This window comes from Shewanella sp. N2AIL, from assembly GCF_022690845.1.
GTDB classification, from domain to species: Bacteria; Pseudomonadota; Gammaproteobacteria; order Enterobacterales; family Shewanellaceae; genus Shewanella; species Shewanella baltica.
Window position 1 is genome coordinate 1 of sequence record NZ_JALBYT010000032.1, and the last position, 54,861, is coordinate 54,861.

42 protein-coding genes, 1 tRNA gene and 1 pseudogene are annotated in these 54,861 nt (G+C 44.1%); 22 read left to right on the forward strand and 22 right to left on the reverse strand.

The window, feature by feature from the left end; translation table 11 throughout:
* Positions 1 to 609: 609 nt before the first annotated feature.
* A complete protein-coding gene (locus tag MO387_RS16655; RefSeq protein WP_107946576.1) occupies positions 610 to 5,163 on the reverse strand; it encodes a biotin carboxylase N-terminal domain-containing protein in 4,554 nt (1,517 codons plus the stop codon).
* A 121-nt stretch (positions 5,164 to 5,284) separates the two neighbouring features.
* On the opposite strand from MO387_RS16655, the gene MO387_RS16660 reads away from it, so the two are divergent.
* Entirely contained in the window at positions 5,285 to 6,196 is a 912-nt protein-coding gene (locus tag MO387_RS16660; protein WP_006082994.1) for a LysR family transcriptional regulator, read from the forward strand.
* Between the two features lie 154 nt (positions 6,197 to 6,350).
* Here the strand turns inward: MO387_RS16660 and blaOXA are convergent, their stop codons facing one another.
* On the reverse strand, positions 6,351 to 7,238 hold the full coding sequence (blaOXA, locus tag MO387_RS16665; protein ID WP_107946575.1) for an OXA-548 family class D beta-lactamase: 888 nt from the start codon (positions 7,236 to 7,238) through the stop codon (positions 6,351 to 6,353).
* 333 nt (positions 7,239 to 7,571) lie between these two features.
* On the opposite strand from blaOXA, the gene MO387_RS16670 reads away from it, so the two are divergent.
* The 10 genes from MO387_RS16670 (at position 7,572) to MO387_RS16715 (ending at position 19,156) form a co-directional block, all read left to right on the forward strand.
* Complete coding sequence (locus MO387_RS16670) at positions 7,572 to 8,726, forward strand: hypothetical protein (RefSeq protein WP_107946574.1); 1,155 nt, start codon at positions 7,572 to 7,574, stop codon at positions 8,724 to 8,726.
* A 275-nt stretch (positions 8,727 to 9,001) separates the two neighbouring features.
* The gene (locus MO387_RS16675; protein ID WP_107946573.1) at positions 9,002 to 9,661 is read left to right on the forward strand and encodes a SprT family zinc-dependent metalloprotease; all 660 of its coding nucleotides are present in this window, start codon (positions 9,002 to 9,004) and stop codon (positions 9,659 to 9,661) included.
* A gap of 170 nt (positions 9,662 to 9,831) precedes the next feature.
* Positions 9,832 to 10,611 (forward strand): endonuclease EndA, encoded by a 780-nt coding sequence (endA, locus tag MO387_RS16680; protein ID WP_086010611.1) that lies wholly within the window; start codon positions 9,832 to 9,834, stop codon positions 10,609 to 10,611.
* Between the two features lie 8 nt (positions 10,612 to 10,619).
* Entirely contained in the window at positions 10,620 to 11,351 is a 732-nt protein-coding gene (gene rsmE, locus MO387_RS16685; RefSeq protein WP_006082999.1) for a 16S rRNA (uracil(1498)-N(3))-methyltransferase, read from the forward strand.
* Between the two features lie 91 nt (positions 11,352 to 11,442).
* Positions 11,443 to 12,396, forward strand: a complete 954-nt coding sequence (gshB, locus tag MO387_RS16690) for a glutathione synthase (RefSeq protein ID WP_107946572.1) — start codon at positions 11,443 to 11,445, stop codon at positions 12,394 to 12,396.
* A gap of 74 nt (positions 12,397 to 12,470) precedes the next feature.
* Positions 12,471 to 13,790: an alkaline phosphatase gene (locus MO387_RS16695; protein ID WP_107946571.1), complete on the forward strand. Its 1,320-nt coding sequence runs from the start codon at positions 12,471 to 12,473 to the stop codon at positions 13,788 to 13,790.
* 171 nt (positions 13,791 to 13,961) lie between these two features.
* Positions 13,962 to 15,005, forward strand: a complete 1,044-nt coding sequence (locus MO387_RS16700; protein WP_006083002.1) for a methyltransferase — start codon at positions 13,962 to 13,964, stop codon at positions 15,003 to 15,005.
* Between the two features lie 482 nt (positions 15,006 to 15,487).
* A complete protein-coding gene (locus MO387_RS16705) occupies positions 15,488 to 17,176 on the forward strand; it encodes a FapA family protein (RefSeq protein WP_107946570.1) in 1,689 nt (562 codons plus the stop codon).
* A gap of 226 nt (positions 17,177 to 17,402) precedes the next feature.
* Positions 17,403 to 17,780 (forward strand): DUF4144 domain-containing protein, encoded by a 378-nt coding sequence (locus MO387_RS16710; protein WP_107946569.1) that lies wholly within the window; start codon positions 17,403 to 17,405, stop codon positions 17,778 to 17,780.
* A gap of 233 nt (positions 17,781 to 18,013) precedes the next feature.
* A complete protein-coding gene (locus MO387_RS16715) occupies positions 18,014 to 19,156 on the forward strand; it encodes a site-2 protease family protein (protein ID WP_199908781.1) in 1,143 nt (380 codons plus the stop codon).
* Positions 19,157 to 19,297: 141 nt separating this feature from the next.
* On the opposite strand, the gene MO387_RS16720 is transcribed toward MO387_RS16715, so the two are convergent.
* The 4 genes from MO387_RS16720 to MO387_RS16735 form a co-directional block, all read right to left on the reverse strand.
* Positions 19,298 to 20,749 carry an efflux transporter outer membrane subunit gene (locus MO387_RS16720; protein WP_107946568.1) on the reverse strand — a complete coding sequence of 484 codons (1,452 nt, stop codon included), beginning with the start codon at positions 20,747 to 20,749 and terminating at the stop codon, positions 19,298 to 19,300.
* A gap of 7 nt (positions 20,750 to 20,756) precedes the next feature.
* On the reverse strand, positions 20,757 to 22,760 hold the full coding sequence (locus tag MO387_RS16725) for a MacB family efflux pump subunit (RefSeq protein WP_107946567.1): 2,004 nt from the start codon (positions 22,758 to 22,760) through the stop codon (positions 20,757 to 20,759).
* A 2-nt stretch (positions 22,761 to 22,762) separates the two neighbouring features.
* Entirely contained in the window at positions 22,763 to 23,995 is a 1,233-nt protein-coding gene (locus MO387_RS16730) for an efflux RND transporter periplasmic adaptor subunit (RefSeq protein WP_107946566.1), read from the reverse strand.
* A 469-nt stretch (positions 23,996 to 24,464) separates the two neighbouring features.
* Positions 24,465 to 25,244, reverse strand: a complete 780-nt coding sequence (locus MO387_RS16735) for a TOBE domain-containing protein (RefSeq protein ID WP_107946565.1) — start codon at positions 25,242 to 25,244, stop codon at positions 24,465 to 24,467.
* A gap of 205 nt (positions 25,245 to 25,449) precedes the next feature.
* Here MO387_RS16735 and modA point away from each other — a divergent pair, with 205 nt between their 5' ends.
* Genes modA through modC form a run of 3 tightly spaced genes read left to right on the forward strand, consistent with a single transcriptional unit; the run spans position 25,450 to position 28,074 of the window.
* Positions 25,450 to 26,241 (forward strand): molybdate ABC transporter substrate-binding protein, encoded by a 792-nt coding sequence (gene modA / locus MO387_RS16740; protein WP_107946564.1) that lies wholly within the window; start codon positions 25,450 to 25,452, stop codon positions 26,239 to 26,241.
* A gap of 16 nt (positions 26,242 to 26,257) precedes the next feature.
* Complete coding sequence (modB, locus tag MO387_RS16745) at positions 26,258 to 26,995, forward strand: molybdate ABC transporter permease subunit (RefSeq protein WP_107950121.1); 738 nt, start codon at positions 26,258 to 26,260, stop codon at positions 26,993 to 26,995.
* Complete coding sequence (gene modC, locus MO387_RS16750; RefSeq protein WP_107946563.1) at positions 26,989 to 28,074, forward strand: molybdenum ABC transporter ATP-binding protein ModC; 1,086 nt, start codon at positions 26,989 to 26,991, stop codon at positions 28,072 to 28,074. The genes modB and modC overlap by 7 nt, the downstream gene beginning before the upstream one ends.
* A 122-nt stretch (positions 28,075 to 28,196) precedes the next feature.
* On the opposite strand, the gene MO387_RS16755 is transcribed toward modC, so the two are convergent.
* Both MO387_RS16755 and MO387_RS16760 read right to left on the reverse strand, forming a co-directional pair.
* Positions 28,197 to 29,003, reverse strand: a complete 807-nt coding sequence (locus tag MO387_RS16755) for a hypothetical protein (protein ID WP_107946562.1) — start codon at positions 29,001 to 29,003, stop codon at positions 28,197 to 28,199.
* A 53-nt stretch (positions 29,004 to 29,056) separates the two neighbouring features.
* The gene (locus MO387_RS16760; RefSeq protein WP_107946561.1) at positions 29,057 to 29,476 is read right to left on the reverse strand and encodes a hypothetical protein; all 420 of its coding nucleotides are present in this window, start codon (positions 29,474 to 29,476) and stop codon (positions 29,057 to 29,059) included.
* Between the two features lie 772 nt (positions 29,477 to 30,248).
* Here MO387_RS16760 and MO387_RS16765 point away from each other — a divergent pair.
* Both MO387_RS16765 and MO387_RS16770 read left to right on the forward strand, forming a co-directional pair.
* Entirely contained in the window at positions 30,249 to 31,559 is a 1,311-nt protein-coding gene (locus MO387_RS16765) for a site-specific integrase (RefSeq protein WP_242326418.1), read from the forward strand.
* Positions 31,560 to 31,973: 414 nt separating this feature from the next.
* Complete coding sequence (locus tag MO387_RS16770; RefSeq protein ID WP_242326419.1) at positions 31,974 to 32,867, forward strand: hypothetical protein; 894 nt, start codon at positions 31,974 to 31,976, stop codon at positions 32,865 to 32,867.
* Between the two features lie 552 nt (positions 32,868 to 33,419).
* On the opposite strand, the gene MO387_RS16775 is transcribed toward MO387_RS16770, so the two are convergent.
* Positions 33,420 to 34,256, reverse strand: a complete 837-nt coding sequence (locus tag MO387_RS16775; RefSeq protein WP_242326420.1) for a GIY-YIG nuclease family protein — start codon at positions 34,254 to 34,256, stop codon at positions 33,420 to 33,422.
* Positions 34,256 to 34,684 (reverse strand): hypothetical protein, encoded by a 429-nt coding sequence (locus MO387_RS16780; protein WP_242326421.1) that lies wholly within the window; start codon positions 34,682 to 34,684, stop codon positions 34,256 to 34,258. The genes MO387_RS16775 and MO387_RS16780 overlap by 1 nt, the downstream gene beginning before the upstream one ends.
* A 445-nt stretch (positions 34,685 to 35,129) precedes the next feature.
* Between MO387_RS16780 and MO387_RS16785 the strand changes: the two genes are divergently transcribed.
* Positions 35,130 to 36,038, forward strand: a complete 909-nt coding sequence (locus tag MO387_RS16785; protein ID WP_242326422.1) for a hypothetical protein — start codon at positions 35,130 to 35,132, stop codon at positions 36,036 to 36,038.
* Between the two features lie 48 nt (positions 36,039 to 36,086).
* Here MO387_RS16785 and MO387_RS16790 read toward each other — a convergent pair.
* Both MO387_RS16790 and MO387_RS16795 read right to left on the reverse strand, forming a co-directional pair.
* Positions 36,087 to 36,172, reverse strand: a tRNA-Leu gene (locus MO387_RS16790).
* Between the two features lie 286 nt (positions 36,173 to 36,458).
* Positions 36,459 to 38,048 carry a bacteriohemerythrin gene (locus MO387_RS16795; RefSeq protein WP_107946560.1) on the reverse strand — a complete coding sequence of 530 codons (1,590 nt, stop codon included), beginning with the start codon at positions 38,046 to 38,048 and terminating at the stop codon, positions 36,459 to 36,461.
* A gap of 313 nt (positions 38,049 to 38,361) precedes the next feature.
* On the opposite strand from MO387_RS16795, the gene MO387_RS16800 reads away from it, so the two are divergent.
* Positions 38,362 to 38,493 (forward strand): DUF3149 domain-containing protein, encoded by a 132-nt coding sequence (locus MO387_RS16800; RefSeq protein WP_006083014.1) that lies wholly within the window; start codon positions 38,362 to 38,364, stop codon positions 38,491 to 38,493.
* Positions 38,494 to 38,634: 141 nt separating this feature from the next.
* Here MO387_RS16800 and MO387_RS16805 read toward each other — a convergent pair whose 3' ends face one another.
* Positions 38,635 to 39,246 carry a superinfection exclusion B family protein gene (locus MO387_RS16805; protein WP_107946559.1) on the reverse strand — a complete coding sequence of 204 codons (612 nt, stop codon included), beginning with the start codon at positions 39,244 to 39,246 and terminating at the stop codon, positions 38,635 to 38,637.
* A gap of 168 nt (positions 39,247 to 39,414) precedes the next feature.
* On the opposite strand from MO387_RS16805, the gene MO387_RS16810 reads away from it, so the two are divergent.
* Positions 39,415 to 41,046, forward strand: coding sequence for an ATP-binding protein (locus MO387_RS16810; protein ID WP_107946558.1), 1,632 nt, complete (start codon positions 39,415 to 39,417; stop codon positions 41,044 to 41,046).
* Positions 41,047 to 41,132: 86 nt separating this feature from the next.
* Here MO387_RS16810 and tcdA read toward each other — a convergent pair whose 3' ends face one another.
* Complete coding sequence (gene tcdA, locus MO387_RS16815) at positions 41,133 to 41,942, reverse strand: tRNA cyclic N6-threonylcarbamoyladenosine(37) synthase TcdA (RefSeq protein ID WP_107946557.1); 810 nt, start codon at positions 41,940 to 41,942, stop codon at positions 41,133 to 41,135.
* A gap of 426 nt (positions 41,943 to 42,368) precedes the next feature.
* Between tcdA and MO387_RS16820 the strand changes: the two genes are divergently transcribed.
* A complete protein-coding gene (locus MO387_RS16820) occupies positions 42,369 to 43,433 on the forward strand; it encodes a porin (protein ID WP_107946556.1) in 1,065 nt (354 codons plus the stop codon).
* 435 nt (positions 43,434 to 43,868) lie between these two features.
* A complete protein-coding gene (locus MO387_RS16825; RefSeq protein WP_107946555.1) occupies positions 43,869 to 44,966 on the forward strand; it encodes a porin in 1,098 nt (365 codons plus the stop codon).
* A gap of 175 nt (positions 44,967 to 45,141) precedes the next feature.
* Here MO387_RS16825 and parC read toward each other — a convergent pair whose 3' ends face one another.
* The 7 genes from parC to nudF are packed head-to-tail and all read right to left on the reverse strand — an operon-like array spanning position 45,142 to position 53,087.
* Positions 45,142 to 47,418, reverse strand: a complete 2,277-nt coding sequence (parC, locus tag MO387_RS16830) for a DNA topoisomerase IV subunit A (RefSeq protein ID WP_006083020.1) — start codon at positions 47,416 to 47,418, stop codon at positions 45,142 to 45,144.
* A complete protein-coding gene (locus MO387_RS16835; RefSeq protein ID WP_107946554.1) occupies positions 47,411 to 48,583 on the reverse strand; it encodes a PQQ-dependent sugar dehydrogenase in 1,173 nt (390 codons plus the stop codon). Before MO387_RS16835 ends, parC begins: the two co-directional genes overlap by 8 nt.
* A 54-nt stretch (positions 48,584 to 48,637) precedes the next feature.
* The gene (parE, locus tag MO387_RS16840) at positions 48,638 to 50,524 is read right to left on the reverse strand and encodes a DNA topoisomerase IV subunit B (protein WP_107946553.1); all 1,887 of its coding nucleotides are present in this window, start codon (positions 50,522 to 50,524) and stop codon (positions 48,638 to 48,640) included.
* A 56-nt stretch (positions 50,525 to 50,580) separates the two neighbouring features.
* Positions 50,581 to 51,156, reverse strand: coding sequence for a YqiA/YcfP family alpha/beta fold hydrolase (locus tag MO387_RS16845; RefSeq protein WP_063882258.1), 576 nt, complete (start codon positions 51,154 to 51,156; stop codon positions 50,581 to 50,583).
* Between the two features lie 26 nt (positions 51,157 to 51,182).
* Positions 51,183 to 52,022, reverse strand: a complete 840-nt coding sequence (gene cpdA / locus MO387_RS16850) for a 3',5'-cyclic-AMP phosphodiesterase (RefSeq protein WP_107946552.1) — start codon at positions 52,020 to 52,022, stop codon at positions 51,183 to 51,185.
* Between the two features lie 15 nt (positions 52,023 to 52,037).
* On the reverse strand, positions 52,038 to 52,478 hold the full coding sequence (locus MO387_RS16855; protein ID WP_006083025.1) for a DUF1249 domain-containing protein: 441 nt from the start codon (positions 52,476 to 52,478) through the stop codon (positions 52,038 to 52,040).
* 6 nt (positions 52,479 to 52,484) lie between these two features.
* Positions 52,485 to 53,087, reverse strand: a complete 603-nt coding sequence (gene nudF, locus MO387_RS16860) for an ADP-ribose diphosphatase (protein ID WP_107946551.1) — start codon at positions 53,085 to 53,087, stop codon at positions 52,485 to 52,487.
* A 244-nt stretch (positions 53,088 to 53,331) separates the two neighbouring features.
* Here nudF and tolC point away from each other — a divergent pair, with 244 nt between their 5' ends.
* Positions 53,332 to 54,639: an outer membrane channel protein TolC gene (gene tolC / locus MO387_RS16865; protein ID WP_006083027.1), complete on the forward strand. Its 1,308-nt coding sequence runs from the start codon at positions 53,332 to 53,334 to the stop codon at positions 54,637 to 54,639.
* A gap of 70 nt (positions 54,640 to 54,709) precedes the next feature.
* On the opposite strand, the pseudogene MO387_RS16870 reads toward tolC, so the two are convergent.
* Positions 54,710 to 54,861: pseudogene (locus MO387_RS16870) on the reverse strand (IS4 family transposase); the annotation flags it as partial.

Here is a 54,861-nt window from a genome sequence, read left to right on the forward strand (position 1 = left end):
TATTTTCAACTTCTTGCTGCGATTGAATTAAGTGCCATTCTCAACAGAGAGTAAGCCATTCAATTCAACCTAACTCGCCAGCTTGCTTTCGCTGTCTGCCGTGTCAGTGGATGCGCATTATAGGGAGATTGAGAAAGTGCGCAACCCCTATTTTAAGGAAATTTGCAGTTAATTCATATTCTCCAAGCTAGCCACAAGATACTCACCACTTACCCCCAAACTTATCCACACTCGGCTCAATTTTGAGTCAGTTTCAGCTTAATATGAGGTTGGATTGGCCTGTATTACTACGGATAAGGCATGGGGTTTTCGTTGATTATCGAGATCAAGGGTAGGTTCTTGGTGCTGCCTGTTCAGTTTTAATAGGCGAACGGCTGATTAAAAGGGCTCTTTGACGACTTAATCAGAGATACCGGTCTTACACAATGCTGATACTGGTAACTTGTATATTATCAACTTATCTCTTGGCTCTAAGTTGGTTCATTAAAACCGTCATATATATTAAGAGTGTTAACCTTCTTTCATATAGTAGAACCAAATAACAATGCTAAAAAAATACCCGCCAGTGGCGGGTATTTTCTCATTCAGCTATTGCGTTAAACGCTGAGCTTATTCTTCAACTGGCGATACCACGAAGAGTAAGTCACCTTGAGACACTTGCTGACCATTGCTGTTCAGGATGCGCTCGATGCGATACTTCTTATCCTCAGGGTACAGAATCGCACTCTGACGGTTAAAGCCGGCTAAGGTCACTTGCGAGAACATCTTCATCGCTTCTGTGAGTGCTAGCGTTTGATCGACTGTGACTATGTCACCTTCTTTCACGAAATCCGCTTCACCTGGCGCAGAAGAGGTATAGAAGATACCTGCGCCTTGGGCTAACACTTTCAGTTCGTTACTTTCACCAACACGCAGTGACTCAGTGTCCACTTCCACAGTTTCAGCAGCGGCTTCCATTTCAGCGATCAACGCAGGAATATCCAGCTCAGCCATTAAACGTGGCAGATAGTTAGTATCGTAAACACCTTCGTTGAAGGTACCGTCTTTGAGGATCAGCTTGAGTAACGGAATGTTAGTCGCGATGCCTTTCAGCACTACGCTGTCTAAGTATTCGTACAGTTTGGCAATCACATCTTCACGGTTTTCACCGCGCATGATGATTTGCGCAATCAAGCTATCGTAGTATGGCGATACTTCTTTACCTGGCGCAGCAATCGATATGATTTCCACATCTGGATGTTCTGGGAACACACATTCAGTGATCTTGCCTGGATTTGGGATCAGCTGCAGTATGCCATGGCTATCGAGCGCCGCTTTCTCAGCCGTCACACGTACTTCCATCGCATAACCAATTTCTTTCGGCTCTAACGCTTCAATTGAACGGCCAGCTGCAATATCAAACTGCGCGCTAACGATATCAATACCTGAAGTGGCTTCCGTTACTGGATGCTCAACCTGCAGACGCGTGTTCATTTCCATGAAGTAAACTTCGTTTGCATCTAAGTTATAGATGAACTCAACGGTACCTGCGCCCATGTAATCAGTCGCGTCACCTAAAGCACGGGTATAAGCCAGTACTTGTCTCTTCAGCTCATCTGGCAACATAGTTGAACCAGATTCTTCGACTACTTTTTGGTTGTTACGTTGAACCGAACAGTCACGCAAACCTAATACTTTGGCGTTGCCGAACTTGTCACGCAGTAACTGCACTTCGATGTGACGCAGTGATGTCACATATTTCTCTAAGTACAAGTCACCGTTACCAAAGGCAGCTGCCGCTTCGGTTGCGGTTTTTTGGAATAGACCAATCATGTCTTCAGGACGTTTCACAACCTGAATACCTTTACCGCCACCGCCTTGTACCGCTTTAAGCAGTACTGGATAGCCAATTTCGCTCGCCACGTTAACGGCTTGCTCTGCATTGGTCAGAATACCGTGAGAACCTGGCACTACAGGTACATTTTGCGCTTGCGATGTCTTAATTGCGTTCGACTTGTTACCCATAGTCGTCATTGAATGCACGCTAGGACCGACGAAGTTAACACCGTTATTCACACACAGTGCAGCAAACTGCGGGCTTTCTGATAGGAAACCGATACCAGGGTGTAATGCATCCACTTGCTCATACTCGGCCACTTTCAGCACTGAGTAAGCATTCAAGTAACTTTCGTCCGAGGTATTCCCCCCTAAACAAACTAACTTGTCGGTGTCTTTGAGCATGTCCGCTGGCACTGATGTCATATCAGGATCCGACGCCACTAATACCACATTGATATTATTGTCATGCGCCTTACGGATCAATTTCACCGCAGTACAACCACGGGCGTGAACCAATACTTTGTTAATTGGCTTCATTAACTGGCGTGGATCGTTCTGCACGATCACTTCTTCTTCAACAGTTGCTTCAACCACTAAGGTCGACAGTGCATTGATGATCACGTCGTTAATTTTTGCCGAAGGCATTGGCATCAGAGGATCGATACCCGCTAACTGAGAGTCTAAATTGTCGCTGAATGGGTTATGGACTAAGCCCGCCATTGCGCCAGGTACTTTTGACAAGTAGTTAGACAAGGTTGCCGTTGATGGCAAGTAAGCTGGCACTACCATTTGACCTGCGAATGGCATGTTAGTGCCAGACAGGTAGTAAGTTTGCACTAATGGGTGAGTCACAAAACTCGCCTGCGCACCACCAGTACAGTCACCAAAGCCAAACATCAGTACAGGCAATTCGTTATCACGAATAAAGCGCGTGATGCGGTCGTTCACCACAGCCATAGAGAATAGTGCCGCAGCACCTTCTTTAGTCTGCATCCCGCCAGAACTGATAAAGCACACAACGGGTAATTTACGCTTAGCACACTCGATCAACAGCGCTGAGAATTTCTCGGCACTGGCCATATCGAATGCACCGGCTTGGAATGCAGTGTTAGACACAGCCACACCCACGCGAACTTTTTGACCTTTTTCTTTAAAGTCAGCAATACCTGTGATCAAACCACATGGGCGAATGCCTTTATCTAACGCGTCTTCAATCGATAAACGGAAGCCTGGGAAGTTGAGCAAGTTAGCCGACATTTTGTCGCCATTGATCTCTTCGAAATGGGTAAAGAACTGCTTAACCACATTTTCCCAAGTCATGTTGCCTTTACGTTTTTCGTCACGCAGCACTTTTTGGATCAATAAATCCTGATAACCCATGGTCAAGCGGTTCCAGAAGTCCTTACGACGACCGATACGCACTGGGTTGATCGCGCCAGTGTACTTGCTGGTATCGCTTTCGCTATCGAAATACTCAGGCAGTAGACGTTCGAAGAAGTAAGTCAGTACCACGAATAGACTGTCGTTAAGTTGTGGAAAACCCACACTCTTCCACTGCTCTACGCGGACTAATAAATCGGCACGGTTCGATTGACCCATGAAGTATTTTAGCCACTTGTAGAACTTAGCTTTGTCGTTCGAGGTATCTTGTGTCGACATTGCATGGTCAATTGACTTGTGCAGCAGGTTGTTCACTGAATTACGTGACAAACTCTTCGACATCATGGCTTCTTTCGCGATTGACGCTAAGCTACCGACAACGTTGTCGTACAAGGCATTGAAGATCAGAATGTTATGGCATTGCCAAATAAAGTCTTCACGCAGTTCTTCATTCACAACCACATCGAGAACGGTCAACTGATTCAGCTCAGGCCATTTAGCTTGAGTTACAGACTTTGGCAAACTTTCTAAGTGCTGAATCAGCCCTTTGAAGTTGTTGGCCGCATTACTCTTCCAGCGGTGATACAAAGACCAGCTGATGTTAAATAACAGCGCCTTACGTGCTTTCTTATAGTTCTCTTTTGGTTCACCCAAAATCAAACGAGTCAACATGTTACGCTCGGTAGACACTTCATCACGCTTAGCGACAAAAGTAGTCCACAATTTATTCAGTTCTTCGTCATAAACCAGTTTATCTGGGTTAGATAACCAAGCTTGGAACACACGATCTTGTTCCTGTTGGATACGCGCCAACAAATCACCTTCTGGCACACTAGCACGTGACAGACGACCGTATTGCTCTTGAGAAATCGAATGGATACGGCTACGCAGCGTTAAATAACGCAAATAACGATAAGCACTACCAAACAGATTGTGGTGACTGGTTGGGCTCGTTGCCACAGCCAATTCTGCGTTCAGTTCCAAAGCCATCAAGTTTTTAGATGGATTTAGGAAACGAGTTAAGCTGCGGTCATAATGCTCACGTAAATCTTTAGATTCACGCACAAAATTCATTGCTGCACGCTCAACCGCTTCTACGCTGCTAATAATAGCGCGGCGCAAATTGTGCTGACGCTCATCACGGTCACCCGGTGAAAAGTCGATGATACCGTCGATACAGCCTGAGGTATAAAGCTCTTCTGGTGATACACCCACAGATTTCGCACATTCTTGCCAAGATAAGTTGTACTTACGGGCAATACTTTGCAGACCTTGTGGCTGGATCGTGTTGAAAATACCGTCACGCAACGACAACAGAATGTTCGCCGCCGCTAATGGAATCGCACCACCAGAATAACCGGCACCGATCACAATACCGACTGTCGGTACGTCAACGTTGGCGCTTTCTGCGATAGCTTTAGAAATTGAATGCGCTTGGTTTTGGCTGTTAGCGATTTCACCAGCATCAGCTCCAGGAGTATCAATTAAATAGATAATAGGCATAGACAATTCGGCAAAATGACGAATTGCTTTACAGGCGGCGTAATGATGCTCAGGCATCCAAGCACCGTTTGCGGTAGTGCGTTCTTGGGCGATAAAGCCAATACGACGAGTGCGTGAACCAAAGTTCAGCTCGACCTCAGCACTGTAAAAAGAGCCCAAGTGAGTTTCAGTAATCAAGCGACCTTTAAGATCGGCAATGATACGTTTTGCACCAGGACGACCTTTATCTTGGGTCGGCTGGATCACTTTAGTAACGTAACCGTCGACATCTAACGATGCCAAGTCTTTCAAGTTTGCCTGGATGGCATCCTCATTTAAAAGACCTTTAATTTCTTCCGATAAACTCTGTTTACTGTGCTTAGGAAACAGAGAAAAATCCTTTGCCAAATGCTCGGCTTGTAAAAAAAGCGGATCGGGCGTTTGGGCTTGAGTCATGTGTGTGGGCTGATTATTGCTGGTCATCAAAAGATCCTCTGCTTAGCCTCTGAAAATTTTTAGCCAATAAATATAACTTTGTTATCCCGTCAAATGCCATTAAACTGCATAAGACGCTATGTTCCAAATATGAGACAGTGGGAAAAACATGCCAGATTTAAACGGTATGATGCTATTTGCAGCCGTAGTTAGAGCTAAGGGATTCTCCCAAGCTGCACGTGAAACCGGCCACCCAAAATCCACCATAAGTCGCAAAATCGCGCAGCTTGAAGAACAACTTGGCGTGCGATTGCTACAGCGCGACACCCGTAACTTGAGTCTGACCCAAGTCGGGGCACTCTTTTACCAACACTGTGATTCCATTCGCAATGAGGTGGAAGCGGCCAAGGCTGTTATCGAGAATACTCACGATGATGTGTCAGGATCATTACGGATTGCGATCCCAGTGTCATTTAGCCAAGAACTTATCGCTAACCTCTGTAGCGGATTTATGCGTTTATATCCCAATGTTGAATTGGATGTCCAGTTTACCGACAACGATATTGGTTTAGTCGGCGAAGGATATGACATAGCCATCAAATATGGCCCACTTCAATCGTCGGACTTAGTCGCACGATTACTGTTTGAACGCCAACCGATTTTAGTCGCAAGCCCTGGTTACTTAAAACTTAAAGGCACGCCCGCAACGCCAAAAGAACTCAGCCTGCACAGTGGTATTTTATTGGGCACTTCTCGCTCGGCGCCGATTTGGCCATTGGGTAAAGGTTCGCGTAAAACCATGGCGAACTTCCAACGTAAAGTACGGGTCAACAGCCCTATCATGGTGAAGCAATTAGCCATGGATGATTTTGGCATCGCCATGCTATCCAATTCGGCCTGTAAGACCGAACTCGCCAATGGACAGCTAGTACCGATTTTACAGGAATGGCCAATTGAACCCTTTAAGGTTTACGGGGTTTATTCGAGTCGACGTCAACTGGCCACCAACATCAGCGTCTTCTTAGACTTCTTCGTAAAACGCTTTAGCAGCCAAGAAAGTCTGCAATCCCTCATGGGTTAAAGTTTCCTGTCGCATAAAGGAAACCTGTTTCAAAAAAGCCTAATAAAAAAGCCTAGATCTGAGTCTAAGCTTTTAGCATCACGATTCATGTCAGCCAAGTAGGCAGCTTCATACGCTATTCTCGCAAGGTTTAGATACGCGATGCTTACGCGACCTAAGGAATAACCTGTTCCAGTTTTAAAACTTCTTTAGTGATGGCTTGACGCAATGGCAAACCTGCGGCGTCGGGTATATCCATATTCATTGCAAAAAACCACACATTATCATCGAGTTCTACCCAACCCACCCACCAGCCAATACTTGGTTCAGCTCTGACCGCATAGCCGGTTTTTGCGCGAATAATATAGTCAGAATTCGCCTCGGTGAGCATGGCCTGCTTAACGATTCGTTGACTGCGCTCTGAGGCATGGATCTTGTTGTGATAAAGCCGACGCAGGAAATCAATTTGCTCAGTGGCAGAAATCCGAATACCGCCATCGAGCCAAAAGCTATCTAAGTTACCCGAGATATCCTCATTGCCATAATCGAAGGAGGCGATCATCTTCGACATCCGCGCCTCACCAATTTGGCGGGCAAACTCTTGATAGACAGGCACAACCGAATACTTCATCCCGGTAATCAAGTTGTGGTCACGATTCCAAGTGGCGATATCACGACTTTTACCATCCCATTTAAACACTTGATGCTCATCCTTCACCACACCCAGCTCGAGCGCAATCAAGCTATTGGGGATTTTAAAGGTCGATGCCGGTAAAAAACCTTGATTGGCACGTTTGAGATTGTTGGTGTATCCCTGTTGCTTGTTTTCGTTCCACAGCACCACCACGCCCGAGGCTTGTTGGGACTTAGTTTTTTGCGGTTTAGCTTGTTGTTGCTTAGCTTGTTGCGGTTCAACTTGGTGCTGAGTAAAAATGGCATCCCAACTGCGGGTTTCTTGCCACTCCGTCTTCACCGCGGTTGAGGCAAAAGCTGGGGCAGCAAAGATTGACGACGCTAACAGTGAGGACATCACCAACACAGTCGATATGGCGAACGAACGCATAAAGTCTCCTTGTAGAAAACAAAAAATCCAATGAACTAAAAAAGTGATTAAGGCTATCACTTAGCGTGTTTGCATGCCCTAGCAAACTGCTGACCAATTGTGGCAAAAAAGAGGCAAGTAAGTTCTGCCATAGAAGGACTGATGCCAGCTCCGCCGCCTTTGAAATAGAAGATGTTGAGATAGAAGATATTGGCATAAGATGACGAAGATCAATGAGCATAACTTTATTACCCTCTGCTTGTAGTGCATACTTTTTGGCATAAGAGCCTTCCGCAGGACGAGATGAACATCATTTCCAATCAATAACGTCTAATCACTACAGGGAAATCAAAAATGTTGAAGCCAGTGTTAATGCTAATCCTCGCCAGTAGCTTGATCAATACGGCCAGTGCTGTGCAGCTATTGGGTGATGTTGAAGTTTCCCGCCTACCCACAGCCGAAAAAACCATGGGCGACGTAGTCACTCGCTATCAAGCACTTGACGATGGTCTGGCTCAACTAAGCTCAAAGAAAAACGAAGTCGATGCCACCCAATTAGCGGCGCGCCAAGGTCACAGATTATGGCAACAGGCGGTACGCGATGTGCAGTCCGGTCATGTTGACGACCGACCTTTATATTGGGCGCGCCTTGCCATGCTTAATAGTCTAAAAACCACCAGCGCCAACTTTAAAATGGCCGATTGGCAACAAGACATATTAATGAGTGCGGTTGAAAAGGCCTCACGGGGATTTAGCGATATTCAATATGGTGATGATGTCCAAATCAAAATATTCCTCACGGGTTTCGATCCCTTCTTCCTCGATAAAGATATCACCCAGAGTAACCCTTCCGGCTTAGTCGCCCTCGCCTTGGATGGTTTCCGCTTTGATGTAAATGGCAAAACGGCGCAAATCGAAACTGCTATGGTGCCAGTGCGTTTTGAAGATTTTGACCAAGGACTTATCGAATCACTACTGAGCCCGATATACCGCGATCCTAAAACCCAATTTGTATTTACCGTCAGCATGGGCCGAACTGACTTTGATATTGAACGCTTCCCTGCCCGCAATCGCAGTGCAGCGGCGCCCGATAACCAAAATGTCCTCACTGGCGGCACTAAAACCGCACCGGTTGCCCCCAAGCTCAATGGCAAAGATTTTATCGGCCCGCAATTTGTCGAATTCTCGCTGCCTGTTGCCGCCATGCAAGTAAAAGATGGCCAATGGAAAGTCAACGATAACCACACTGTCACGACCCTTGCCCGCGGTGAGTTTAGTGCAACATCATTGAATGAGCTGCAAAACGAAACGTCAGTCGAAGGCTCTGGCGGCGGTTATCTTTCTAATGAAATTTCCTATCGCGCCATAGTGTTGCAGCAAAAGTTTAATAGCCGTGCGAAAGTCGGCCACATTCACACCCCAAGAGTCAAAGGCTATGATGCCGATACAGAGCAAGCCATAGTCGAACAAGTGCGCACTATGGTGATGCAAGCGGCGGCGAGTTTATAAGCCAAGTCACACTGGCTGAAACTGGCATTGTCAGATAGCGTTCGCTATGATGCGAACGCTTGGCCTGACTCTTATTTCAAGCGCTAATTTCAATCGCTGATTTGGAAGGCTGAGTATAAGAGCGGATTGCAAGAACAAGCGTTCGAACGCAGAAGCCAAGCGCCATACATAGGATTGGCTTCAAAACTGACGCTTCATAACTGATGCTTTTATAACCAAATGAGTGTTAAGCACTCAATGTTTACCTTTAACCGACGAGATCCAACGCTAACCCTATGTTGAAACCTGCAGACTTACTCAATACTTTACGTCGTCGCAGCAGTGAAGCACTCGCCCCACTGACAAAATCGACATACGCAGCCTTGGGCCAAAGCCAAGATAAGTCGCAGCTGATAACGAGTCCACCAGTACAAGATCTGGCTCAGGCACATATTTTCACCGGTTCATCACGCCCACTCTCATCACTGCAAATACAAGTACTAGAGCGAATTGAAGCTTGTTATCAAGAAGCGGAGATATCGCTTAAGCGCGCTTTTCCACGCCCACTCACTCAATTTAGTCTCAGGGGAAAGAGCGCGGGTACGGCTCATCTGCAGCAGAATCGTTTGCGATTCAATCCCGTGTTGCTACGCGAAAACAGCGAAGCTTTTCTAACTGAAGTTGTACCGCACGAAATTTGTCATTTATTGTGTTTTCAGCTTTTTGGCAAAACCAAGCCCCACGGTAAAGAATGGCAATCTTTGATGCTAACGGTATTTAAGGTTAACCCGAGTACCACCCACAGCTTCAATACCACTTCTGTGGCAGGTCGCGACGTGGAGTATCGCTGCGCCTGTGGACCGATTCGGTTGAGTATTCGCCGCCATAACAAGGTGCTACGCGGTGAAAGCCGTTACATCTGTAAACGTTGTAAGGCCCATTTAACGGCGATCTAAGCACTCTTCGCGCACAATCCTCACACCCACTCCACAATTCGAATTTCAGCATTTGGGAATTGCGTGAGTAAAAAGTACGACGCAATTTGCATAAGCAGCGGCATTTCCCTTACCATCACGCCATAAAAGACGAGCCAAAGGCTCGCGTAGTGTTTGTTATTTTGGGATAAATTTTGAACAAAACTTCTTTAACCGTTAATTCGCGGCGACTTTTGTTGTGCCTAATCACTTGGGCCGCGACCTCATCTGTGCCCGCTAGCGCCTCAGTGTCACACCCCAGCAGTTTCAGCCAAGCGAAAACTAAGTCGCAGGCGCTCTACGCCGGAAGTCGCCAAGGCACTCTACCCGCCACCAGTTTTTACTGTGGCTGCGATATTCAGATCAAAGGCAAATCGTGGAAACCCGATCTCGCCAGCTGCGGTTATCAAGTCCGTAAACAGGAAACCCGCGCCAACCGTATCGAGTGGGAACACATAGTGCCCGCTTGGGAATTTGGCCATCAGCTCCAATGCTGGCAAAAGGGCGGGCGTAAAAACTGCGCCGATAACAGTAACGAATTTAATAAGATGGAAGCGGACATGCACAACTTAGTGCCCGCTATCGGTGAAGTGAACGGCGATCGCAGCAACTTCCGTTTTAGCCAATGGAACGGTAAAGCCGACCAGTATGGCCAATGTGCTATGGTGGTCGATTTTAAGAATCGTCAGGCGCAGCCGCCCGTAAACGCCCGCGGTAAGATCGCCAGAACCTACCTCTATATGCAGCAGACCTATGGGCTTAAAATCGCGTCGAGCCAATTAAAATTGTTTAAGGCATGGGATAAAACCTATCCAGTTGATACTATTGAGTGCAAACGCGATAACGCCATAGCGCAAACTCAAGGCAACCATAACCCCTTTGTGCAGAATGCCTGTAATGCGCCACCACTGCGTCAACAATTAGCCGAGTAAGGTCGACAATGAGAGTCCCAAGAATTTATCAACCTCAACCATTAGCCATCAATCAACAGTTGAACTTAGACGAAGATGGCGCGGCCCATATCGGCAAAGTGCTGCGCATGGGTAACGGCGAACATATCAGCCTATTCAATGGCGATGGCCATGATTATCTTGCTGAAATTGTCGATGCAGGTAAAAAGCATGTCACAGTAAAACTGCTTTCCTGTGAGGCCAATTTATCTGAGTCGCCACTCAACTTGCACTTAGGCCAAGTAATTTCCCGTGGTGATAGAATGGAATTCACCATTCAAAAATCGGTCGAGCTGGGTGTTAATACCATTACGCCGCTGTTTTCCGATCGCTGCGGCGTAAAACTCAATGGCGAGCGCCTAGAGAAAAAAATTCAGCAATGGCAGAAAATCGTTGTGAGCGCCTGTGAACAATCGGGGCGCAGCCAAGTGCCCGTGGTTCGCCCAGCGATGGACTTACACGATTGGTGCAGTGAGCCAACCTCGGCACTGAAACTCAATTTACATCCACGTGCCGCACACGGTATCAATGGCTTAGATTTAGCGCACACACGCGTGCGCCTGTTAATTGGTCCAGAAGGTGGTTTGTCAGCGGAAGAAATCGCCATGACAGAAACCTATCAATTTACCGATGTGTTGCTTGGCCCCAGAGTGCTTCGCACTGAAACCGCCTCGCTCACGGCCATTACAGCGCTGCAACTCAGATTTGGTGATTTAGGCTAAACCGCAGCCGCAAGCTGCGCTGGCATGACAGACCCCATTATCCAATAAATGCTTTTTTGCCTGCAAACGGCGACAAATAAGGAACAGATTAATGATAAAACTCGGCATAGTGATGGACCCCATCAGTGAGATCAACATTAAGAAAGACTCCAGTTTTGCCATGTTAATGGCCGCGCAGGACAGAGGTTATCAGCTGTTTTATATGGAAATGGCCGATCTTGCCATGGTCAACGGCGTGGCGATGGCCAATATGCGTCCGTTAACTGTTATCAATGATGCGAGCAAATGGTATGAGCTAGGTGAATCTCAAGACACGCCAATGAGCGAACTCGACGTGATCTTAATGCGTAAAGACCCGCCATTTGATACTGAATTTATCTACGCCACTTACATGCTTGAGCGCGCCGAAGAACAAGGCGTGTTAATCGTCAACAAGCCACAAAGCCTACGCGATGCTAACGAAAAGCTGTTCACCGCATGGTTTAGCGAATTCACCCCAGAAACTATCGTGACACGTGATGCCAAACGTATCCGCGCTTTCCACCAAGCTAAGGGCGATATCATTCTCAAGCCTTTAGATGGCATGGGCGGCACCTCGATTTTCCGCGTGAAGCAGGATGACCCTAACCTTGGGGTGATCATCGAGACCTTGACCTGCTATGGCCAACAATATGCGATGGCGCAAGCCTTTATCCCTGAAATTACTAAAGGCGATAAACGCATTTTAGTGGTCGATGGCGAGCCGGTACCTTACGCGTTGGCACGTATCCCAATGAAAGGCGAAACCCGTGGCAACTTAGCTGCTGGGGGTAGCGGTGTGGCGCAGCCTTTATCCGACAGCGATTGGGCAATTGCACGCGCCATTGGCCCTGAGCTTAAAAAACGTGGACTGATTTTTGTCGGGCTGGATGTCATTGGTGACAAGCTGACTGAGATCAATGTGACGAGCCCAACCTGTATCCGTGAAATCCAAGCGGCATTTGATGTCGACATCACGGGCATGTTAATGGATGCTATCGAAGCACGTATTAACGCCACAGCATAAGAATTTACCAACGAGTTTGTTGATTGTAAGGCGCGAGCACATCGCGAGCGCCGAACCACTTCTAGGGATGTGATATGAGTTTCACCAAAGCGCCACTCTTGTTACTCGGCATCAGTTTGCTGTTATCTACGCCAGTTTGGGCAGATGAAACGGGTCCAACGAAAGCGCCATCGCGACCGAAAAATATCGTCATCATGATAGGTGATGGTATGGGGCCGTCTTACACTAGCGCCTATCGCTATTACAAAGATAATCCTGACACTGAAGAAGTCGAACAAACCGTATTCGACCGTTTACTGGTAGGCATGGCGAGTACCTATCCCGCGAGCGTCAGTGGTTATGTGACTGACTCAGCCGCCGCGGCAACCGCACTCGCCACTGGGGTAAAATCCTATAATGGGGCGATTTCGGTCGATACCCAAAAGCAACCACTGCCGACCATACTCGAAAAAGCCAAATCCCTTGGCCTTAGCACAGGGGTCGCGGTAACGTCGCAAATCAACCACGCCACGCCAGCCGCCTTTTTGGCCCACAACGAGAGCCGTAAAAACTACGACGCTCTGGCACTCAGCTATTTAGAAACCAACGCCGATGTATTTTTAGGCGGTGGTCAAAAGTATTTTCCTCCTGCGCTGTTAGAGCAGTTCAAAGCCAAGGGCTATCAACACATCAGCCGTTTTGAGGATCTCGCCAGCATCACCCAACCAAAAGTGTTGGGCCTGTTTGCCGAAGTACAATTGCCTTGGGCGATTGATGAGAAAGATGCAAGAAAACTCAGCACCTTAACTCAAAAAGCACTCAGCTTACTGTCGCAAAATGACCAAGGTTTTGTGTTGTTAGTCGAAGGGAGTCTCATCGACTGGGCGGGCCACAATAACGACATCGCCACAGCCATGGGTGAGATGGATGAATTCTCCAATGCCATTGAAGTGGTTGAGCAATTTGTGCGTGAACATCCCGATACCCTGATGGTGATCACCGCCGACCACAATACCGGTGGTCTATCGATTGGCGTCGATGGCAATTACAGCTGGAACCCTGAAATCCTGCGTAATATCTCGGCCAGCACAGACACTTTGGCCTTAGCCGCAATCACTGGTGAGCAATGGCAAGCCGATCTCGCCCGCGGTTTAGGCTTTGAACTTAGCGAAGAAGAAGTCGCCAAATTGAACGTCGCCAGAATGCAGGGATTAGAAACCATGGCGGTGGCGATTCGCCATCTTATTGATAAACGTACTGATACAGGTTGGACAACCGACGGTCACACAGGCACAGACGTACAAGTTTTTGCCGCAGGTCCGGCGTCTGAGCTGTTTAACGGCCATCAAGATAATACCGATATCGCCAATAAGATTTTTAGCTTATTACCTAAACCGAAGAAACCTAAAAGCTAAGCGTTAATCGATTCCGTTCATTAAAGGCAACCGCATAATGCAGTTGCCTTTTTTATTGGGTCTTTTTATTAGGGATTTTATTAGGTCTTTGAGTAGGGATTCGATGCAAACTGGCTCAGGCGTGAATAACGGGTATAATGCCCACACTTAAGTTTATAGGTGCCAGTAACCGTGTTAACCAATCCATCGCAAGTCATTATTCGTAATCAAGACAGCCTAAGCCAACATAAAGTGTTAGTGCTCAATCATGAAGCCGATCTACTGCCAAAAGCCCTGCTCGATGTCGCGGCATCGGTCGATGCACTCGCCTTGGATTACCACCATTACTTGCACTTAGCGCCGCACGCCAACACAAAGCTGCGTTGCTATTTCGGCCATGACCTGCCGCACCAAGATCCGCTTGAACGAGAAAAGTACGATACGGTTATTGTTTATTTCCCCAAAGCCAAACCCTTAGCACCTTATTTGTTTAACCTCGCCGCCAATCATCTTGTGCCTAACGGCCAACTGTTAGTCGTGGGAGAAAACAAAGGCGGGATTAAGTCTTTAGTGAAGCTGTTGCCTGAGTATTTTGCGACAGGGATGAAGCTCGATAACGCTCGCCACTGCTTGTTATTTGGCAGCAGCTTAGAAGGCAGCGCGCCGGCGATGAAACTCAGCGACTGGGTCAGTCAGTATCAACTCTCGACGCCACAGGGCGAGATCAGTATCTGTAACTTAGTCGGGGTGTTTAGCGAAAAACGCTTAGATCTGGGCACTGAATTGTTACTGTCGCACCTACCGACACTCTCGGGCCGAGTGCTCGATTTTGGATGTGGCGCCGGCGTGATTGCCGCTGCCCTGCTCAAGGCGCAGCCGAGCTTATCTTTAGAGTGTGTCGATATTAATGCGATGGCCTTGGCTTCCTGCGAACTCACCTTAGCCGCCAATGGCATGACGGCCAAAGTCTATCCTTCAGATGGGCTCGCGCAAACCACTGGGAAATTTAACGGCATTATCTCTAATCCGCCGTTCCACGATGGCCTTGCAAGCACCACCAGCATAGCGCAGAACTTTGTCACTGATAGTGCCAAGCAATTACAACATAACGGCATTTGGCAAATTGTCGCCAACCGCCACTTACCCTATTCAGATATCATTGCCGCCGAATTTGGCCAATTAAAAGTGGTTGCCGATAACAACAAGTACAAGCTGTATTACTTCCAGCACAAGTAAAACCGCTATCGAGAACGCGCTTATGCTTCAGCTATAGGCGCGTTATTGACTACGCCTCATACTCACTCGTATCACTATCCCTGTTTTTTTCAGATAAAGCTTATCTTTCCTCGCGTTACAAAACTCAATATTGTGATCTGCCGCATGTCAGCGATTCCGGTAAACAAGCTTTCATTTACATCAAACTGCCGTTCCTAGCATAGGGATTTGATTTAAAACATCAAAATAATGGCTAAATCGAAAGTTAGCATTAAGTTGCGGCTTACACTGCTATTAGTAGGAATAAACCAGAGATAACACTGCTTATCCCATTCAATTTATTATAAAAAACTATTTAAAAACCACCCCATAGACCATTAACAACAAAATGCCAACATTTGCTGTTTTTGCAGCCAAAAAGGCTTCTTTACCCTAAGTTTCTACTGTTATACTCAAATCAGCTTCTTAAACAATAATAAAACGCAATTACTAGGAATGCCCCTATGCTGGACCCTGAACTCATTGAGCTAAACAGCGATAAGACCAAAGCTGAATTGCGCCTGATCCCTAATGTCCATGGCCCAGTTACCCATGAAGATATAATGCGCCTGTTGTCTTTACCTGAATTCGCCTCCCTGTTTCCACTAGAGCCTGCCATTACTAAAACCGTCGCAAAAATCAACTCTCTGTGCAGTCAAGACGACGGGAAATTTGAGCTCTACGCCACTTTGGCTGAACGCCGCGATGGCACCATAGCAATCGAAATTAGCCCAGATAAAATGCAAGCCAGCCTCAAACTGACCGCAGCATGGGGCGGTAAACAGATAGATTTGCCAGAGATCCTTACCCATCTCAAAAAGAACAACGTCTGCATGGGGTTAAGCAAACTCAAAATTCAAGCGCTACTGAAACAACTCGGTACGCTCAAGGCGGGCGAAGTCTGCCAAAGTGACATCGCCCAAGGTAAAGCGCCAGTCAATGGACTCAATGCGGTATTAGAACGCAAAGTGTTCCTCGCACGCGAACGCTTACTCCAGCCACAAGAGCGGGAAGATGGCAGTGTCGATATGCGCAATCTCGGCTCGCTTATCGTCGTCAAAGCCAATGATCTCTTGATGGTTAAGCACCCCGCCACCGAAGGCACGCCGGGTTACAACATCAAGGGCGAAGTGCTTAAACAAAAACCGGGTAAAGATGCCGTGCTTCAAGCAGGTACAGGTACAGATTTTCATCCCAAAGATCCCAATAAACTCATCGCCACTGTGCCAGGCCAACCCGTCGAAACCCGTACAGGCATGAATGTCGATGATATTTTGCAGCTTAAAGATGTCGATATCAGCACAGGCCATATCAGCTTTAAGGGCAGTATTTTAATCACCGGCGATGTCCACGAGGGCATGCTAGTTAAAAGTTCGGGTGATATAACCGTAATGGGCTTTGTGGACTCCGCGACCCTAGAGGCGGAAGGTGATGTCACAGTCAGTAAAGGCATCATAGGCAGACAAATCAAAGCTAATGAATACTCTACCAATATCCATTCTCAAGGCCAGATCAGCGCCCAGTTTGTGCAATATTCCAACTTAGTGGCCAAGGGCAATATCTTAGTCACTAAACAGTTGCTGCACAGCCATACCAAAACAGCTGGCAGTTTAACGGTCAGCGATCCGAGTGGTCGTCGTGGCGATCTGGTGGGCGGTGTCGCACGTGCAGAGAAAGGCATCACGGCGGTTGTCATAGGGGCAACAGCGGGAACCAAAACCGACGTTTATTGCGCGATGGAACATGGGGAACTTAAGCAAGATCTCAAGCTACTCGATGAAAGCGTTAAAGCTATGGTTGTCGCCAGTTTAGATATTGAGGCTCGCCTCAATAAATTACCCCCAAAGTCAGAATGGCAAGGCGACGCTGTGATGATCGAGCAAATCAAGATGATGCTCGACCAGAAGAATCGTATTTTGGATGAGCGCACCCGTGAAGAACTCGAGTTCGATACCTTAAAACAAGAAGTCGAAGGCTATTACGAGAAATACCGCATCGAAGTGCTTAAACACGTATTCCTCAATGTTGAGTTACATATAGGTCCAGCGAATCATCGCACTGCCCGTGAACACGGCACTTGCTGCATTGCTAATGTTAATCAAGAAATTAACTTTGACTATAACGCCAAGGCCAAAGCTGCACCGACGACTTAATACTCGCGAGGAGTAATGACACATTCACTACTCCTTGCTCATTCTGCCAGACTCTGCGAACGCGTTCAGGCCTCTATCAATCTTCCCTCAGCGTGGCATACTGCTATTAGATAAACTCACGCAGCATGCCAAGTATCTTCTTGTATAATTCTAATCCTTGCCTACTGCCAATGATTGTTCTCAGAGACTGTCTCAGAGCCCATTTTAAACTTCCTAAGGATCTGAAATGACTAGCGTTAAGATGTCGAGTATTGAATGGCCTGCCATTGTAAAATTGACTCAAAATGATGAATTACTTTACCTAGAACACCAAAGGGATTGGCTCGAATTGGCCTGCCTCTATCAGCATCATTTTATCGATACTGACCAATTACTGGACTCCAAAGGCAGGCGCTATCTTATCAGTGCCTGTCCGCAAAAAATCCATGAAGATCCCGTCGGTGAACTACCGCGATTAGTACGCCAAAAACAAGATTTATCGCTCAATGAATTTATCAAGTGGGTTCAAAATCATGCCCAAGCACTGGGACAATGTTGCGTCGCTAAGTTGGCTTTCACAACGATTTCCCAAGGGATTGAAATTGTACGCACCCTCGATGAATAAACGGCAAGCAGCTGAAATACCATCATAAATGGCTAGCAATAACTCAGTTACTCAATAAAAAACACTATGACCTTAAAAGCTAATATCCTCATAGTGAATTCACAGGCATAATTTGCCGCTGTGTAGTAGCGCCGAGTCAACCGACAAAGCGCGGCTAACATGCACTCCAAAATGACCGTTTTCAGCGTCGACTCAAGGGATGACGTTTAAGTTGGCACTAAATATACAAACAGATGGAACCGAAATTGGAACTACTTAAGATTGACTGCTTAGGCAAACAACTGCGCTTAGAAGGCTCACTCGCGGGCTGGCAACAACTCTTCTGGGACAATACCTTAGTCTCACAAAAAGAAGCTTCCGTCGACAATGGCGGCCTCAAGGTTCATGTCTTTGAGCTCACCCACCACAGCAGCCCATTGGCGACCGAAAGTAGCGAGCAAGCCATCGCCATGACAGAAAATAAAATCCAAGTTCGCCTCGAAACCGATCTCGTTTGGCAGCCTTTCCGCCTTGATTACTGCTTGCTGCTGGATGACAAAATCATCGACCAAGGCCGACGCACCGAAAAAGATATTGAACGCCAAACTCCAGAAACGCCCATTGTGAAGCAGCAAAAACTGAGCATGGTAGGACTTGCCTCCCTTGGTTTTAAACTGTTAAAGAGCGCCAAAGTCATAAAAGTAGTGTTAGCGGGCGCCAGCGTTGCCGCTTATTCTTGGCTATTCTCCTTCCAATTTGCCCTTGCGCTTATCGCCTGCTTGGTATTCCACGAATACGGCCATATCCGCGCGATGAAATATTTTGGGATGAAAACCAAAGGAATTTATCTTATTCCCTTTATGGGCGGACTTGCCCTCTCCGATGAGAAAATTAATACGCGTTGGCAAGATGTGGTGATTTCTATCATGGGGCCAACCTTTGGACTCCTGATGTCCATCGCATCCTTGATTGCTTACCACGCTACGGGCAATGTGTTTTTTGCAGGCCTTGCCGCCTTTAATGCGCTACTTAACCTATTTAATTTATTGCCTATTTTGCCACTCGATGGCGGCCATATTTTAAAGAGCATTAGTTTTTCAATGAACAGCATCATGGGCTTGGTCGCCTGCGCCGCCGGTGCCGCTTTCGGAGTGTATATCAGCTACACCTTAGGCTTAGCGCTATTGGGCTTCTTATTGTTAATTGGCAGCCTAGAAATTATTTTCGAGTGGCGTACTCGCCATCAAAGCCATCTGCTGCCATTAGACAGATACGGGCAAATCTTCTCGGTTATTTGGTATTTGCTCACGGTTGGCGCCTTAGTCGGCATCATCTGGCACTTAGCTGGAACGGGCGATGATATGCTCAGCCTGCCGTTGCAAATACTCCGCAGCTAATGTGACTTAACGGCTAAGCACAGCGCAAAGGCAATAGCACTCAGAGACTTGCGCTTGCCTGAGTTATATAAAAACGAAAAACCGCTATTAATAGCGGTTTTTTATTTTTCTGTCGCGCTGTGATGCTTTTACAACCGTGCGTTATTCCTTTGCCAAAGGCGGGGCGATATCGCTGCCACCAAGGGCTTGATAAAGCGTCGCTTGGGCGGTGAGTTGGTTATAGCGATTCTCGAGTAAAGCCGCCTCGGCGCTGCGACGTTTCTCTTGGGCATCAATCCAATTCTGAATACCGATAGCGCCATTGCGGTACTGGCTCTCATAAATGGCTTCAACGGCCGCCGCGGCAATGAATTGCTGCGCCAATTTCTCCCCTTGATAGCGATATTGCTGCTTAGCCGAAATCGCGTTATCGACATCTTCAAAGGCGGAATAAAGCGTCTTGCGATAATTCACCACTGCGGTTTGATAATCGATATCGGCAATATCGTTATTGATTTGCATTTGATTCCACTGCAAAAAGGGCAAGACTAGCCCTGCGCCTAAGCTGCCAACGGGATTACGTAACAACTCTTTTAACTCTGAGGTCGACTCTCCAACACCGCCGGTTAAACTCAGGCTGGGGAAATAACTCGCATAGGTGGCATCTTTACTCGCCAAGGCGGAGCGCAGTTGATACAAGGAAGCCTTCACATCTGGGCGTCTGACTAACAAATCTGCGGGTACACCCACGCTAACGTCCGGCACTGCCACATCGGGGAGTTGCTTAATCTCAACCCAAGTCTCCCCTGAGGCTAAACTCTGCGCCGGATCAGCCGCTGGTGCCTGATTGAGTAATATCGCGAGGGCATTTTTAGCCACAGTTAATTGCTGGATAAGCTGACTATGCGCCGCCTCTTGTCCCGCCATACTGCGCTGCGCTTCGAGCACATTCACTTGCGTCACGGCGCCAGAATCATACTGCCTTTGGGTTAATGCCAGCGTTTGCTGACTGTACTCGATACTCTTTTGGCTTAAATCAATCCGTTGATTTAAATAACCTATCTGCCAATACAAGGATGCGGTGGTCGCCACTAGGCTTTGGGTGGTACTTTCTCTATCTTCGGCACTCGCCAGCGCAGCCCATTGGGCTTGGTCGATATTGGCCGACACTTTGCCCCACAAATCCACCTCATAACTCACGGACAATTTCGCTTGATAGCTCTTAGTCGCATCGCCGCCCTCAAGTGGCTGATTACGGGAAGCACCAAGATTGGCCGATAATTGCGGATACAGATCGTCCCTCGTTAGCCCTGCCTGCAAGCGCGCTTTACGCAGCGTTAAGGTCGCCAGCGTTAAGTCATTGTTAGTGCTCAATACTTGGCTAACCAGCTTATCGAGCTGCGGCTGATGAAACTGCTGCCACCAAGGGTCGACTTTTACTTGCTCGTTCACTGTGGTGTGTTGCCACTGTTCTGGAATTGCCAATGCAGGCGGTTCAAAGTCTGAGCGCATCAAACTGCCGCAGCCACTTAGCAAAGCGATTCCCAAAGCAATGCCCACAGCAATAGTACTGCTACGAAGCGAAAATGGCTGATTAAAAACTTTAGTATTCATGGTGTTATTACTCTCTGGCTAATGCGTCAACGGGATCTAACTGCGCCGCATTGCGGGCGGGTAAGAAACCAAATAGCACACCAATTAAGGTCGAACAGGCAAAGGCGGCAACGATGGAGGTGGTGGAATAAATCATTTGGAAACTGCCCCCCGTTTGAGCAAACACCACGCCAATTAAGTAGGACAAGGCTATGCCTAAGGTGCCACCGCACAAACACACTAAAATGGCTTCGATAAGGAACTGGCGTAAAATATCACTCTGACGCGCGCCCACTGCCATACGCACCCCGATTTCACGGGTCCGCTCAGTCACAGACACTAACATAATGTTCATCACCCCAATTCCGCCAACGACAAGGGAAATCACCGCGATCGCCGAGATCAATAAGGTCATGGTTGCTGTGGTTTTTTCGATGTTCTGCCTAATGGTATCGGTATTGATGGTGAAGAAATCTTGCGTGCCGTGGCGCATTTTAAGTAGCGCGATAATGCCCTGCTCCGCCGCGTTACTCGGCACAGTTTCATCGAGTCGCACTGTGATGCCATCCAAATAGTTTTTACCTATCATACGGCCAGAAACTGTGGTGTAAGGCACCCACACATTAAGCGCATCGCTGTTACCAAAAGCACTTTCTTTGGGTTGAGTCACACCTATGATACGTACGGGTAAATCTCCAAGGAAAATCACTTGCCCTATCGCCGAGTTATTGTCGGCAGCGCTGTTAGGAAAAAGCTCCTTACGGGTGTTGTCATCAATCACCGCATCTTGGGCGAGCGATGCGACACTGGCATCATCCCAAAATTGGCCCTGCGCTAACTCGTACCCTCTTACACGGAAAAACTCAGGTCCCACACCATTCACCGAGGCCGATACCGCTTTATTACCAAAACGTACCGTCGCGCTAGAGCCAATACTTGGGGTCACGCTATCGACATAGGGCAGATTTTTAAGGGCATTAGCATCGGTCGCCGTTAAGGTACGCACCCGCGCCGAGCGTCGATCGCCAAAACCAGAACCGGGGCGAATATCAATTGTATTGGTTCCCATCGAACTGATACTTTTGAGAATGGCCTGCTGTGAGCCTTCACCTAAGGCCACCACAGAAACCACAGAGGCAATACCGATAATAATCCCAAGCATAGTCAAGAAGGTACGTAACCTGTGGGTCGACATCGCCACCAGCGCCATTTTAAGCGCCTCGACATATCTGTCCCAAGAACCCACCCGCGCACGCGACCTGTCTTTCGCTAGCACTGCGCCGTTAGGCTTTTGTGACGCCGTATTTTGTAACGTTGAGCTTTGCGGCTTAGCCGTTTGTTTATCCTGACTGCGCTCATCGCTGATGATCACGCCGTCTTTGATTTCGATAATGCGGTCGGCATATTGGGCCACATGCATATCATGGGTCACGATAATGATGGTGTGACCGTCACTGTGCAGCTCCTGCAACAGCTGCATCATTTCTTCACCACTGTGACTATCCAGCGCACCTGTTGGCTCATCGGCGAGGATCACATCGCCGCCATTCATCAAGGCTCGCGCCACACTGACACGCTGCTGTTGACCACCACTGAGCTGATTAGGTTTATGGTCGAGCCTGTCGCCAAGGCCTAAACGCGTTAACAAATGCTCGGCTCTGTCTTTACGCATCGTGCGCTCTTTACCCGCATACACAGCAGGCACTTCGACGTTGCCTATGGCGGTTAAATCGCCCAGTAAATGATAACGCTGAAAGATAAAGCCAAAGTGCTCGCGGCGCAGCTGGGCTAACTCATCCACGTCCATCGTTGAGGTATCTTGGCCATTGATAAAATACGCGCCCTTTGACGGTTTATCTAAACAACCAAGAATGTTCATTAGGGTCGATTTACCCGAGCCAGAAGCGCCTACTATCGCCACCATCTCGCCACGGCCAATCGACAGGTTCACATCTTTCAGCACAGTAAGTTGCTGCTCACCCGCCTGAAAAGTGCGATAACAACCTGAAATTTCAAGTAATGCCGTTGTCACTGTTAGAACCTCACGCTAGGTGGACGACGGAATTTGCTGCTGCCATCATCGGCGGACGGCATGCCAAGCACGACCTGATCGCCCTCCTTCAAGCCCGCGATGATTTCAGCATTGATTTTGTTGTTAATCCCAACCGTGACATCCACATATTGCACTTGGTTATCGACTAACACAGGTACTTGATACTGCGGGCCACTGGGGGCTTTACGCTCGCCAGACTTAGCCTCTGTCGCAGCGGATTTCTCCCTCGGCTTTATACGTAATATCTGCGCAGGCACTAATAGCGCATCATCGGCCTTAGCTAACACTATGGACACCTGCGCCGTCATGCCGATACGCAAGGTGCGGTCAGGGTTTTCTACATCAAACAGACCATGGTAATAAATGGCATCTGAGTCGCTAGAGCTCATATTGCTATCGTCGCCATCCATCGAAATCGGCCCAGGCTCAATCGCCCTCAAAACGCCACGGTAGGGATGATTCGGCTTTCCAAGAACCGTGAAATACACGGCTTGACCCGGATGAACATTAACAACATCGGCTTCGGAAATCTGTGCTTTAACTGTCATGGTATCGAGCTGCGCCATTTCCACGATTGTCGGCGTCGTTTGATTAGCGTTAACGGTTTGCCCCACTTCCACCGCGGAATACACCACAGTGCCATCCATCGGCGCGGTAATTTTGGTATAACCTAAATCGATTCGGGCACTGTCGACGTTAATCTCAGCCTGTTGTTTTTGCGCTTCTAATTGCTCAAGCTCGGCTTGATAAACCGTTAGATTAGCATCGGCCACTTCATAATCGGCACGGGAACTGGCCTTATCGGCAAGCATTTGCTGCTGGCGGCTAAATTCCAACTTTGCTTGACGGATCTGCGCCTGTTTGGCACGGAACTGAGCATTGATACTTTTGAGTGATGCGAGGGCATTCTTCAAATTATTCTGCTGCGCTAGACTGTCAATTTGAGCAATCAAATCGCCTTTCTTTACTTCATCACCCAGTGCCAGCGGCAAACTTAAAATTTGCCCCGATACCTGCGCGCCCACACTCACCAGTTTAGAGGCCTGCAGCATGCCATTGGCCAACACTGAGTTTTCGATATCGCCACGGCGCACCGCTTCAGTCACATAGGTAGGTGCCGTTTCAGGCTTATGCCACATAAAATAAGCACCGCCAATCAGGAGGATTAAGCCGCTTAACGCGAGCAGCAATTTACGCTTTGAGGATTTTTTCATCGGTATTGTCGTGTCCATCAATGCTAAAGACAGCAAGCATGCATCTTGCTAAGGAACTGAAATTGTTCCAACAGTATATAGAGTTAGCCAAAGACAGTAGACGAAGGAAGTGTCGTTAACAGGTAAAGATTTGCAAATATCTGTGTAAAAATTTGCAAGGCAAGCACGGCTGAGCATTAGGTAGCAATGCCGATTTAGTGCGATACCAAATCGTTAGGCGGTAAATTGTAGGGGTTCGACGTTCTATGATTGTGCCACTTATGGTAGTTCTGCCATGCAAACGAATCTAGATATACAAACTTCATTTAATTCTTTTTCAAGAAAGATCAAGGTCGTGGGGTGAAGCCTTATGACTTTGATGTCGATTTAAATACAAAAACGAACGATCCCATTCGACAACAATAACGCCAAGTACTGGCCATTCTCAGTGAATAACCCAATGATTAACCGAATTAATCACTCTATTCAGCTAATTCATGCTGGCGAGGATCACCTGCGTGGCATCAAAACAGGCGAAACATGATTCGCCGACAGCCAAATTCTGCATTTGGGTGAGTGGCATCACTGAATAGATAACATCTTTGCCATCAATATCTATGGCTAATTCGGCCTTATCGCCAAGTTCAGTCACGCTCAGCAAACGACCGCTTAGGCAATTTTGCCCATCCACTTCACAGGCATGAGTCGTCGCCAGTACAGCGGGGGCTTTAAACAGTAACAACACAGATTTATCCAGGGCTAACTGCAAGCGTTCGCGGCTCGAATGGGTCACTGAAATCTGAATCTGTTGTCCGCCCGCTAAGGTCACGCTGATTTTGTCATTTAATCCAAATGAATCAATGCCATTGATACGCCCCGTTAACTGATTGCGGGCGCTGGTGTTGAGAGAGAAATGCGCCATCACATCCAATAAACTGTGCATATCGACAGACTCATCGAGCAAGGCAGCCAAAGCCATTGCTTGTACTTGGGAGGTGATGGAATACACCTTGAGCAACCGCTCGCCAAATTCGGTGAGTTTAGCGCCGCCACCGCCTTTGCCGCCCTTTTCGCTACACACTACGGGTTCGGGCATGGCGGTGTTCATCTCATTAATCGCGTCCCACGCCGCTTTATAACTGATCCCCGCAAGCTTGGCGCCTTGGCTTATCGAGCCTGTGTTGGCGACCTGCTCGAGCAGGCTTATCCGCCTAGGATTGGCGAAGGGCTTATCCCCGAGGGAAAGCGTAAGTAATGCATGTAAATCCATCGTTTATCCCGCACCCAAGTCTGACTTGAGCCCTATTGTCCTTCATCATCCTGAGGATACCAATAAGATTGCCGAGATATTTCAGCGGATAAATGCCATTAATCCGCAAGAAACCGCACACAGATCACTAATTGATTGCTTAGGGCTTGAATAATCGATATATAGATTGGTATATAACGATTACTTTTTATCACGGAGGAATACAATGAAATCCATTCACCTTAAGCAATTGCTGCGTTTTACCACGGCTTCATTACTCACAATGGCACTGACATCTAGCCCAAGTTTTGCGGCAGACGATGAGCAAGTAACTGTTTTTGCTGCGGCATCACTCACCAATGCCCTTAACGAAATCGGCCAGCAATATGAAAAAGAACACAATACTAAGGTGATATTCTCCTTCGCCTCTTCTTCAACACTGGCAAAACAAGTGGCCAATGGTGCGCCCGCCGATCTGTTTGTCTCGGCCAATCAAAAGTGGATGGATTATCTGGTCGATGCCAAAGCGGTCGATGTTAACAGCCGTAAAACCTTGCTAAAAAACACCTTAGTCTTGATTGCCGAAAAAAATAGCCCCATCACAGAGGTGGTGCTCAATGGCGATTGGGATATCAAAACCGCATTAAAAGGCAGCCGTATGGCCGTTGGCGATCCTGATCATGTGCCCGCAGGACAATATGCCAAGCAAGCCCTCGAAAATCTCAAGCTGTGGCAAGCTGCTGAGCCATTACTCGCCCGCGCTAACAATGTCCGCGCCGCACTCGCCTTAGTTGAACAAGGTGAAGCACCGCTTGGCATAGTGTATTCAACCGATGCGAAAGTCGCCCAGAAGATCAAAATCGTGGCCACCTTCCCAGAGACGAGCTACAGCCCAATTGAATATCCTATCGCCTTAGTCAAACAAGAATCGACCGCAAGCGCCAAAGCGTTCAATGAGTATCTGCAGGGCCCAAGCGCAAAAAATGTGTTTGAGAAATATGGCTTTGGAGTGAATTAGGGTGCTGAGTGGTTCTTTGTTAAGCGGCTCATTTTTAAGCGGTTCTCTACTAAGCGACCCTTTTTTAAGCGACTATGAAATCGCCGCACTGCTGCTCAGTTTAAAGGTGTCATCCGTTGCCGTTATCGCCAGTTTACCCTTGGGCATTTTATGCGCTTGGGTGCTGGCCAGAGTCGAGTTTCCTGGCAAGGCTATATTCGACAGTGTGCTCCATCTACCACTGGTGTTACCGCCCGTGGTAGTGGGTTACCTCCTGCTGATCAGCATGGGCCGCCAAGGCTTTATCGGCCAGTGGTTATATAATTGGTTTGGCATCAGTTTTAGCTTTAGTTGGCGCGGTGCGGCCCTCGCGGCGGCGATAGTGTCATTCCCTTTGATGGTCAGAGCCATACGCCAATCCTTTGAAACTGTAGATATTCGACTCGAGCAGGCCGCACGCACGTTAGGTAGCAGTCGATGGCGGGTATTTCTCACCATCACACTGCCGCTCACCTCTCCAGGGATAGTGTCGGGCATGATTATCGCCTTTGCCCGCAGCCTAGGGGAATTTGGTTCGACTATTACCTTCGTTTCTAATATTCCCGGTGAAACTCGTACAATTCCGCTCGCCATGTACTCTTTTATTGAAACCCCAGGGGCCGAATATCAGGCCATGCGCTTGTGCATTATCTCGATAATGATCGCACTCGCATCTTTACTCGCCTCCCAATGGCTGAGTAAAAAAGCCCTGCAGAGGACGGCAAGCGTATGTTAACAATCAATATTGAAAAACGACTCGGACAACTGCAACTGAAAGTCGATACCCAATTGCCATTACAAGGCGTGACCGCCGTTTTTGGCCGCTCGGGTGCCGGTAAAACTTCGCTAGTAAACCTACTCGGCGGGCTTTCTACCCCAGATAGCGGTGAAATCCGCCTCGGCGACAAACTGCTTTATCAACAAGGTAAAGTGAACCTTCCCCCAGAGAAGCGCCATATTGGCTATGTATTTCAAGAGGCACGGCTGTTTCCTCACTATAGCGTGAAGGGCAATCTCAACTATGGTGTGCGTAAAGCCAACCCAGTGTTATTCGATAAAATTGTGCAGTTACTGGGAATTGAAAAACTGCTCAGTCGGTATCCCAGCACGCTATCGGGCGGCGAAAAACAACGGGTTGCCATTGGCCGTGCCCTGCTAACATCGCCCGACATGTTGTTGATGGATGAACCGCTGGCGTCACTCGACTTACCCCGTAAACGCGAGTTACTGCCCTACCTGCAAACCTTATCGCAGGAACTAAAACTGCCGATAGTGTATGTGAGCCACAGCCTAGATGAGATCTTACAACTGGCGGATTATATGCTGGTGCTGCATCAGGGAAAATTGATCGCCCAAGGGGCCTTAAGTGAAGTGTGGAATAGCGAGCAAATGCGCCCTTGGGTGCCATTGCAGGAACTCAGCTCACTCCTCAGTGCTAAGGTTGCCGACAGACATCCAGACTACCCCATGACGCGACTCGTGATGGATGATGGTAACCATCTATGGGTAAGCGGTTATCTGGCTGAAACGACTAAGAAACTCAAAGTACGTATTCAGGCAAACCATGTCTCGGTTTGCACTGAGGTCCCCAAAGGATCGAGTATCCGTAACCTATTGAAGGGAGAAATTAAAGAGTTATACCCCAGCGATAGTGGTGAACAAATCCAATTAAAAATCGCCCTAGGCCGCGATGAACTTTGGGCCAACATCACCCCTTGGGCCTGCGATGAACTGCAACTCACCCATGGCAAAGCGATTTATGCACAAATCAAAGGCGTGACCATGACACAAATGGATATCGCCGAATCCCACTAAATCGACCTACTGCCAAATTTCAGGTACAAAAAAACCGACGCTAGGTCGGTTTTCTTTCCTTATAAATCAGGTTTTAAAGTTAGAAATGAAAAACTCCGTTCCTAGCTGATACAAAGAAATTTTTAAAAAAAGATCATATAAATCAGTACAACTAACATGGCAAGTAATACCATTTTCACATGTTCACGCTTTAGGCTCTCCTGTTTCTCACAAATCGCGTCAGTTGCTTTATTCAATAAAGCATCAACAAGAGGAAAAATCACTTTATAAACATACTTAATAAAACCAATCACTGTAACAGTAATTAATAACAAGATATTTTTTAACTTACTCAAAGCATTATTCACATGAATCTGAGACTCTTCAGCATTGAAGCTTGGCTTTACTTTACCAATTGACTTATCTGTAACGTTTATCGACTGAATTTCTTTATAGCGTGGTGAAAAAATACAGCAAAAAATACCAAAAAAAGATGTAACCAATAGAATACTCGCAACAGAAACAAGATCTCTACCTCTAACAGGTATCATTCTAGTAATATCTTCAAATGAAATAGAAAAATTATTTAAATCAAAATTACGACCAGTGAACGCAGCTGTTTTCTTAGCCACGTCATAGATATCATACAGCTGCGCAAAACACCAACCGGCAACAATCACAATAAAGGATAAAGAAACAATCCTAGCTGCAGTACGATTTATGCCAGTAATATTAACAATACAACCTATAACGGCTAAAAAAATGAGAAGTTTTGGGTTAGAAAGTGAGTATAAACTTATCGTTTCATTTGACCATCCAGCTAAATCTGTCAAGGGCAAAAAGGTACCAATAAGAAACATCAAAAAAAATGTGGTACCTAATTTATTCATTACCCTAAAATTACCAAAAGCGCTGGCACCAGAGCGACCAGCAAGGCTTTGATTTTCCATTTAATATACCTGTTTATAATTTATAATTTTGATAAGGCAATAAGCAAGCCAGATTAACAGCTTGGCGCTGAAATTAACAATTTCGGTTTAATCATATCTGGGGTTGCTTTGGATGAAATACTAATAATATTGACCGACACTGAGCGTCCACATAAGGTTTCAAGTGCTAAGCTTTGCGTAGACCCATCAGGCAAATTATTTTTAATCGCAACCGTCTTCCCTGATGATTTTATAAATACTTCAAAATGAAGTGTGTTAATCGTATAGCTTACAAACCTATCTTGCCCAATTAGATCAATTACAGCTACACCATCATCTGGCAAATACATATTGACCACACTCTCTTGCACCTGCTCAATAGTCGCATTATAAGGGCCTTGAAGCTGAACTACATCAGAGACTGTTGCAGGGCTTTGAGCTATAGCAATGCTTGAAACAAGCAATAATGATAATGGTACTAAAAACTTAAACATATTCTCTCCATTGATAAGTTAACGTCCTTGGTATAGTGAACAGCATACTGCCGCCTGTGCACCATTAGTGTTGACACTTCAATACTATTTTTTAAGTATTATAGATTGAGCCAATCTGGAATGAATTTAGCTTAACGAGATAAATAACTTAAGGAAGATACGTAATTCAATCAAAAGAGCGTAACGAATAGTAAAAAATAAATTAATCAAATTATTTTTCAACTGAAGCAGTTAACAATCTTAAGCAAAATAGACTACCCAAGCGTATTAATAAGTAAGGACATCTGAAGTGAATCGCAATGTTTATGATCGCTTTACCGACACGAGATCTGAAAAACAATCGCTACATTTAATTTTTCTAATTAAAGCTGTAAACCCTTAAGAATTGACTAAACTTGTCGAGTACAGTCTCAACCTACAGCACTGCAATCGCATTGAGTGCTAATGGCAAATAAATATTTATCAATAGCTTAATACAAGCTAATTTATCACTACACGATGTGGATTTAGTTGTCATTTGCTAAGGTCTTACTTATGCCTAAAGCTCCACTTCAAACACAACCAAATTTCAGGTACAAAAAAACCGACGCTAGGTCGGTTTAGTTCCTTCATCAGAAGGATTTGGTACCAGTGGCCAGACTCGAACTGGCACGCTTTTAAGGGCGCGGGATTTTGAATCCCGTTTTTAAAAATTTTTGACCTTATTGATCAACAACTTAAGTTGATGTAAAATAGTACTATGTAAAAAACTATGTAAAATTAGATAAATCTTATGAACAGTGAATACATAAAACTCGATGAATTTTTAGCTATTTATAAGCTAAAACAATCAAAAAATTGGTACTTGAGATTTAGAAATAATGGACAAGAATTTAGAAAAAGTCTAAAAACTTCAGATCAACTTCAGGCAACAAGAAAAGCTTATTTCATTGCTGAAGCTTCAAATGAAAATGTTGAAACTGAATACTTAAGTAAACCTTCGCAAACAATTTCGACAATTTGTAGAAATGTTTTAAAAAAACTTGAAAAGGAAATAAATAAAATTGAAAGTGAAAACACTAAAAAAAATAGAAATAAAGATCTTTTAAGATACAAAAGAATTTATAGTGAACTATGTGAAAATTTTAGTAAAACTGATATTAAAAATTTTGATTATACTTGTTTATTAGTTTTTTACAAAAGTTATGAAAGAGAAATCAGTTCAACTCAATTAAGTTATATCAATTTAGCTATAAAATATATTTTTGAATTTGCATTAACAAATCGATTGATTAATGTGATACCGCCTTTACCAAAAATTAAAGTAAAAAGCGCGGAAACTGGTACATATTTCAATAAAAATGATTATGAAAAAATAATAAGACATTTCAAATCAAAAGAATTAAAAAAAGGCATTGCAACTGAAAATAGATTTTTACTTGAAAAAGTATTCAGATTTATCACTGAAACTGGAGTTAGAACAGGTGAAGAAGTTACAAACATTCAATATCAAGATATTAAAATTGAAAGTATAAATGAAAGAAATTATTGGACTTTAAAAATCAAAGGCGGTAAGCGAGCTGAGAAGGACAATGTAAAACGAACGATTGTAATTAGTGAAGAAGCTATGAAAATAGTTAAAGAAATTATTGACTATAAGTTTGAAAATGATTCTGAAATAAAGTCTGACAATTATTACATAAAGCATTTAAAAGATAAAAAAGACATTTACTTGTTTAAAAGAAAAAATGGTGTAACGCCTGACTTTTCAACTTTATTCAGTAAATTTAGAAAAGAAATATCTGATGAGTTAAAAGAAAAAGATATTGTTTTATATTCTTGCAGACATACTTTTATTACAAATAAACTAAAAAAAGGAGCTAATAGAAACATAATAGCGAAACACTGCGGAACGTCTATTGAGATGATTGAAAGACACTATGACCATATCATTTCAATCATGACACCAGACGAACTGCTAGATCAAAGTTATAAAATTGATGAAAATATTTATTTAAAATCATTAAATAATGATGAAGCTGTAATTATTGATGAAATTAATTTAGATGATATTGAGCGTTTAGAAAACCTCATAGAATCTTAAGTTTCACTGATGCTGTGTTTTAAATGAAAATACAAGTTTTATTAAAGTTAAGTATCTCTATTTTTAGTTATTATAATTTTTTAGAAAGTCAGAGTTTACTCAGATATTCTAAAAAGTAATAATATTTTTATTTTAACCCTAAAGTCCTGTTAGGCTCTTTTTATTTTAAAAAATGGTTACACCATTTTATTATCTTTTAATTTTTGCTCTGGGAGCGTAGCGACGGGTTCGAAGGGGTTTACCCTTTCGCAAAGGAGGGAGAGAGCGAAGCGAATGTGGTTTAAATAAGCGTAGCGAAATTTAAAGCCCCTATCTTGCTAGAGTGCTTTTGATTCAGTATTTTAAAGCTATTGATTTTATTTTTTTATATGCAACATTTAAATCATAAATAACAAAAAAAAGAGAATTAAATTTATGATTAAAAATTGGATTATAAAAACTCAACAAATCAAAAAAAAAGAGCAAGGATTTATAAATCATGTAAATTATTTAGCTGATAAAAATCGTCCTTCGCATTTTCATTCTGATATAAAAATACTAAATAATAAATCTGCTAATATTTTAAAAACCTTTGACGATAGAACTCTTTACAGAAAGAAAAATGGTTTGAGGGGTGGTGGTGTATCTAATTATGCTACAAGCTTTATAATGAGTATCCCACGCGATATTAAACAACCTTCTGTTGATGATTGGATTAAAATTTCTAGAGAATTAATAAAAGACTTAGCTAAAACTAATAATATTGATGATACTACAATGAGAGATCATATTCACATTGTTTTACATGATGAATCATGTTCTGATGATAAAAACTCGCATTTACACGTTTTAGTTTCTAATGTGATAAATAATGAAGTTGTTAAATCTATTTCTCAGTTTAAAACAACTCATGCTATGAAGAACAGCTTTAATCGCTCTATAAAGCTCGTTCTCGACGAAGATCATCTTAAGTATACGCCTAAGCAAGAAAATCTCTCTAAAGTGCCTCTGTGGGTTTCTAGAACTGAAAAAGCTAAGAGGATGAATGCTGTTATTGATGATTTGAAGAAAACTTATAAAAATATCAAATCTGATATAACGAGCTGGAGTAAGTTATTTTTATCAGATCTGATGAATTTAAAACATATAACAGCTAAAAAAGCAGAGAAAATAGCTATTAATTTAAACGCTCTAGAACAGACATCAAGCTCTGTATCAATGCAATATGATGACTTGGTTGAACAAATAGAGAATTTAAAATCTGATGCTTCTGGTGATATTAAAGTCTCTACAAAGCGACATAGACGAACTAGAACTAGAAATAGATAATAATTATTAATAATAAACAAAGATAATATAATCAATTAAATATAATCAAGCTTTTCATCAGATAAATATGAATGAAGCGAAACGAAACAAACTCTGTTTGTGTAGTGTAGTGAAATGAATTAAATAGTGATCAATATACAAAAAATAGTTAACGATAGTGTAATCTCAAAAAAGTTAACAAACAGGTTTAAAGCGGTTAAAGACTGTTACAGAGTTTGAAGTCCAGTCACGCCAAGGGCTGTACTGATTATTTTGTGGTAACTTTTTTATATATTGCGTGTCACTTTTTTATGTTTTGTGTGTTGCTTTTTTATTTTTGATAAAAATCAAATCATCGTTTGTGTGTTGCTTTTTACTATATTAACACTTAGTAATATTAACTATTAACCGTCATTCCTGCCCCCAAATATGTCCATTCCTCTAAATGCGAATTATGATAATCAGCAATTTTACATAAAAATAATGAGTGAAAAAAGCAATAGCTGACCCTACTATTTACCATAAATATTAATTATGCAAAATAATTTACAGGAGAACTTAAAATCTGTAAAACTATATTAATTCATTATCCAATAATGTACCATCCTGAAATTTGAAATAAAAATAATTTTCAAGAATTTGTTCTATAAAAAATGCGTCTACGTAATTAAAGCCATAGAGCCTACCATTGACCAAAAATTCCTCAACGAAATAACCTGAAGAAATTAATAAGTGTAACCTTAAATCCCTTGGTAAAGTTTTATCTTTCAATGCCAATATAAGTGCAAATGCAGCCGATATACTATCATGAGGCACCGCGCCCCATTTACCCAAAAAAATGCAAGGTTGTTCTATCCATGCTTTACAAATTAATTCATTTGACAATTTAGCAACATCAATGCTTTTCAAATGTGGTTGAAGTAGAAGTAGATTCTGTAAAACAGTAGCTTGATTAGCTACGCGCCAACGATTTATAAGTGGTCTAAAAATAGAGCGAAATACCTTTTTATTTAATGAAAACCTTTCATTTGAAAAGTTAAATTTATTATTTAATTGCCGATGATCGACTAACTCACTCTCGATATTAAATTTTTTATCATCAAACCTTTCCGCAAAACTTTTTTCACCACCAACAGCAATATTCCATCCGATATTCTTACAAGGACGTAGTGACTCTTCAAGGATTGCGGCATGCTCTCTTGTTTCAAAAGACTTATAAATAACTAAATCTAAATCATGTTCCCTTTCATTAAATGCTTTTTGGAGTTTATGATTTTTATGTGCGTTTATGGCTAACCACGCCCAATGTTCAGCTTTTCTTCTGCTTGGATTATTGGTAAGTCCAATATATCCATAATTCACATCATGATCATGCTCTTTGAATCGTATATGATAAATATAATGAATCATTAGAGAAACTCTTCTTTAAGTTCATTTAGATCAAAACTATTTACCATTTCATTTTCAGTCATTAAATCTTCAGCAGTGACTTTTTTACCGAGAACATTATACACAAGTTGCATAACTTGATGATAAACTATTTTTAATTCATCGGACGTGAAATCATTTAGGATATGAAACCTAAAGCCTTTAGACAACATTTGTATCTTTACTAAGTGTTGATATTTACCGTTTTTCTCTTGAAATAAAATAAGAGCCCCCCACGCCAATGCAATATTTTTTTGTTTTCTATTCAACTTTTTAGTTAACAGCTTAACATCGTCAATGAAATACTTAGGAGTATTGCCAATAATGGATCTAGCCTCCTCACTAGAAATACCAACATCTTGGAGGGTAATAACTGCACCTGATTTGGTCCAAAAATTAAAAAATGACATGCTATGCTCCTGTATTGAAAACATCTTAATTATACATCTAACAAAAAATACAGCATACCATGATTGGAGAGATCGAGATAGTAAACTTGCTGAAGCTCACAGCTAAAGCTAGATATTTGACTAAGTAATCTCCCACACTTAGATTAATCTATTTAATTATAACCTAGAAACTATTTAACTAGAAAACTACTTAACTCACAAATATCCAGAAGTGTTCTACGTTGAGTATGATAGTAAAATTTTAACACCTAGTCGCAGAGTAGTATGTTTTGTTTTTCACATTCTAAAACTGGTGAAGAATCTAAAATGTGACAAATCAGTATAAATTTTTATAACTATCACTCATTAATAATATTATTTTGATGATTAAAGATTTATTGTGTGTAGGTGTTGACAAAACATTTCAGTATGATAACAATTAATTATCTAACTAAGAATATATAAAATGAAAAAAATTAAAAAAAGTACGGAATCTATGCAATTATCATCCATTATACATGCGCCGATTTTTGCAACGTCAAATTATAATGTCGAAGAAAAATCAAGAAAGTTAGTTAGCTATGAAGTTTCAAGAACGAAATACGAGAGAATAATTTATAATGGTTTAGAACTTAATGCATCTGATGATTTCCCATTATTTGCAATTATAGTTAGCAAATATCAACAGTCGAAAAAGTTTAGTATTACATTAACTGATAAAGAGTTATTTGAAGCGTTAAAACTGTCCAAAGCTTCTAGAACTGAAGCGAAAAGAAAAGTATTAGTAAAGAGAATAAAACGATTAGAGTTTTGTCATGTGGAGTTATTCTATTATAAATCAGGATGTGATGATGTAGATAAATATTCAACCAGATTGTCTTTTCCGCTATTTGAAAGTACTTTTTACGATACTGATACAAAAGAGATTAAAATTGAGCTGAGTCGAAAGCTTGGCGTAATAGCTACTGCCGAATTTTCTGAAGAACTGATCGATTTGACTGTGTATTATAAAATAAAAACTCAATATGCAAAGGCCGTATATCTATTTTTACAGACTAAAAAGTTTAAAAATCAGAGCTGTTTTTATGTTGATTTACATAAATTTTTGGAACGATTTGGTCACTCGAACATGGAAACAAGAGAGAAAAAAAGAAAGTTAAAAATTGCTCTAGATCAACTTGTTAGTTTAAATCATATTTCAGGTTTTGAGTTTGAAAAAATTGATGATATTGATAAAGTTAAAATTATAAATAAAATGAAAAAGGAAAAGGAAAAGGAAAAAGGAAAAAAGAAAAAAGTCAATGATAAAGCTGTTCATGTTGATGAAATGAATTCTGATGATATAGCTCGTTTAGAGAAGCTTGAAGAAGTTTAAATTTCGAACATAAAAAAACCCGCAGAAATGCGGGTTTTTTATGATAACTGGTAGCGCTGGTCGGGGTCGAACCGACACTCTTATTCAGAACGGGATTTTGAATCCCGCGTGTATACCAATTTCACCACAGCGCCAAATTTTGTACTACTCTACAACACTATGTAACAATTTTAGAGTAGATTTTTATTCCGTAAATCTTTGTTTTAAATGTGTTATATCATTTAAACACAGTGCGTTTTGAATCCCGTGTGTCTACCGATTTCACCACACTGGCATATCAAATATGCACTTAGAAGCAATCAAAACAACTGGCTGTCTCTAAGTGCTGGGAATTATACCTTTGCCCATGACAATGGCAAGTCTTTTGCCGCGACTTTAATACAAATAGCATTTAACCGCTCAAAAATCATGCTCTTGGGGTTATTCTGCGCCATGGGATAACAAAAAGGCGGTATATTCTTTATCACTTTTTTGGATATGGTTAACCAGCCAAGCCTTCAAGAAAGTCATTAATTCGTCGGCAACATCTTCCCCTTTTACAACCCTCTTTTGAAAATCAAGTACTTGCCCGACTAACTTGCCGTGCTTTTCCTTATGACTGTCGGTTTGTGGGTAGCCAAAACGGGCAAAGAGCTCTTCTTCATAGGCAAAGTGATTGGCGGTGTAATCCACCAGCCCTTGCACGATACGTTTGATGGCTTCGAGTCCATACTCTTCGTTTAATGTGCGATGCAATTCATTGATCAGCGACACTAATCGTTGATGTTGACGATTGATCTCTGGCATTCCTATGTCTAACTCAGGCCCCCATTTCACAAACAGTTTATTTTGTGCCTGACTCGAATTAAAAAATGCCGCATTCACATGGAATCGGTGCAGCAAGGAGCCGATTTCCTGCGACATGTTATACACTTTCAAACTCGATAAGTTAGTGTTGTTGGTGTGGGACGCATTACTTAGGGCGAGCTCTGCCATCACAGTGATATTTTTATTTATCTCTTCAGCAACTGTGTGTTGTTGCCCCGATGCCGTGGCGATTTGATGGGACATATCGGTAATGGTCTCTACCTGCGTGACGATTTGTCCGAGCGCGCTGTGGGCTTGATTCACCATCTCAGCGGTTTCGTCGGCAATGACCACGTTTTTCAACATGACTTCAACGCCATGTTGTGCACCTTTTTGTAATGCGGCGATTTGTTGTTGGATTTCCACCGTGGCTTCAGATGTCCGTTTCGCAAGATTACGCACTTCATCGGCGACAACGGCAAAGCCGCGACCATGCTCACCGGCTCTCGCACTTTCAATGGCGGCGTTTAAGGCGAGTAAATTAGTCTGCTCAGCCACCTGCGAAATGGTTTCGATAATGCTACTGATATTGTTGCTGTCGGCGGCCAAGTGCTCAATTACGGTTCGAGTGCTATGGATCTGCTCTGACATAGCGCCAATTTTAGTGACTATGCCATTCATGATTTGGTCGCCATGCTTAGCAGAACTTTGGGCAATGTCGGCAGCTTTCGCCGCACTGACTGCATTTTGCGACACAGCTTGCACGCTTGAAACCATTTGCGTCATCGCACTGGCGGCCAGTTCAGTTTGATGCTCTTGCTCTAACACACCTTGTTTGGCCTGCTCACTGATGACCTTAATATCTGAGGCGACTTTTTTCATGCCTTCGCAGGTATCAGACAAAGATAAAATGGTGCGGCTAACATCCTCGCCCATGCGATTAATGCTATGCACAACCTTAATGAAGATGCCCGCATCTTTCTCTTCTAATTGATAACTTAAATCCCCTTCGCCTAAATGATGGGCGGCGCGCTCAAGCTGCCTTAAATTGCGAATTAATTTATTGATGTTGAAAATTAAAATGCCGGCGAGCGCGCTTAAACACAGGATGGCGACAAAGTGCCCTGTGGCAACTAAACAATAGAGTGGATAAATCAGCAACAGCAGTGGCGCAAAGATAGAATTATATCCCATTGAATCCTTACGACTTTTATTAGAATCCATTTTTTACTCCTTTAAAAACTGATATTGCCGCATTCATATTAAACAAGGGCGAATAGATGGAATGCGCGTTAACTAAATAAATAACGAACTCATTGAGTAGGTTAATCCTAGACGCTAACAGAAGATGAAACAAAGCCAAATTATTTGAACTCATCACTGTTAAGCATAGCCTTAAACTTGACCAAGATCACAGAGTTAACTAAGAGTTATCGCTTTGTATTCCTATGTCGATTTTTTATTGATCGAGATCAGTATTTTGGCTATCGAATATCGCTAATTTAGAGAGGACTTCACAGGAAAGAGGATTTCAGTCATGGCATTTTGGTTAGATCTAATGTTTGGTAACCCCATAGGCTTACTTTCAATGATCGTTATCTTTAGCACAATAGGGATAGTGTCCTATATCACTTGGATGTTCATTGTGAAGTCGGCACCGAAACAATAGTTTTTGCTCCAGTTGTTCTTCATGTTCTTGTATAAATGCAAAATCTAGGGGGTTTTTATCACCCCCATTTTTTGTTATCTCACTTTTCCGATTAGTGCAACTTACCTAAGCCAGTACTCATGCGAGCGAGACAAAACACGCCTATGCAGCGTGTTTTCTGTTTTGTACTAGGCCATTTAAAAACTGCGGACGTGCCTTAATCAACGACTGCATTTCCTCTTGGCTCGGCTCACCCGCAGGTAAACGCAGCACCTCGCGGTTGAGGTACATGCGAGCCTTCATAGCAATCTTATAATCGGCTGTCGGTCCCTGAATCGCATAATGGCGCTCGTTCCCTAGCTTTTCTAAGATACAGGCATTCAATAAACTTTTTACGGCAGGCTCATTTTGCGGCAGAGTCAAAATCGTGGCGCCCTGAAGAAAAAACTCTCTGACTAACGCCCGCTCAGCGGGATCAAGCAAGTTCACTTTAGCTTCAATCGTCTCAATAACGCGCTTATCACTTAAATGACGAATTGATTCATCTAAGCCTAAGTTAATCAGCTGACTCAAAAAATAGGCGATAGAGATAATTAGACCTAATCCAACAAAATGAGCATGTTCGGGCACAAATTTATCGAGCGCCAGCACTGCCAACGCATTAGGAGGAATAAGGAGTAAGACAGTACAACTCACCATTAGCCACAGCATGACTCTAAACATCATTTTCTTCGGGCTAAAAAACTTAACTGAATCCAGCTTGAGTTTAAACATAGTGCTATCCCAGTGACAAAAAATTGAACTTATTGGCTACAAAGCAAATTTAATGCCACAAATGAAGACATATTTCATTGATTTTATCTGCGAGAAAATGCACTTTCTGGATCTGTAGGTCTATGCTTATAAGCATCTCAAGCCGCTATTGCATAAAGAAAATTTAAGATGCTGACATTCTTTAGCCAACTTATCAAAAGTCCCATAGGCAGGCACCTGACCTTGTCTATTGTACTTTTTAGCTCTGTTATCACCTTAATCACCACTGCGTATCAATTGATCAGTGATTATCGCAATGACGTTGTGCGTATCGACAGAGTGTTTTCCAATATGGAAAAAGTGAATTTAGATGTGCTCGCCGCCAGTATTTGGGTGATTGACGAGCGGCTGATTAACACTCAGCTCAATGGCTTAATTCAGCTGCCCGATATTAACTACATTTCGATTAAAGATGACAGCGGCCAAGCATGGAATGCAGGCGAGCAAAAGCAAGAACACTCCTTAGATAAAACCTTCCCGCTAGTTTATAAATCCCCGACCGAGAGCATTAATGTCGGCACACTTGAAATACAAGTCGATGTCGATGCCATCTATCAGCGCTTGTATGATAAAGCCATTATCATTCTGCTCTCTAATGGAATAAAGACCTTCTTAGTTGCTGGATTTATTCTGTTTTTAGTATGGTTCAATATCACCAAGCACTTAGATAAACTCAGTCAATACTGCAAATATATCGACCTAGATCAAGAATACGAGCCGCTGCAATTTGCCCGCCAAGAAAAAATTGATGAGTTTAAACAAGTCGCCGACTCCATCAACAGCATGCAAGTACAACTGAGAAGCTCCTTTGGCGCCTTAAAGAAATCTAAGGCTGAACTGCAAACGGCCCTAGAAGACAGAGAGCGGCTACTCAAGCTCGAACGTAGCTATAAAGAAGAACTCGCCAGACAAGTCAAAGAAAGGACCATAGAACTAGAACAATCCCTTAGCGCACTAAAACGGGCGCAACAAGTGTTAGTTGAGCAAGAAAAAATGGCGGCCTTGGGAGGACTCGTGTCAGGGGTTGCCCACGAGATCAACACGCCGATTGGCATTTGTTTGACGGCGGCGAGTGCACAGCTGAGCCATATTGAAGAACTGATCGATCTGATCCACAGCGATCAAGCCACCTTAGACGAAATCAATGAGATCCTTAATGAGTATCAAGAAAGCTGTGAACTCATAGTCCGCAATATCACCAAAGCTAGTAGTTTGATCCAAAAATTCAAAACGATCGCCATTGATCGCAGTCATGAAGAACACCAACCTTGTAACTTAAGTCAGCAACTCCACGAGATTTTAGAGTCGACATTAATTATGCATCCGCATGTCAACGCGGTAACAGAGATCAGCGTAGAACCCACACTCAATATTCAAACCAATATCAGTTTATTAAATCAAATCGTCAGCAATATTCTGTCGAACGCCTTTACCCATGCTTTCCAAGGACGTGAAGATAATCTCATCCACATCAGCGCCACAGTGGACGAAGAGTCGATTCTAATTAGCATTCAAAATAATGGCTTAGAAATTCCAGCCGATGTCGCTGAACACATGTTCGAGCCATTTTTCACTACGAATCGTAATAAAGGCGGCACGGGCTTAGGATTATCAGCGGCCTTTAATGCCGCGACGCTGTTGAAAGGCACTATGAGTTATCGCGCAGACTCAACACTTGGTGGCCCGCAATTTGATATCAAATTTCCGTACACTCAATGTGAGCCTACGGCCCCCAGTGTCCAACACGATTTTTATATCTAGATATAACGCAGTGGAATGACCAATATTGAAGTGATACTCACCGCTCATACGAGCGGTGAAATCATGAGTAGAAAAACCTTAACCCTTTAAAGCGTTTCTTGAGCCTGTAGTGCCAAACGCGTTAATACTCGACTTGCCGCCACAAAACCAAATGTCCCAGTGACCATAGTGACAGCGCCAAAACCCGACGCACAATCCATTCTCATGCTGCCATCGGCCGCGGCTTTAGTACCACAAACAGAGCCATCGGCTTGCGGATACACTAACTGCTCACTGGAAAAAACCGCATCGATAGCAAAGCGGCGTTGCACGTTTTTAGAGAAGTTATATTCACGGCGCAAAATATTGCGCACTTTGGCTAACAAAGGATCTTGGTAAGTTTTAGCGAGATCAGTTAACTGAATTTGAGTCGGATCTGTCTGGCCACCCGCACCACCTACCGTAACAATCTTGATTTTTTGACGTTTACACCAGGCAATTAACGCAGCCTTTTGCTTAACGGCATCAATACAGTCAATAACATAATCAATGTTGCCGCCCTCTTTAGCCCCGAGCAAATACTCGCCTAGATTATCCAATGTAATAAAATCTTCAATTTCATTCACTTGGCAATCAGGATTAATTTCACGGATCCGCTGCGCCATCACAGCGACTTTAGAGCTGCCAATAGTGGAACTGAGCGCGTGAATTTGACGGTTAGTGTTAGTGACACAGATATCGTCTAAATCCATCAAGCTTATCTGTCCGATGCCGCTTCGTGCTAAGGCCTCTGCCGCCCAAGTACCTACGCCACCAATACCAATCACCACCACGTGGGATGTGGCAAATTTAGCCAGAGCCTTTTGTCCATACAAACGGCCAATTCCGCCAAATCGATTTAGATAGGCCTCAGTCATAAATACTTACCTTATATTACCCAATAACAGCAGGAGCGCTTGCCCTAGCATCGAAGGGATGCCAACAGGGGCAGCTTAATAGCAACACCAGAAATGTGCGGTGGATTCTAAACGATCTGGACATAAATCGAAATCAGATCCGCATACACATAACATCAGATGCAAAAGGATACGATTGCCAAGCAAGCGTAATAAATGCAAAGACTCATAATGCATGACCGAACAACTCGGTAATCAACATAACTAAAAGCTGTATTTTACTTGTAAAACAATATGTTGAATAAACCGCTCTTTATATCAAACTTGATCCAGATCACACTTTATTGCTGAAAGTCTGTGCAGACTTTGCCACACAAAAGCTCAACAGCATGCATAGATACTTAAGTTATCCATGCATATAACAGCGATAAGCACAGGAAAATGAAGATGAAAAAGACTCTGCTGACGACGGCTATTATTTCTAGCCTCACACTCTATTCATTCACAGCACTCGCCGATGGCCCTGAATTCTATGGTCATGCTGATCTTGCTATTACCAACTCAGACACAGGTTACGCAACTCAGAACCAAAAGGACGGCACTGTCCTTGAAAACAACTTCTCATGGTTAGGCGTAAAAGGTTCTGAGGCTGTAAGCCCCTATTTTGACATCATTTATCAAATGGAATTTGGCGTCGAAAACTTTGATAACTCAAACAAGACGTTCAACGCCCGTAATACTTTCCTTGGTATCAGAAGCGCGGCTGGTACTGCCTTAGTGGGCCGTAACGACACAGTATTTAAAGCAGCTGAAGGTAGCTTCGATCTCTTTGGCAACACCAACGCCGATATCGACTTGCTGGTTGCAGGCCAAACTCGCTCCGCCGATGGCATTTCTTACTATTCACCTAAAATTGCCGATCTGGTGACGCTTAATGCCACCTATCTGATGAGCGATAACTATGATCAAGTCGATAGCAATGGCGACGAGGTGTACAGCAAAGATCACATGTATGCACTGAGCGCCACCTTAGGGGATAAAGCCTTTAAAGCACAAAACTACTATGTCGCTGCCGCCTATAGTGATGGTATTGATAACGTCGAAGCCTACCGTGGTGTGGCCCAAGCTAAATTCGGTGACGTGATCTTAGGTGCCTTATATCAACACAGTGAACATGTGGATGATAAGTTTGCCAATCTCTCAGGTGATACCTACTTCGTCAACGCAGCCTACTTAATTGGCGACTTGAAATTGAAGATGATGTACGGCAAAGATGACTCAGGTTTAGGTAAATACGTGAGCCGTTATGTCGGTGACCAAAACAACAGCAGCTTAGAACAAGTCCGTGATGTTGACCTGCAACAGTTCAGTGTGGGTGCCGATTACCGTCTGAGCACTAAGACTATGGTCTATGGTCACTACACGCGCTTCGATGGCGATCTTATGTTGGCTGATATGAAGCAAGACCTGAATGACAAAATCTTTACTGTTGGTTTACGCGTTGATTTTTAAATAGATTAATCAACTAACCACAAGGTTATTTCTTGATAAAAAAGCGGCTCCGGCCGCTTTTTCTACTTAGATATCGTCCCCAAACACATATCCACAGCCGATATGACAGACTTGCTACAGTATTAGTATATGCTACAGTTACCCTCGCCGACCCACTGTCTAAGGCAATCCGCCTTATCTACCACTTAAGGAGTAAGTGAAAAATACAGTTTTGCAGCTTTCAGGCAAATTTGCAGTCAAGGTATAAGGAAATATCCTAGAAATAGCCCGAATATGGACAAGGAGAGCCAAAAACATGATCTGCACCACAGCCTGCGAGTCGTAAAACTGTAAAAATCGGCGGCAACTTTGTTACCGACTCAGGTGACAAATGCGTTAAACCACACAAAAACCATGAAAAATGGAAAAGAACTTAGGTTCGAGGGAGCACAAAACATGAAAAAGACATTCATCTCTGCATCAGTTGCATCAGTATTGGCATTGGCTTCATTCGGTGCGCTAGCCGAAGGCCCAAGCTTCTATGGTCGTTTAGAGCTTGCTTTAACCAACACGGACACTGGTGCTACCCTACAAGGCGGCACTAACGGTATTGATACTGCTAACTATGCCGATGAAAACAACGCTGGCACATACTTAGAAAACAACTTTTCCCTGTTAGGTGTAAAGGGTTCAGAAAAGATTGCTGATGGCTTTGAAGCTATCTATCAAATGGAATTCCAAGTTGAAAACACTTCCAGCAAGGGAGATGTTTTTAAAGCGCGTAATACTTATTTAGGTTTAAAAACTAACGCAGGTACTGTGTTAGTCGGGCGTAACGACACAGTATTCAAACAAGCCGAAGGCGGTGTGGATATTTTCGGTAACACTAACGCCGATATCGACCGTTTAATCAGTGCTCAAACACGTAGCGCTGATGGAATGTGGTACTACTCGCCAAAAATCGCTGGCTTAGTAACGCTGAACGCAACTTATTTGTTCGATGATAATGACACTTCAGCAAAAACTTCTGAAAGCTTATATGCATTAAGCGCGACTTTAGGCGATAAAGCATTTAAAGATCAAAACTACTATGTCGCTGTAGCATATAACAAAGGCATAGATACTGTTGATGCATACCGTGGTGTGGCTCAAGTTAAATTAGGTCAGTTCAAAATCGGTGGTTTATTCCAAAATTCAGAAAGTGTTTTCAATGATGCTATTGAAGGTAATACTTACTTTGTGAACGTTTCTTATGACCTGAACGGTGTTAACTTAAAGGCCGGATATGGTGTTGATGAAGCAGGTTATGGTAGCTATTTCAAAAATCTTTCAACAAATGATTTCAGAAAAGATTCTGTAGCTAATCTTGCCATAACAGATACCGATATCAACGTACAAAACTTCAACGTGGGTGCTGACTACCGTTTAGCTAAATCAACTATGGTATATGGCCAATACGCCATGTACACAGGTGATTACAAACTAAATGGCGGAGCTAAAATCGATCTACAAGATGACAACGTATTCTCTGTAGGCGTACGTTACGACTTCTAATCTCTTAACCAAGAGATAATTAAAAACCTACTGTAGCGATACTGTAGGTTTTTTTATGTCTCGAATCGAATAAACGGTCGAGACTCAGGCGATAAAAACAAAAAAGCCACCAAGTAAACTCAGGTGGCTTTCATTTATGTCTTCAATGCTTTATAGCATTGAGTCCATAAAAATATTAAATGCTCGGTAATGGCTCGCCGCCGTCACCTAATTCAACGCTATCGACACGTTGTAAGCCTCTAGGCAACTTAGCGCCACGACGACCACGTTCTCCACGATAATGCTCAAGATCGCTAGGCTTAAGTGTGAGTTTGCGCTTACCCGCCCACAAGGTGACTGGCGTATCACTCGGCACTAATTGTAAGTGCGTCATCAGCTCTTCACGGTTCTTGGCTCTTTCCGTAGGAATGCCGATAATCTTGTTACCTTTCCCCTTAGATAATTGCGGTAAGGCCTCAAGGGAGAACAACAACATTCGACCTTCGTTCGTGATCGCTAAGAGCGACATTTCCTTAGTGCGATCAATCAACTTAGGCGTTAATGACTTAGCGTTTGTCGGCAAACTCAGTAATGCCTTACCCGCCTTATTGCGCGACACCATATCATTGTACGAGCAAATAAAACCGTAACCCGCGTCAGTTGCCAACAGATAACATTGGTCTTCCTCACCCATCAATACATGCTGCATGGTTTCGCCAGGCGCCATATTGAAACGAGTCGTGATAGGCTCACCTTGGCTACGGGCCGATGGTAAAGTATGACTGTCGGTCGCAAATGCCCGCCCAGACGAATCAATAAACACAGCCGCCTGATTACTGCGCCCGATGGCGCTACACAGATATTGGTCGCCAGACTTATAGGAGAGCGATAACGGATCGATATCGTGGCCCTTAGCACAACGCACCCAACCTTTCTCAGACAAGACCACTGTCACAGCCTCAGTCGGCGTTAACTCTTGTTCCGTTAAGGCGCGAGACTCGTTGCGCAGCACTATTGGAGAGCGACGATCATCACCGTAGGTTTCGGCATCTTGAATTAATTCTTTCTTGATCAAGGTCTTCAAGCGACGCTCTGAGCCCAATAACTGCTCGAGTTTCTCGCGCTCGGCTTCAAGCTCATTCTGCTCCGCCGTGATCTTAAATTCTTCTAACTTAGCTAAATGACGTAACTTTAACTCGAGGATCGATTCGGCTTGTTTATCACTGAGTGAGAAACGGGCCATTAACTCGGCTTTAGGCTCATCGTGAAAACGAATAATCTCAATCACTTCATCAATGTTGAGGAAAGCGATCATCAAAGCTTCGAGTATGTGTAACCGCGACACGACTTTATCTAAACGGTATTCCAAACGACGTTTAACCGTGTCGACTCGGAACTCTAACCACTCAGTTAATAAGGTTTTTAGCCCTTTAACCCGTGGACGACCATCAAGACCCAGCACGTTTAAGTTAACTCTAAAGCTCTTTTCTAAATCCGTGGTAGCAAACAAATGCGCCATTAACTGATCGCAATCGACACGATTTGAGCGCGGCACGACCACCAGCCGCACTGGGTTTTCATGATCCGACTCATCGCGTAAATCGGCCACCATAGGCAATTTCTTGGCCTGCATTTGGCCGGCGATTTGCTCTAAAATTTTCCCGCTACTGGCTTGATGCGGCAGCGCCGTGATGATGATTTCGCCACCATCGACTGTGTAAACCGCGCGCGCTCTTAATGACCCACGGCCCGATTCATAAATTTTTGCAATATCGGCAGACGGGGTAATGATCTCTGCTTCGGTCGGATAATCAGGCCCAGGTACAAAGGCCATCAATTGCTCGAGTTCAAGCTTAGGATCATCAAGCAGTGCTACGCAGGCCGAGACTAATTCCCTGACGTTATGCGGCGGAATATCCGTCGCCATGCCCACGGCAATACCGGTAATACCATTAAGTAAAATATGCGGTAAACGTGCCGGCAGTACTTTTGGCTCTTTTAACGTGCCATCAAAGTTAGCGCCCCACTCAACCGTGCCTTGTCCCAGCTCGCTGAGCAACACTTCGGAGAATTTAGATAAACGCGCTTCGGTGTAACGCATCGCCGCAAATGACTTAGGATCATCGGGCGCCCCCCAGTTACCTTGACCATCGACTAACGGATAGCGATAGGAGAATGGCTGCGCCATCAATACCATAGCCTCATAACAGGCACTATCGCCGTGGGGATGGTATTTACCTAATACGTCACCAACCGTACGTGCCGACTTTTTATGCTTAGATTGAGCCGATAAACCTAACTCACTCATCGCATAGATAATTCGACGCTGTACCGGTTTAAGCCCATCACCAATGTGTGGCAGGGCTCGGTCCATAATGACGTACATGGAATAGTTCAGATAAGCCTCTTCGGTAAAGCGCCGTAATGGCATTTGCTCTACCCCATCGAGACTTAACTTGATAGCGTCACTCATTTTCTTCTAGTTCCTGTGGTTCTTCAGTACTATCGCCCTTGTAGAACAAGCGATACACGTTACCTTTTAAATCATCTGAAATGTACATAGCACCGTCGGCTGCCGATAACAGCGCAAAGGGACGAGCGACGGGAAATTCACCGTCAAGGAAACTGACAACCGTTTCACGACTCACCACTTTTTGATCTTCGATCTTAAGCATAACCACTTGATAACCGACTTTGCTCGAACGATTCCACGAGCCATTTTCGGCGACAAACAACTGATTATGGTAAATATTTGGAAATTGACTGCCGCGATAAAACGCGAGCCCTGTGGGTGCAACATGGGCTGGCAGTTCATATACTGGCAGCGTAATTTTTAGATTTTTTGGCTTTTCATAGGCAGGTTCAACCACAGCACTGGCATGTAAGTAAGGGAAGCCATAATGACTCCCTATTACATCTACGCGATTAATCTCATCGGGTGGCAGGTTATCTCCCATCCAATCACGGCCTTGATCGGCAAACCATAATTTTCCGTCTATTGGTGACCAATCAAATCCACTCGCATCACGCACACCGGCCGCAATCTGCTCACTCGCGCCAGTATCGATATTGATGGCTATGATACTGCTGTAAGGCACTGGTGCTTCACAGACGTTACATGGCGCACCAATGGACACATATAAACGGCCATCTGGGCCAAAATTAATTGACCGAGAACTCTTCTTCTCAGAGTAAGGCAAATCACTGTAGATTTCTTTGGGTCGACTCGGGCGGCGCAACCTTTGCTCAATATCAACAAAGCGCACTATCTGATTTTCAGTGGCGACATATAAGTCGCCATTGTGAAATGCAATCGCATCGGGTGATTCAAGCCCTTTGGCTATCACGTAACGCTTATCGACACGGCCATCTTGATTGCTATCGACTAAAGCATGAATAGTGCCGCTCTTATGGGAGCCGACAAATAAAGTGCCATTCGCGCCCATTGCCATTTGCTTAGCATCGCCAATATCCGAGGCATATAGCGATAAGCCAAACCCCTTAGCGACGGTAATCATGATCGATTGGGCCCCCGCAAAGGCGCTATTGCAGAACAATAACGTTACACTCGCTAGGAGCGTAAAACCGGCAGAAAACACCTTTAAGCAATTATAATTATTAGTTTTAATACACAACATTGTAATTTTCTTTATGCCTATGTTTTATTGTTATCGGCAATATAGTGCACAACATTAAAGTAAAGCCATGTCACCCTTATCTTCAAGCCAGTTTTTACGGTCCGGCGAACGCTTCTTAGCGAGCAACATATCCATCAAAGCATCAGTCTCTTCGATATCATCTATGGTCAACTGTACTAAACGACGGGTGTTTGGATCCATCGTTGTTTCACGAAGTTGTAAAGGATTCATCTCACCCAAGCCTTTAAAGCGGGTGACTTGTACCTTACCCTTTTTATTCTCAGCGGCAATGCGATCTAAAATTCCCGCTCTTTCAGCCTCATCTAAGGCGTAATACACCTCTTTGCCGATATCGATACGGAACAACGGCGGCATGGCAATATACACATGACCCTGTTCAACTAAGATACGGTAATGCTTCAAAAATAGCGCGCATAACAAGGTAGCAATGTGCAGTCCGTCCGAGTCGGCATCCGCAAGGATACAAATCTTGCCATAGCGTAGTTCTGAGATATCACTGCTATCGGGATCGCAACCAATTGCGACCGAAATATCATGGACTTCCTGCGAGGCTAATACTTGTGAAGCATCAACTTCCCAGGTGTTTAAGATTTTCCCACGCAGCGGCATGATGGCTTGAAACTCACGATCGCGAGCCTGTTTCGCACTGCCACCCGCAGAATCCCCTTCCACGAGGAATAACTCTCCGCGCATTGGATCTTGGCCACTACAGTCCGTTAGCTTACCCGGCAGTGCAGGCCCTGAAGTCACCTTTTTACGGGCAACTTTTTTAGCGGCCTTTAACCGACTCTGGGCATTATTAATGCACATTTCGGCTAACGATTCAGCGAGCTCAGTATTTGAGTTCAACCAGAGTGAAAAGGCATCACGCACGACGCCAGACACAAATGCGGCGCATTGACGACTAGAAAGCTTTTCTTTAGTTTGGCCAGCAAACTGCGGTTCTTGCATCTTCACCGACAAAATAAATGCGGCGCGATCCCAAATGTCTTCGGGTGAAAGTTTAATGCCGCGAGGAATTAAGTTTCTGAACTCACAAAATTCGCGCATTGACTCCAATAAGCCTTGGCGGAAACCATTCACATGGGTACCACCGAGCGGAGTCGGAATTAAGTTAACATAACTCTCTCCAATGGATTCACCGCCTTCTGGCAACCAAGTAATCGCCCAATCAGCGGCTTCTAGCTGGCCCTTAAAACAGCCGATAAACGGCTCATCTGGCAACCTTAAATTATCGCCAATCGCCGCCTTCAAATAATCAGTTAGGCCGCTTTCATAGAACCATTCATGGACTTCATTTGTCTGTTTGTTGGTGAATTTAATCCGTAAGCCTGGGCACAGTACCGCTTTAGCCCGCAGCAGATAAATCAGTTTTGAATTAGAAAAGTTAGCCGAATCAAAATAGCTGGCGTCGGGCCAAAAATGCACTCGGGTCCCGGTATTTCGACGACCACAAGTTCCCGTTGGGCGTAACTCTTCAACCTTAAAGCCATTTTCAAATGCGATATCATACACTTGGCCATCACGGCGAACTGTCACTTCAACACGGCGCGACAGCGCGTTAACGACCGAAATCCCCACACCATGCAAACCGCCAGAGAACTGGTAGTTTTTATTCGAAAATTTACCGCCGGCATGCAATTTGGTCAGGATTAACTCGACCCCAGGAATGCCTTCTTCAGGGTGGATATCCACCGGCATACCACGGCCATCATCGGTGACTTCGAGGGAGTTATCTGTATGTAGAACAACTTCAATTTTGGTCGCGTGGCCCGCTAATGCTTCATCGACACTGTTGTCTATGACCTCTTGGCCCAAATGGTTCGGTCTGGAGGTGTCGGTATACATACCTGGACGGCGTTTAACAGGATCGAGTCCGTTGAGAACTTCAATGGCGTCAGAGGTGTATTGATTCGTCATAGGGCACGCTATAGGTTGTTATATCCGGCCATGTTGCGGCTCGGCATGTCTGTTTGTCAAGGTAAGTGTAAAAATTGGCTTACAGTTTGCAGATGCGATTCGTAGCCAACAAAACTGTGATCGCCTCCCGCTTCAATTCGCAATTGGCAGTGATGGTACTTATTGACCGCTTCGCGATAATCCAGCACTTCATCACCCGTCTGCAATAATACCAAAAAACGATCCGGATTGCGGATAACAGCTGTATTAAATTCAGCAACTTCCCGCTTATGCTCGGGCATGACAAGATAATGCTGTTCGGTATAGGGATTAAATTGCGGCCCCATAAACTCATCAAACAATTCAAAGGGTTTTACCGCTGGATTGACTAACACAGCTTTGCCGCCATAAGTTTCGGCTAAATAGCTGGCAAAATATCCGCCTAACGATGAGCCTAAGTAAGCTAATGGCTCTTTGGCATCGAGAGCCGCCTCAACATAAGTGGTTAACAGCGCCATAGCAGCCTTGGGTGTATTGGGCAATTGAGGCTGATGAAAGGTCACACTCGGGTGATGCTGCGCCATGTACTTAGCCGTTATCACAGCTTTATCTGAAAAGGGTGAGCTATTAAATCCGTGAATATAAAGCAGCATATTTCCTCAGGCTGCGGTTATTCGCGTTAATAACCGCTAGAGTTGTTGTCGGGGGAAAAATGGTTACCCGGTACGCGATACACTTTAGTGTTGATGCTACCATCGGCTTTCAACTCCAGCAAACGATAACCCGGTTGGACGCTATCCAAGGCAAAATAAGGCGATAACGGCTTAAATTGAATACAAGTGGAAGGTGTCGCCATCAGCTGCATGCGGCCATGGGGGCCGTTGTGGTGGGTATCGATACATTGGTGCACATGGCCCCAGAGCAATCCTTTGACCTGCGGATACTTTGCCACTCGCGCGATAAACTCAGCGCCATTGTCCATGCAATGCTGATCCAGCCAAGTGCAATTCACGACGATGGGATTATGGTGCATCACCAATAAAGTGTGGCATTCAGGATGGGCGGCAATGGCTTCGTCAATTAATTCGAACTGAGTCTCGGCCATATTGCCGCCGGGCTTTCCCCGCACGGTTGAATCCAACATGAGGATTTGCCAGTTTCCCGCCAGAATACGCTGCTGCCCAAAAATCTGTTCACCCTGCATATGCAGATACATTATCCGCGGATCATCATGATTTCCTGGAAGATAATGACAAGGTAAACCAACAGGCGTGACGGCTTTCACGAATTGCTGATAGGACTCAGCCGAGTAGTCTTGACTTAAGTCACCCGTGGCAAGCATCAAATGAGCGGGATAGTCCACAGCTCTAATTGTATTTAATACGGCATCAAAACTCTTGCCAGTATTGACTCCTAATAGCTGAGCTTCAGGATCAGCAAAAAGATGCGGATCTGTGACTTGCACGATACGCACGCTTTCCCCTTCAGCTATGGAGTAAGAGACAGCCTCTTTCAGCACATTGAATACCCAATTCTAAGACTGGCACACGACACTATGGTGGTAACCAATCTTTAATAACTCTTCCAGGAATGCATTCACCTGGTACTTTTCATCACTTTGATACATACGGACATTGGGATAATCATACACTGGGCGTAATTGGTAAATCTGTTGACCAGTTAACACTTCTGCTAATTTAGCATCGTGATAAATTCTCACTAACACCTTGGGAGTATTGACAAACTCCTTGATTGCGATGGGACGAGATATCTCAACTAATTGAGTATATTTGGTATTTTCTAAAATTCGCACTACTAATATACCAAACTCACCTTCGAGTCGCCATGACTCACCGATAGCTATCTCTAACGGTAACCATTTCAACATGTAACCATAATTTCGCCCGCACAGTGCTAGAAAATCACTGACATTAGGTTTATAGCGCTGTTTTAGACTCGAAGTAGCCAAATTCATCCCAACTTAAACCAATTGTTGATAGTTTAATTGTAACCATTGTAATCCAATGACGGTCGACGCATTATCGATCTCGCCCGCAACCACACTATTATAAGCTTGCTCGCGGCTCATGACATGTAATCGAATATCTTCGTGCTCTTCAGCTAATCCATGCAATCCACGGGCGTCGTTCGAATCGACATCGGCCCAATAGAAATAGAAGCGTTCTGTGCTGCCACCCGGGCTGGCAAGATAACTATTCACGCTGTGCATTTGCTTAGCAACTAAGCCGGTTTCTTCCATTAATTCGCGGTGCGCAACGTCCAGAGGCGTTTCTTCGGACGCAATCATACCCGCGACCAACTCGAGAAGCCAAGGAGATTTAGTGGTTGCTAATGCAGGGAAACGTACCTGTTCGATAAGCACCACTTTATCTTGTCTGGCATCATAGGGTAGAACGACGACGGCATGACCCCGCTCAAACACTTCGCGGGTGACAGGTTTGCTCCAGCCGCCTGCAAACAATTTATGTTTAAAAGTGTATTCGTCCATTGAGAAAAACCCTTGATACAGGGATTTTTTTTCTAAGATCTCAATATCCGTTTGCGAAAAAACAGGGGGTTTCATACTCTATCCTTAAAAGTTGAATTTGCGCCTATAATCAAGGCAATTTGAGCACATTTTTAAAATAAAATCTGTTACACTTCGAATTTGACTTGAAAGTGTCAGAGTTCTTAGACTCTAGGTCATTAAGTTTTAGCTGTATCGGGAAGCGTCGGGAAGCGCAAACCGCCTTGGTAAAGGCATTACTTAGTCTAAACGAAGTTAAAATATTCCTCCGTGGGGGGATTTTGTCTAATAAGGACAGCAAATGAAATTTAAGATCCATAATTTATGCGCAGCATTAACACTTGCGGCTTCCGCTTCAGCGGTACAAGCAGATGATTTGTTGCAAATTTATCAACAAGCACTGACCAGCGACCCGCTCGTATTACAAGCCCAAGCCCAGCGTAATGGTTTATTTGAGAAAATCGAACAAAACCGTGCTCCGCTATTGCCAACCATTAGTGCAAACGTAGGTTATGACAAAGCTTGGAATGATCCTAAGGATGATTCAAGCGGTCTAGTAGGTAGCCTGAAATTAAATCAAGTTATCTATGATCATAGTGCTTGGGTCGGTTTAAGCCTTGCTGAGAAAGCCGCTTCTCAAGCTGATTCTGCCTATGCTTCAGCATTACAAAACCTGATTACTCGTATCACTACAGCCTATTTCAACGTATTAACGGCGAAAGATAACTACGAGTTCCAAGGTGCAGAAAAACGTGCGATCGAACGCCAACTTGAACAAACTAAACAACGTTTCGCTGTGGGTTTAACCGCCATTACCGATGTGCATGAAGCCCAAGCTCAATATGACTTAGCCTCAGCCACTGAAATTTTAGCTGAAAACACACTCGCGAATAGCTATGAAGCTTTACGTGAAATCACTGGCATCGATCACAAGACAATTAACGTGTTAGATACCAATCGTTTCTCGGCCGTAACGCCAGCGCCAACATCGTCAAACGAATGGTTAAAGATTGCTGAAACCAATAGCGTCGATTTGATGACTCAACGTATCGGTAAAGATATCGCTCAAGAAACCATTAAGCTTTATCAAGCAGGCCACATGCCTTCTTTAAGCTTGAATGCAGGTTACAACAAAGGTCTTGAGCAAAAAACCGGTAATATCAATGAGCCTGACTTCGATAACGTCAGTGTGGGTGTCAACTTAAGCATTCCGATTTTCGAAGGCTTTAAAGTGAGCTCACAAGTTAATGAAGCACAATTTCAATATGTTGAAGCAAGTGAAAAACTTGAGCAAACTTACCGTGGTGTTGTGAAAAACGTCCGTAATAACTACAACAACGTAGGCGCTTCTATCAGCTCAATCAAGGCCTATGAACAGTCAGTTATTTCATCAGAAAGTGCATTGAAAGCCACTCAAGCGGGTTTCGAAGTGGGAACTCGTACTATCGTTGACGTACTGAACCGTACTCGTGACTTGTACGATTCAAAACGTAAATTATCCGATGCACGTTATAGCTACATCAACTCGGTCATTGCCTTGAAGCAAGCAGCGGGTACATTGAATGAAGATGACGTAATTGCCATCAACAATGGCTTAATTGCAGAGTAATCTCACTCTCGGTTCTCAGCTATATAAAGTTGTCAGATAAAAAAACCGCCGATAGGCTAATGCCGTTCACTTAAGAGCGAACGGCATTTTTCTTTGGTCTAACCGGAAACTTGTTTTTGCTCATTTTAAGGACTCTTGGATAAGCCCTTTCCCGTTTACCATCCAACTTAAATTGCCGTGCATTGCGTTCTATATCCAATACGTCTCTCGGGACATTCCCCG

What these genes read in the sequence shown, in the direction of transcription:
- MO387_RS16825 (WP_107946555.1), top strand. Translation starts at nt 43,869, where the DNA reads ATGAAAAAGACATTCATCTCTGCATCAGTTGCATCAGTATTGGCATTG.
- MO387_RS16715 (WP_199908781.1), top strand. Translation starts at nt 18,014, where the DNA reads ATGGAACCGAAATTGGAACTACTTAAGATTGACTGCTTAGGCAAACAA.
- MO387_RS16820 (WP_107946556.1), top strand. Translation starts at nt 42,369, where the DNA reads ATGAAAAAGACTCTGCTGACGACGGCTATTATTTCTAGCCTCACACTC.
- MO387_RS16855 (WP_006083025.1), bottom strand. Translation starts at nt 52,478, where the DNA reads ATGAATTTGGCTACTTCGAGTCTAAAACAGCGCTATAAACCTAATGTC.
- nudF (WP_107946551.1), bottom strand. Translation starts at nt 53,087, where the DNA reads ATGAAACCCCCTGTTTTTTCGCAAACGGATATTGAGATCTTAGAAAAA.
- MO387_RS16800 (WP_006083014.1), top strand. Translation starts at nt 38,362, where the DNA reads ATGGCATTTTGGTTAGATCTAATGTTTGGTAACCCCATAGGCTTACTT.
- MO387_RS16675 (WP_107946573.1), top strand. Translation starts at nt 9,002, where the DNA reads ATGTTGAAACCTGCAGACTTACTCAATACTTTACGTCGTCGCAGCAGT.
- MO387_RS16765 (WP_242326418.1), top strand. Translation starts at nt 30,249, where the DNA reads ATGAACAGTGAATACATAAAACTCGATGAATTTTTAGCTATTTATAAG.
- parE (WP_107946553.1), bottom strand. Translation starts at nt 50,524, where the DNA reads ATGACGAATCAATACACCTCTGACGCCATTGAAGTTCTCAACGGACTC.
- MO387_RS16770 (WP_242326419.1), top strand. Translation starts at nt 31,974, where the DNA reads ATGATTAAAAATTGGATTATAAAAACTCAACAAATCAAAAAAAAAGAG.
- MO387_RS16795 (WP_107946560.1), bottom strand. Translation starts at nt 38,048, where the DNA reads ATGGATTCTAATAAAAGTCGTAAGGATTCAATGGGATATAATTCTATC.
- MO387_RS16720 (WP_107946568.1), bottom strand. Translation starts at nt 20,749, where the DNA reads ATGAATACTAAAGTTTTTAATCAGCCATTTTCGCTTCGTAGCAGTACT.
- MO387_RS16845 (WP_063882258.1), bottom strand. Translation starts at nt 51,156, where the DNA reads ATGCTGCTTTATATTCACGGATTTAATAGCTCACCCTTTTCAGATAAA.
- MO387_RS16670 (WP_107946574.1), top strand. Translation starts at nt 7,572, where the DNA reads ATGTTGAAGCCAGTGTTAATGCTAATCCTCGCCAGTAGCTTGATCAAT.
- MO387_RS16655 (WP_107946576.1), bottom strand. Translation starts at nt 5,163, where the DNA reads ATGACCAGCAATAATCAGCCCACACACATGACTCAAGCCCAAACGCCC.
- MO387_RS16810 (WP_107946558.1), top strand. Translation starts at nt 39,415, where the DNA reads ATGCTGACATTCTTTAGCCAACTTATCAAAAGTCCCATAGGCAGGCAC.
- MO387_RS16730 (WP_107946566.1), bottom strand. Translation starts at nt 23,995, where the DNA reads ATGAAAAAATCCTCAAAGCGTAAATTGCTGCTCGCGTTAAGCGGCTTA.
- MO387_RS16660 (WP_006082994.1), top strand. Translation starts at nt 5,285, where the DNA reads ATGCCAGATTTAAACGGTATGATGCTATTTGCAGCCGTAGTTAGAGCT.
- MO387_RS16735 (WP_107946565.1), bottom strand. Translation starts at nt 25,244, where the DNA reads ATGGATTTACATGCATTACTTACGCTTTCCCTCGGGGATAAGCCCTTC.
- gshB (WP_107946572.1), top strand. Translation starts at nt 11,443, where the DNA reads ATGATAAAACTCGGCATAGTGATGGACCCCATCAGTGAGATCAACATT.
- rsmE (WP_006082999.1), top strand. Translation starts at nt 10,620, where the DNA reads ATGAGAGTCCCAAGAATTTATCAACCTCAACCATTAGCCATCAATCAA.
- MO387_RS16835 (WP_107946554.1), bottom strand. Translation starts at nt 48,583, where the DNA reads ATGTTGTGTATTAAAACTAATAATTATAATTGCTTAAAGGTGTTTTCT.
- MO387_RS16755 (WP_107946562.1), bottom strand. Translation starts at nt 29,003, where the DNA reads ATGGAAAATCAAAGCCTTGCTGGTCGCTCTGGTGCCAGCGCTTTTGGT.
- blaOXA (WP_107946575.1), bottom strand. Translation starts at nt 7,238, where the DNA reads ATGCGTTCGTTCGCCATATCGACTGTGTTGGTGATGTCCTCACTGTTA.
- MO387_RS16805 (WP_107946559.1), bottom strand. Translation starts at nt 39,246, where the DNA reads ATGTTTAAACTCAAGCTGGATTCAGTTAAGTTTTTTAGCCCGAAGAAA.
- modC (WP_107946563.1), top strand. Translation starts at nt 26,989, where the DNA reads ATGTTAACAATCAATATTGAAAAACGACTCGGACAACTGCAACTGAAA.
- MO387_RS16695 (WP_107946571.1), top strand. Translation starts at nt 12,471, where the DNA reads ATGAGTTTCACCAAAGCGCCACTCTTGTTACTCGGCATCAGTTTGCTG.
- tcdA (WP_107946557.1), bottom strand. Translation starts at nt 41,942, where the DNA reads ATGACTGAGGCCTATCTAAATCGATTTGGCGGAATTGGCCGTTTGTAT.
- MO387_RS16775 (WP_242326420.1), bottom strand. Translation starts at nt 34,256, where the DNA reads ATGATTCATTATATTTATCATATACGATTCAAAGAGCATGATCATGAT.
- MO387_RS16785 (WP_242326422.1), top strand. Translation starts at nt 35,130, where the DNA reads ATGAAAAAAATTAAAAAAAGTACGGAATCTATGCAATTATCATCCATT.
- MO387_RS16760 (WP_107946561.1), bottom strand. Translation starts at nt 29,476, where the DNA reads ATGTTTAAGTTTTTAGTACCATTATCATTATTGCTTGTTTCAAGCATT.
- MO387_RS16710 (WP_107946569.1), top strand. Translation starts at nt 17,403, where the DNA reads ATGACTAGCGTTAAGATGTCGAGTATTGAATGGCCTGCCATTGTAAAA.
- modA (WP_107946564.1), top strand. Translation starts at nt 25,450, where the DNA reads ATGAAATCCATTCACCTTAAGCAATTGCTGCGTTTTACCACGGCTTCA.
- tolC (WP_006083027.1), top strand. Translation starts at nt 53,332, where the DNA reads ATGAAATTTAAGATCCATAATTTATGCGCAGCATTAACACTTGCGGCT.
- parC (WP_006083020.1), bottom strand. Translation starts at nt 47,418, where the DNA reads ATGAGTGACGCTATCAAGTTAAGTCTCGATGGGGTAGAGCAAATGCCA.
- MO387_RS16705 (WP_107946570.1), top strand. Translation starts at nt 15,488, where the DNA reads ATGCTGGACCCTGAACTCATTGAGCTAAACAGCGATAAGACCAAAGCT.
- MO387_RS16780 (WP_242326421.1), bottom strand. Translation starts at nt 34,684, where the DNA reads ATGTCATTTTTTAATTTTTGGACCAAATCAGGTGCAGTTATTACCCTC.